This is a genomic window from Nitrosococcus wardiae (assembly GCF_004421105.1).
Classification (GTDB): Bacteria; Pseudomonadota; Gammaproteobacteria; order Nitrosococcales; family Nitrosococcaceae; genus Nitrosococcus; species Nitrosococcus wardiae.
Genome location: NZ_CP038033.1, coordinates 1945171 through 2002841, shown reverse-complemented (window position 1 = coordinate 2002841; position 57671 = coordinate 1945171). Strand labels below are relative to the sequence as shown.

Annotated in this window: 42 protein-coding genes (2 of these 42 only partly in view); 14 read left to right on the top strand and 28 right to left on the bottom strand. The window is 50.3% G+C overall.

The features are described from left to right. Positions 1-1215, top strand: the 3' portion of a protein-coding gene (locus E3U44_RS09695; RefSeq protein ID WP_134357945.1) for a monovalent cation:proton antiporter-2 (CPA2) family protein. The gene continues 510 nt to the left of window position 1, outside the view; only the last 1215 of its 1725 coding nucleotides appear in the window; the start codon falls outside the window, past its left edge; it ends in the stop codon at positions 1213-1215. A 244-nt stretch (positions 1216-1459) separates the two neighbouring features. Here E3U44_RS09695 and E3U44_RS09690 read toward each other — a convergent pair whose 3' ends face one another. The 4 genes from E3U44_RS09690 to E3U44_RS09675 form a co-directional block, all read right to left on the bottom strand. After that, a complete protein-coding gene (locus E3U44_RS09690) occupies positions 1460-2377 on the bottom strand; it encodes a hydroxymethylglutaryl-CoA lyase (protein WP_134357944.1) in 918 nt (305 codons plus the stop codon). A gap of 7 nt (positions 2378-2384) precedes the next feature. Further along, positions 2385-3170, bottom strand: coding sequence for an enoyl-CoA hydratase-related protein (locus E3U44_RS09685; protein ID WP_134357943.1), 786 nt, complete (start codon positions 3168-3170; stop codon positions 2385-2387). A gap of 6 nt (positions 3171-3176) precedes the next feature. Next, on the bottom strand, positions 3177-4784 hold the full coding sequence (locus tag E3U44_RS09680; protein ID WP_134357942.1) for a carboxyl transferase domain-containing protein: 1608 nt from the start codon (positions 4782-4784) through the stop codon (positions 3177-3179). 77 nt (positions 4785-4861) lie between these two features. Next, positions 4862-6037 (bottom strand): acetyl-CoA C-acyltransferase, encoded by a 1176-nt coding sequence (locus E3U44_RS09675; RefSeq protein WP_134357941.1) that lies wholly within the window; start codon positions 6035-6037, stop codon positions 4862-4864. A gap of 259 nt (positions 6038-6296) precedes the next feature. Between E3U44_RS09675 and E3U44_RS09670 the strand changes: the two genes are divergently transcribed. Continuing rightward, a complete protein-coding gene (locus tag E3U44_RS09670; protein WP_134357940.1) occupies positions 6297-9719 on the top strand; it encodes a methylmalonyl-CoA mutase family protein in 3423 nt (1140 codons plus the stop codon). A gap of 68 nt (positions 9720-9787) precedes the next feature. Here the strand turns inward: E3U44_RS09670 and treS are convergent, their stop codons facing one another. The 7 genes from treS to E3U44_RS09635 form a co-directional block, all read right to left on the bottom strand. Next, the gene (gene treS, locus E3U44_RS09665) at positions 9788-13120 is read right to left on the bottom strand and encodes a maltose alpha-D-glucosyltransferase (RefSeq protein WP_134357939.1); all 3333 of its coding nucleotides are present in this window, start codon (positions 13118-13120) and stop codon (positions 9788-9790) included. A 13-nt stretch (positions 13121-13133) separates the two neighbouring features. Beyond that, complete coding sequence (locus E3U44_RS09660) at positions 13134-15122, bottom strand: alpha-1,4-glucan--maltose-1-phosphate maltosyltransferase (RefSeq protein WP_134357938.1); 1989 nt, start codon at positions 15120-15122, stop codon at positions 13134-13136. Positions 15123-15221: 99 nt separating this feature from the next. Further along, positions 15222-17171 carry a 1,4-alpha-glucan branching protein GlgB gene (gene glgB / locus E3U44_RS09655; protein WP_134357937.1) on the bottom strand — a complete coding sequence of 650 codons (1950 nt, stop codon included), beginning with the start codon at positions 17169-17171 and terminating at the stop codon, positions 15222-15224. A gap of 329 nt (positions 17172-17500) precedes the next feature. Further along, entirely contained in the window at positions 17501-18673 is a 1173-nt protein-coding gene (locus E3U44_RS09650) for a fibro-slime domain-containing protein (protein WP_134357936.1), read from the bottom strand. Between the two features lie 407 nt (positions 18674-19080). Then, positions 19081-19509 (bottom strand): TFIIB-type zinc ribbon-containing protein, encoded by a 429-nt coding sequence (locus tag E3U44_RS09645; protein WP_134357935.1) that lies wholly within the window; start codon positions 19507-19509, stop codon positions 19081-19083. Between the two features lie 38 nt (positions 19510-19547). After that, complete coding sequence (locus E3U44_RS09640) at positions 19548-21719, bottom strand: pyridoxal phosphate-dependent decarboxylase family protein (protein ID WP_134357934.1); 2172 nt, start codon at positions 21717-21719, stop codon at positions 19548-19550. 87 nt (positions 21720-21806) lie between these two features. After that, the gene (locus E3U44_RS09635; protein WP_134357933.1) at positions 21807-22379 is read right to left on the bottom strand and encodes an exonuclease; all 573 of its coding nucleotides are present in this window, start codon (positions 22377-22379) and stop codon (positions 21807-21809) included. A 582-nt stretch (positions 22380-22961) separates the two neighbouring features. Here E3U44_RS09635 and ppc point away from each other — a divergent pair. Further along, a complete protein-coding gene (ppc, locus tag E3U44_RS09630) occupies positions 22962-25766 on the top strand; it encodes a phosphoenolpyruvate carboxylase (RefSeq protein WP_134357932.1) in 2805 nt (934 codons plus the stop codon). A 9-nt stretch (positions 25767-25775) separates the two neighbouring features. On the opposite strand, the gene E3U44_RS09625 is transcribed toward ppc, so the two are convergent. Next, complete coding sequence (locus tag E3U44_RS09625) at positions 25776-26618, bottom strand: glutaminyl-peptide cyclotransferase (protein WP_134357931.1); 843 nt, start codon at positions 26616-26618, stop codon at positions 25776-25778. A gap of 911 nt (positions 26619-27529) precedes the next feature. Here E3U44_RS09625 and E3U44_RS09620 point away from each other — a divergent pair. The 5 genes from E3U44_RS09620 (at position 27530) to E3U44_RS09600 (ending at position 34096) form a co-directional block, all read left to right on the top strand. Beyond that, positions 27530-28450 carry a YiiX/YebB-like N1pC/P60 family cysteine hydrolase gene (locus E3U44_RS09620; protein WP_134357930.1) on the top strand — a complete coding sequence of 307 codons (921 nt, stop codon included), beginning with the start codon at positions 27530-27532 and terminating at the stop codon, positions 28448-28450. 118 nt (positions 28451-28568) lie between these two features. Next, positions 28569-29873 carry an acetyl-CoA C-acetyltransferase gene (locus E3U44_RS09615; protein WP_134357929.1) on the top strand — a complete coding sequence of 435 codons (1305 nt, stop codon included), beginning with the start codon at positions 28569-28571 and terminating at the stop codon, positions 29871-29873. Positions 29874-29877: 4 nt separating this feature from the next. Beyond that, entirely contained in the window at positions 29878-31896 is a 2019-nt protein-coding gene (locus E3U44_RS09610) for a 3-hydroxyacyl-CoA dehydrogenase NAD-binding domain-containing protein (protein ID WP_134357928.1), read from the top strand. A gap of 3 nt (positions 31897-31899) precedes the next feature. Further along, on the top strand, positions 31900-33702 hold the full coding sequence (locus tag E3U44_RS09605) for an AMP-dependent synthetase/ligase (RefSeq protein ID WP_134357927.1): 1803 nt from the start codon (positions 31900-31902) through the stop codon (positions 33700-33702). 4 nt (positions 33703-33706) lie between these two features. After that, entirely contained in the window at positions 33707-34096 is a 390-nt protein-coding gene (locus E3U44_RS09600; protein WP_134357926.1) for an acyl-CoA thioesterase, read from the top strand. Between the two features lie 21 nt (positions 34097-34117). Here E3U44_RS09600 and E3U44_RS09595 read toward each other — a convergent pair whose 3' ends face one another. Further along, positions 34118-34846, bottom strand: a complete 729-nt coding sequence (locus tag E3U44_RS09595; RefSeq protein ID WP_134357925.1) for a YiaD family glycine zipper/OmpA-like lipoprotein — start codon at positions 34844-34846, stop codon at positions 34118-34120. A 504-nt stretch (positions 34847-35350) separates the two neighbouring features. On the opposite strand from E3U44_RS09595, the gene E3U44_RS09590 reads away from it, so the two are divergent. The 4 genes from E3U44_RS09590 (at position 35351) to moeA (ending at position 38632) form a co-directional block, all read left to right on the top strand. Continuing rightward, positions 35351-36466 (top strand): YncE family protein, encoded by a 1116-nt coding sequence (locus tag E3U44_RS09590; RefSeq protein WP_134357924.1) that lies wholly within the window; start codon positions 35351-35353, stop codon positions 36464-36466. 259 nt (positions 36467-36725) lie between these two features. Continuing rightward, positions 36726-37001 carry an NTP transferase domain-containing protein gene (locus E3U44_RS19950; RefSeq protein ID WP_240761795.1) on the top strand — a complete coding sequence of 92 codons (276 nt, stop codon included), beginning with the start codon at positions 36726-36728 and terminating at the stop codon, positions 36999-37001. Beyond that, positions 36955-37359 carry an NTP transferase domain-containing protein gene (locus tag E3U44_RS19945; protein ID WP_240761794.1) on the top strand — a complete coding sequence of 135 codons (405 nt, stop codon included), beginning with the start codon at positions 36955-36957 and terminating at the stop codon, positions 37357-37359. The genes E3U44_RS19950 and E3U44_RS19945 overlap by 47 nt, the downstream gene beginning before the upstream one ends. A gap of 4 nt (positions 37360-37363) precedes the next feature. Next, complete coding sequence (gene moeA / locus E3U44_RS09580; protein ID WP_134357923.1) at positions 37364-38632, top strand: molybdopterin molybdotransferase MoeA; 1269 nt, start codon at positions 37364-37366, stop codon at positions 38630-38632. Positions 38633-38660: 28 nt separating this feature from the next. Here moeA and der read toward each other — a convergent pair whose 3' ends face one another. The 15 genes from der to rpsB form a co-directional block, all read right to left on the bottom strand. Then, positions 38661-40055, bottom strand: coding sequence for a ribosome biogenesis GTPase Der (der, locus tag E3U44_RS09575; RefSeq protein ID WP_134357922.1), 1395 nt, complete (start codon positions 40053-40055; stop codon positions 38661-38663). A gap of 176 nt (positions 40056-40231) precedes the next feature. Next, positions 40232-41422, bottom strand: coding sequence for an outer membrane protein assembly factor BamB (gene bamB / locus E3U44_RS09570; RefSeq protein ID WP_240761793.1), 1191 nt, complete (start codon positions 41420-41422; stop codon positions 40232-40234). Positions 41423-41454: 32 nt separating this feature from the next. Next, a complete protein-coding gene (locus tag E3U44_RS09565) occupies positions 41455-42096 on the bottom strand; it encodes a YfgM family protein (protein WP_134357920.1) in 642 nt (213 codons plus the stop codon). A 30-nt stretch (positions 42097-42126) separates the two neighbouring features. Beyond that, positions 42127-42897: an acyl-ACP--UDP-N-acetylglucosamine O-acyltransferase gene (gene lpxA, locus E3U44_RS09560; protein ID WP_134357919.1), complete on the bottom strand. Its 771-nt coding sequence runs from the start codon at positions 42895-42897 to the stop codon at positions 42127-42129. Continuing rightward, positions 42894-43343, bottom strand: coding sequence for a 3-hydroxyacyl-ACP dehydratase FabZ (gene fabZ, locus E3U44_RS09555; protein WP_013033410.1), 450 nt, complete (start codon positions 43341-43343; stop codon positions 42894-42896). The genes lpxA and fabZ overlap by 4 nt, the downstream gene beginning before the upstream one ends. A 321-nt stretch (positions 43344-43664) precedes the next feature. Continuing rightward, the gene (locus tag E3U44_RS09550; RefSeq protein WP_240761792.1) at positions 43665-44183 is read right to left on the bottom strand and encodes an OmpH/Skp family outer membrane protein; all 519 of its coding nucleotides are present in this window, start codon (positions 44181-44183) and stop codon (positions 43665-43667) included. Positions 44184-44323: 140 nt separating this feature from the next. After that, a complete protein-coding gene (gene bamA, locus E3U44_RS09545; protein ID WP_134357917.1) occupies positions 44324-46630 on the bottom strand; it encodes an outer membrane protein assembly factor BamA in 2307 nt (768 codons plus the stop codon). Positions 46631-46863: 233 nt separating this feature from the next. After that, positions 46864-48222: an RIP metalloprotease RseP gene (rseP, locus tag E3U44_RS09540; protein ID WP_134357916.1), complete on the bottom strand. Its 1359-nt coding sequence runs from the start codon at positions 48220-48222 to the stop codon at positions 46864-46866. Continuing rightward, positions 48207-49403: a 1-deoxy-D-xylulose-5-phosphate reductoisomerase gene (ispC, locus tag E3U44_RS09535; protein WP_134357915.1), complete on the bottom strand. Its 1197-nt coding sequence runs from the start codon at positions 49401-49403 to the stop codon at positions 48207-48209. Before ispC ends, rseP begins: the two co-directional genes overlap by 16 nt. Then, a complete protein-coding gene (locus E3U44_RS09530) occupies positions 49400-50221 on the bottom strand; it encodes a phosphatidate cytidylyltransferase (protein WP_134357914.1) in 822 nt (273 codons plus the stop codon). Before E3U44_RS09530 ends, ispC begins: the two co-directional genes overlap by 4 nt. Beyond that, complete coding sequence (locus E3U44_RS09525) at positions 50214-50972, bottom strand: isoprenyl transferase (protein WP_134357913.1); 759 nt, start codon at positions 50970-50972, stop codon at positions 50214-50216. The genes E3U44_RS09530 and E3U44_RS09525 overlap by 8 nt, the downstream gene beginning before the upstream one ends. Positions 50973-51020: 48 nt before the next feature. Continuing rightward, on the bottom strand, positions 51021-51578 hold the full coding sequence (gene frr / locus E3U44_RS09520) for a ribosome recycling factor (protein ID WP_134357912.1): 558 nt from the start codon (positions 51576-51578) through the stop codon (positions 51021-51023). Then, entirely contained in the window at positions 51571-52317 is a 747-nt protein-coding gene (gene pyrH, locus E3U44_RS09515; protein WP_134357911.1) for a UMP kinase, read from the bottom strand. The genes frr and pyrH overlap by 8 nt, the downstream gene beginning before the upstream one ends. 4 nt (positions 52318-52321) lie before the next feature. After that, entirely contained in the window at positions 52322-53206 is an 885-nt protein-coding gene (tsf, locus tag E3U44_RS09510; RefSeq protein ID WP_134357910.1) for a translation elongation factor Ts, read from the bottom strand. A 102-nt stretch (positions 53207-53308) separates the two neighbouring features. Then, on the bottom strand, positions 53309-54115 hold the full coding sequence (gene rpsB / locus E3U44_RS09505; protein ID WP_134357909.1) for a 30S ribosomal protein S2: 807 nt from the start codon (positions 54113-54115) through the stop codon (positions 53309-53311). Between the two features lie 230 nt (positions 54116-54345). Between rpsB and map the strand changes: the two genes are divergently transcribed. Both map and glnD read left to right on the top strand, forming a co-directional pair. Continuing rightward, positions 54346-55113, top strand: a complete 768-nt coding sequence (gene map, locus E3U44_RS09500) for a type I methionyl aminopeptidase (protein ID WP_134357908.1) — start codon at positions 54346-54348, stop codon at positions 55111-55113. A 22-nt stretch (positions 55114-55135) separates the two neighbouring features. Continuing rightward, on the top strand, positions 55136-57671 hold the 5' portion of the coding sequence (gene glnD, locus E3U44_RS09495) for a [protein-PII] uridylyltransferase (protein WP_134357907.1). 152 nt of this gene lie beyond the right edge of the window; 2536 of the gene's 2688 nt are visible here — the first part of the coding sequence; it begins with the start codon at positions 55136-55138; its stop codon lies beyond the right edge, outside the window.

The window sequence follows — 57671 nt, the reverse complement described above, 5'->3', positions numbered from 1 at the left end:
GCCGGCGATGGTGGCGATATTGGGAAAGCCCTGGGACTAGCGGGAGCCAAAGCGGTGTTCGCCCTCTTGATGATTTTTCTCGTCGGCCGCTTCCTGCTCGGCCCCCTCTATCATCTGGTGGCCCACACCCATAATCGTGAACTCTTCGTCGCCACCACTTTGCTCATCGTATTGGGCACCAGCTGGGCCACGGGCCGTATGGGATTGTCAATGGAACTGGGGGCCTTCCTGGCGGGGCTACTGTTGGCCGAAACCCGATACCGACACCAGGTGGAAGGCGACATCAAACCCTTTAAAGGGTTATTCCTGGGCCTTTTCTTCATGTCGGTGGGGATGACGATTGACTTACAGCTGGTATGGACTCAAATCGGTACGGTGCTGCTGTTGCTGGCGGGCCTGTTAAGCTTGAAATGTGCAGTGCTTGCCCTGCTTTGCCGGCTGTTTGGCTTTCCCATGGCCATTGCGGTTCATATCGGGTTATTGCTAGCACAAGGCGGCGAGTTCGCCTTCGTGCTCTTTGGCTTTGCCGTGGATCTAGGGATTATCCCAGGGGAGATTGGCCAACTGCTGTTGGTGACGGTCAGCCTTAGCATGGTGCTAACTCCCTGGCTGGCAAGCCTGGGCGCCTATTTCTCCCGCCGGCTAGCTCCGCCACTGGCCAACCAAAAGGAACGCATTCAAAGCGCTAGCGAGGATTTGCGCAACCATGTCATCGTGGGAGGATTTGGACGGGTGGGGCAAACAGTGGCCCGTCTGCTGCAAGATTACAATGTGCCCTATATTGCCCTTGATGTCGATCCTCTCAAGGTCACCCAAGGACAAATACAAGGCTATAGCATCTATTATGGCAGCGCTGCCCAAATTGATGTGCTCAAAGCTGCGGGTTTGGAATGGTCCCGCTTGCTGGTGATGACTCTGGATCAAGATCCAGAAAAGATCCAATATTTAGTGAGCGACTTGCATCGTTCCCACCCTGATTTAGAAATATTGGTGCGGGGGCGGGATCAAATCCAGAGCAGACAACTCCACCAAGCCGGCGCCACCGCCGTCATCCCTGAAGCCCTGGAGGCCAGTTTGCAGCTTTCTAGCTTGGCTTTAAAATGCTGGGGCATTCCGCCGGAAGCCGTAGAACAGACCTTAGAGGAAATACGCCGCGAGGATTATGCCCCCATAGTAGCTTTGCTCGCCGAACGGCAAAAAACAGCAGAGGGATGATAAAGGGCACCTCTAAGGCCTTGGCTTGCACTTCAAACCGCGGCGGTGATTTCCGGGCTCCGAAGATCACTCGATGGACCAAACCAGCGGGTCGGCCCACTGGACCCAAGAAAAAAGCAGGGCAGAGGCAACGATATGTATCAAGGTCCCTAACCGCCACTTCGGCGAGGGCTAACACCAGTACCAACACTGCTATGACTACCGTGATAACTGATGGTTCATCGAATCACGGGGCGGGGTTGTTTCAAACCACCTGCTTCAAGCGGCCCAGCCCCGCGCGCCCCACCCGGCTTTGATTCTCACGCCCCAGCGCTTGGCAAATATGGCGGCCCACCCCGATAAGTCTTTCCAGATCGACCCCCGTTTCAATGCCCATTCCTTGCAGCATATAGATCACTTCCTCCGTGGCCACATTGCCCGTGGCTCCTTTGGCATAAGGACACCCGCCTAAGCCCGCTACGGCACTGTCGATGACGGCGATCCCCAACTCTAGGCAGGCAAAAATATTGGCCAACGCCTGGCCGTAGGTGTCATGGAAATGCACCGCTAACCGCTCTAGGGGAACCTGTTCCGCCACCGTCGCTAGCATCCGCTGAGCCTGTAAGGGAGTCCCCACCCCAATAGTATCCCCTAGACTGATCTCATCAGCTCCCAGCTCGGCCAACTGTCGAGCCAAGCGGGCTACCTGGCGGGTCGACACCGCACCCTCGTAGGGACAACCCAGAACACAGGAGAGATAAGCCCGTACCCCTAACTGTCTCTCCCGAGCCTCGGTAATCACCGGTTGATAACGTTCTAGGGATTCGGCTACGGAACAATGGATGTTCTTTTGGCAAAAAGTATCTGTTACCCCCGTAAACACGGCAATATCCGCGACTCCCGCAGCAAGCGCCCGTTCCAATCCAGCCCGATTAGGCACCAGCGCTGGATAGCGCACTCCCGGCTGGCGTTGAAGGCCAGTATAGACTGCCTCAGCGTCAGCCAGTTGGGGCACCCAACGGGGACTGACAAAGCTGGTCGCCTCGATGACGGGCAATCCCGTCCCGGATAATTGATGAATAAACTCAATTTTAGTAGCCGTCTTCACCCTGCCTGGTTCGTTTTGCAGGCCGTCGCGGGGACCCACTTCGACCATTTTGACTTGGCTGGGAAAAGCGTTCATCGAGGCGTTAATCCCGCCAGCGGGGTAGGCGTTTTTCTAAAAAAGCAGCCATACCTTCCTGCCCCTCCGGAGAACTCCGCAGGCGGGCGAGCAACTCCGCGGTATATTCCCGTAAGCTCTCTCCCCCTGGCTCGAGACGGGACAGCAATCGTTTGCATTCGACCAGAGCCAGCGGTCCTGCCTTAAGGAGTCGGCTTACCTGGGCTTCCACCGCACCATCCAATTCCTCCCTATCCTCCACCTGATGCACTAAGCCCATCTGGAAGGCAAGCATGCCGTAGATGGTTTCACCGTTCAAAAGAAAACGCCGCGCCTGACGAGGACCGATGGCCGCAACCACATAGGGAGCAATGATCGCTGGGGCCAAACCAAGCTGAATCTCCTTGAAAGCAAATTCGGCGCTAACAGTGGCGATGGCAATATCGCAACAGACGACTAACCCGATAGCTCCCCCGTAAGCAGAGCCATTAATCCGGGCAATAGTGGGTTTGGGCAGGCGGTTCAGGACATGCATCAAAGCAGCCAGCTGCCGTGCCTCTTGGCGGTTGGTTTCTTCTTCCTCCAAACCCATGGCTCGCATCCAATGAAGATCGGCCCCACTGGAGAAAGTGTCCCCTTGGCCGGTCAACACCAATACCCGGATAGTTTCATCTTTAGCTATGGCTTGGAGCCGCTGGAGTAAAAGATTGACCATTTCTCCGTCCAGGGCATTATGCCGAGCCGGAGCATTAAGGGTGAGCGTACATACACCACGCTCATCGGTTTCTACTCGAAGCAGTTCTTGTTTCATCATCCTATCCTACATGCGGAACACCCCATAATGGGTTTCTTCTATGGGCGCGTGGGAAGCTGCCTGGAGCGCTAGCCCCAACACTGTTCGCGTCTCAGCCGGATCGACAACACCATCGTCCCAAAGCCGAGCAGTAGCAAAATACGGATGGCCCTGAATCTCGTACTGTTCCCGGATGTCCGCCTTAAAGTTCTTTTGTTGAGCCTCGCTCCAAGACTCTCCCCGGGCTTGGAGACTCTCGGCCTTAATGATCCCCAGCACTTCTGCCGCCGTATCTCCGCCCATGACTGAAATCCGGGCATTGGGCCACATCCAAAGCAGGCGAGGCCCATAAGCCCGACCACACATGGCATAGTTACCGGCACCGAAGGAGCCGCCTATGATCACTGTAAATTTGGGCACCTTGGCACAGGCGACCGCATGCACCATTTTGGCTCCATCCTTAGCAATGCCCCCATGCTCGTACTGCTTGCCCACCATAAACCCGGCGATGTTTTGCAGAAAAACTAGGGGAATGTGCCGTTGGGTACACAGCTGAATAAAATGGGTCCCCTTGAGGGCGGACTGGGAGAACAAAATCCCATTATTGGCCAAGATCCCCACCTGATAACCCCGAATCCGGGCAAACCCGCAAACCAGAGACTTGCCATAGAGAGCTTTGAATTCATGGAAATCAGAACCATCCACTAGGCGAGCAACCACTTCATGAACATGGTATTGATAACGGGGGTCCCGGGGAATGAGGCCATAAATCTCTTCCGGCGGGTAACGGGGTTCTACCACTGCTCCTGGGTAAAAAGAGCGGGTTTGATCTCGATAGAGCTGGGCAATCATACTCCGCGCTTTGGCCATGGCTTCGGAATCATTGGCCACCAAATAATCGCCTACGCCTGAGGTTCGACAGTGGACATCTCCACCTCCCAGTTCTTCCGCATCCACTTGATCGCCCGTGGCGACCCGGACCAATGGCGGGCCACCGAGAAAAATGGTGCCCTGGTTTTTGACAATAATCGTCTCGTCGGCCATGGCCGGTACATAGGCGCCACCGGCAGTGCAAGAGCCCATCACCACAGCAATCTGGGGAATGCCTTGGGCGGACATCTGGGCTTGGTTATAAAAGATTCGGCCAAAATGGTCCCGGTCCGGAAAGACCTGATCCTGCATGGGAAGGTAAGCGCCGCCCGAATCCACCAAATAGAGACAGGGCAAATGGTTCTCAGCGGCGATTTCCTGGGCCCGCAGATGCTTTTTCACCGTCATGGGATAATAGGTCCCCCCTTTGACCGTGGCATCATTGGCGATCACCATCACTTCCCGACCCTGGATCTGACCAATGCCGGTAATGAGGCCGGCGCCAGGGAGCGCTGTTTCATACATCCCATAGGCGGCCAAAGCGGATAACTCAAGAAAGGGGCTGCCTGGGTCCAAAAGCGCCCCGATCCGCTCCCGCGGAAGCAACTTACCCCGCTTTAAGTGCCTTTCCCGGGCAGCACCTGACCCCCCTTCTGCTACCCGCTCTAGATGAGCCTGGAGATCCTTTACCAAAGACCGCAGATGGGTATCGTTTTTGGCAAACTCCGGTGAGGACCGATCGACCTTAGTCTCGATAATGGCCATTTAATAGGCTCCATCCATAGCACGTTCCCTTCGGGCCACTGCGCAGTTCAATTTCGTTCCTGGCAAAATAATCCTGCTCATTCAGCTTCCAGGGCCAGAGCAGTGGCTTCACCCCCGCCGATACAAAGGGCAGCAATCCCCCGCTGAAGGTCCTGCTGGCGTAGGGCATGGAGTAGGGTCACCACCAACCGTGCTCCGCTAGCACCAATGGGATGGCCTACCGCGCAGGCGCCACCATTCACATTCACCTTAGCATGGTCCAGACCCAACTCCTCCATGGCGGCCAAGGTCACCACGGCGAAGGCCTCATTGATTTCATAGAGATCCGCCTCCGACCACCCAAGTTTATCCTGGAGCTTTTTGATTGCCCCAATCGGGGCCGTAGTAAACTTCTCCGGCGCCTGAGCATGGCTTGCATGGGCTACAATCCGTGCTAGAGGGGTAATCCCCAAGACAGTGGCGGTAGCCCGTTTCATCAGCAGCACGGCAGCTGCTCCATCGGAAATGGAAGAGGCATTGGCCGCGGTAACCGTTCCTCCTTCGCGAAAAGCAGGCTTCATGGTCGGGATCTTGGAAATGTCGCTCCGGCGAGGTTGCTCATCTTCATGCACCCGTTGTGCTTCCCGCCGCCCCGGAACCATCAGCGGCACGATTTCAGCCGTCAAGCCGCCATTATCCAGGGCTGCCACGGCACGCCGGACCGACTCCGCCGCATAGGCATCCTGCTGCTCCCGAGTAAAGCCATAACGATCCGCGCAGAGTTCAGCAAAATAGCCCATGCGCTGGCCGTCTCGGGCATTTTCCAGACCATCCAGAAACATATGGTCAAGCACCTGCTGATGTCCAAAACGATACCCCTGACGTGCTTTGGGCAGCAGGTAAGGGGCATTACTCATGGACTCCATCCCACCGGCTAACACCAACTCAGCCGAACCTGCCAGGCAGAGGTCATGCCCCAGCATGATGGTCTTCATGCCCGAGCCACAGACCTTATTAATGGTGGTGCACCCCACCGCCGGGGGAACTCCAGCGCCAAGGGCCGCTTGCCGCGCCGGCGCCTGACCGATGCCCGCCGGGAGCACGCAGCCCATCAACACCTCGCTAATGCGGGCAGCTTCCACGCCACTGTCAGCCAGGACCGCTTCTAATACCGCCGTGCCTAATGCCGGCGCCGACAGGGGGGAAAGTTGGCCGAGAAAACCGCCCACCGGCGTTCGTCTAGCGGCAACAATCACAATATCATTTGGGTTCATGGCCATATCCGCTGCTGTTTACTCACTTCCACTTCGGGGCCTAAGCCCCCTAATGACCCGCCACATAACTCCTATGACAGCATCCCAAGCCGGCTGGTTCCCCCTATCTGCTATTTATTAATTGATTGATTAATAAAGTATATTTTAGAAAAAGACGCCTTCTTTTCTAGCTTAGAGCTGAACTTTAAACCTCCGTTCTTACACTAAAATTAAGAATAGCCTAAGAGTTCAGTAACGCCCCTTTCAGGAGAGGTCGGCTATGGCAACGGTTACCCATCATCCTCCCGATATCCTCCCGCTGACAACGCAGTCCCCCTTGCGTTTTATCACCGCTACCTCCCTCTTTGACGGTCATGATGCGGCCATCAATATCATCCGGCGGATGCTCCAAGATCGGGGCGCTGAAGTTGTTCATCTGGGACATAACCGAAGCGTTGAAGAAATTGTCCGGGCCGCCTTACAAGAAGATGCGGATGGTATCGCCATTAGCTCCTATCAGGGTGGACACTTGGAGTTCTTCCGCTATTTGGTGGACCGCTTGCGAACCCAAGGACGGGAGGACGTGCTCGTCTTTGGAGGAGGTGGCGGCACCATCACTTCAGAGGAAGCCAGGGAGTTGGAAACCTATGGGGTGGAAAAAATCTACCTGCCCCAGGAGGGAGCCCTCCAAGGATTGGACGGCATTATCCAAGATATCATGAACCGCACCCACCAATCCCGCCGCCCCCGCGTGTTTCCAGAAAAGATCACCCTTCACAACCCAGCGGCCATTGGCCAGGCCCTCTCCCTCATCGAAGCCGGCCAATGGCAAGGCCCCAGGGCCACAGGAAAAGCGCAAGCGCATATACCGGTCATTGGTCTTACCGGCACTGGCGGCGCCGGCAAAAGCAGCCTCCTGGATGAATTACTTCATTATTTTCTGATCAGTTTTCCAGGCCTGCACCTGGCGGTACTGGCCTTAGACCCCACCCGGCACCGCACCGGGGGCGCCTTGCTGGGGGATCGAATTCGCCTGAACAGCCTGGCCAATCCCCGGATCTACCTGCGCTCCTTGGCGACCCGCAGCCGTCAGGGGGTCACCTCCGCCTCCCTGACCGAGATGGTCCCTTTCCTCAAATCCGTAGGTTTTGACCTCATTCTGATAGAAACGGCAGGCGCCGGTCAGGCGGATTCAGCAATTGTGGATGTGGTGGACTTATCGGTTTACGTGATGACTAGCGACTACGGCGCGCCTACCCAGTTGGAGAAGATCGAAATGCTGGATTGCGCCGACCTGGTGGTGTTAAACAAATTCGACAAACAGGGCGGCCAAGATGCCCTGCGGGATATTCGCAAGCAGTGGCGCCGCAACCACCTGGCATTCTCTCTTGCTGATGAACAGGTGCCCGTCTATCCCACTGTAGCCAGTGAATTCGGCAACCCAGGCGTTGCCAACCTTTTTAGCGCCCTCTGCCAAAAACTGGCAGAACGCCATCCGGAGAAGGAACAAGCGTGGAAAATAGTCATGGATCTCGCCATGTCCCCTTCCCGCCAAGAAGACATTATCCCTCCTCGGCGGGTTCGCTATCTAGCTGAAATCAGTGAACAGGGCCGCCGCCTTCGTAATGCCATCAACAAGCAAGTGAAGGCGGCCTCCCAAGCCCAGAGTTTTTACGAAAGCCTGCGGGCCCTGACCGATCCCCACCTTCCTCCCCCCCTGACCCATTATTCCCGGGAGGTGCTGAAAGAAACCCCGGAAGATCCTCTGTCCCGGCTCCGCCAGTGCTACGAAGAAGCCCTGGAACAACTGACCGAAGAAGCCCTGGAACGTTTGCAACGCTGGCCAGAAACCCGCCACAGGCTGACTAGCGAACACTATACCTATCGCGTCCGGGGACAGGAAATCCGAGGGGAAAACTATTATGAAAGTCTCAGTCACTTGCCGATTCCCAAGGTAGCCTTGCCCCGCTACCAAGATTGGGGAGAAATTCTCCGCTTTCTTCTGGAAGAAAACGTACCGGGAGAATATCCTTTCACCGCCGGCATTTACCCCTACCGGCGGACCACCGAAGAGTTAGCTCGGATGTTTGCCGGAGAAGGCACTCCCGAGCGCACCAACCGGCGGTTCCACTATCTGGTCAGCGGCCAACCTTCCATCCGGCTTTCCACCGCCTTTGACCCCATCGTCTTGTATGGTGAAGACCCTGCACCACAGCCGGATGTCTTTGGCCGAATTGGCATGTCCGGCGTGTCCGTGGCCACTGTGGATGACTTTAAAAAGCTCTTCTCCGGCTTCGATCTATGCCAACCCAACGCCTCGGTGTCCATGACCATCAATGGTCCGGCCCCCATGATATTGGCCTGGTTCCTCCACACCGCCATCGACCAACAAGTGGAAAAGTACCTACGCCACCAGGGGCAGTGGGAATCAGCACAGCAACAGATCAAGGCCCTCTACCGGGATCAACCTCGCCCCGGCTATCACGGCGACTTGCCCCCAGGACACGATGGCTTGGGGTTGGGGCTGCTCGGTGTCTCCGGCCAACAATTACTGCCGAGGGAGACCTATGGACAGCTCCGCACCGATGTCCTTAGCCGTATCCGAGGCACCGTTCAAGCGGATATTTTGAAAGAAGATCAGGCCCAAAACGAATGTATTTTCGCGACCGATTTTGGCCTTCGTCTGATGGGGGATATTCAAGAATATTTTATCAACCACCAAATACGCAACTATTACACTGTTTCCATCAGCGGCTACCATATTGCCGAAGCCGGCGCCAATCCCATCACTCAACTGGCTTTCACCCTGGCTAATGGGTTTACTTTGGTGGAGTATTACCTCTCCCGGGGCATGGCCATCGACGACTTTGCCCCCCAAATGAGTTTTTTCTTCAGCAATGCTCTCGACCCGGAGTACGCCGTAATCGGCCGGGTGGCGCGGCGCATCTGGGCTCGCGCCATGCGGGAACGCTATGGCGCCTCCCCCCGCAGTCAACTGTTGAAATACCATATCCAAACTTCTGGACGCAGCCTTCAGGCCCAAGAGATCAACTTCAATGATATCCGCACCACCTTGGAAGCCTTGTACGCCATTTACGACAACTGCAACAGCCTGCATACCAATGCCTATGACGAAGCGGTGACCACCCCCACGGAAGAATCGGTACGCCGGGCCCTAGCTATTCAGCTCATCATCAATCGGGAACTAGGACTGAACTACAATCAAAATTTTCTCCAGGGTTCTTTTCTCATCCAGGAACTCACCCAACTGGTGGAAGAAGCCGTCTATCAGGAATTCGATCGGCTTTCCGAACGGGGCGGCGTGCTAGGGGCAATGGAAACCAATTATCAGCGCAATAAGATCCAAGAAGAAGGTCTCTACTACGAAAGCCGTAGGCACCAAGGCAGTCTACCCATTGTAGGGGTCAATACCTTCCCCTCTCCTCACCCGGAAGAGGCCCTATCAGCAGGCAAACTCACCCGCTCCACCAGAGAAGAAAAACAAGCCCAAGTGGAAGCCGTTGAACTCTTCAAACGCCACCACTCCGCTCAAGCCAAGACAGCCCTGACACAACTCCAGCAGGTGATCCGCCACGGCGGTAATAGCTTTGAGGAACTGATGCACACCGTGCAGCACTGCACTCTAGGGCAAATGACCCATGCCCTTTATGGCGTGGGGGGACAATATCGGCGACGGATGTAAAAAACCAGCCTGCCTCCTATAGTCACGGCTAAAGTATGCGGAAAGCCAATGCTAAGACTAGGGTGGGGTTATTCCTCCGAGCTCTCCTCCTCCTCCAAGAATTCCAACAGCCCATTGAGGGGCACATCCACCCATTCCGGCCGATTGTCTAGCTCGTAACGAAGTTCGTAGAGCGCCTTTTCCAAGGTAAACAACTCAATCAAATAGTGGGCGTGTTCCGGGTCTGCAGGATAAGAGGGACAACCCGCAGCCGCTTCACCATAGCCGGTCAAAAAACTCTCCCCTACCTGCTGCTCCCAGGTTTTGACCAAGGGAAGAAGTAACTCCCGATCCTCAGGGCGCTCCACGGTACAATGGCGCAGCGCCACGGCAGTGGCATAATTGAAAGAACGCAACATGCCGGCCACATCCCGCAGCGGTGAATGCTTGATCCGGCGCTCGGCTAAGGGGCGAGCCGGCTCCCCTTCAAAATCAATAATGACAAAGTCATCTTCCGCTACCAACACCTGCCCCAAATGGTAATCACCATGATAGCGGGTCTTGGCGGCACGCCACTGGGAAGGAATTAAAGCAAGGCGCTGTAGTAAGGTCTCTTTGAGGGCTAAAAGGCAATCCACCTCGGTACGCAGCGGTTCAGAAAATTCCTGCCTACGCTGTTCTAGCATCTTTAAAGTCTGCTCAATGTCCTTTTCAATATGCTTTTGCCAGGAGTCTAAATCGGCGGAGCTTATGGGTTCCGGATCAAAAGCCGGATTCCCTGTCTCCTTCGCCAATGCCTGATGCAACTCTCCTGTGCGCTGCCCCAGGATTCGCATCATTCTCAGGTAATTGTTATGAGTCTCGTCAAGCTCAATGGCCGCTTCCTCAAGAGGTTTTGCCAGACTGTTTTCCAAAAAGCGCTCCAAATAATCCACTGTATAAGCCCAGGCATCCCCCTGGTTAGGGACAAAACCTTGTAATAGGGCCAAGGTCATTGGCGCTCCCTCAGGGCCCAGAGACTCCAAAGTGCCTGCAAGAGGGACAATGTTAGGAAAGGGCGATACTTCCGTGAGAAAATGCCCCATCTCCTGTTCTGGATTGATGCCTTCCTGCAAATGACGGTAAACTTTCAAAAACAACCGATTATCCAAGATTAAGGTGCTATTGGTGCCCTCCATAGCTGGGCGCCACAGCTGCTGCACGGGGGCATCGCCCGTCAATTTTTCAAAAGCAGCAGTAGGAGAAAACTTTAGTTTTCCGGCTCCAAAGGGGAGCTCCCGATGCTGTCCCATTGCCGCCACTAATGCCCGGCTAAAGCTCACATCCGCTAAAGCATCATACAGAATGCCAATACGGGCTTGCCGCCGAATCTTGGCGATAGTGGAAGGCAACAAGCGGCGTATAGGCTCCTCATCACCCTCCCCCCAGGCAATGGCTAAGGGGATAAAATAAGACTGGGCTTCAATATCGGCAAACTCGACCCTTACCTGGGCAAGCAACCAATTGCCTGCTGCTTCTGTCCATTCTTCCATCTGCTCCAGCCGTACACGCTCTACCCCCTCTCCTTTAGCGGCAAACCAGCGTTGCGTTATCAAAAAATCCCGTAATAGGTGCTCTAATTGGCCACACAGCTTTTCGGACATCCGCTTACGGGGGGGATCGACGCGGCTAGGAAACAAACTATCCCAGCCTTCAAATAACACTAATACGGGCAGTTCCAACGGTGGCAGACGCTCCTCGTGCCAAGAGGGTTCCTCCACATCCGTGGCCAACCGGAACCAGTAAAATCCATGGCTTGGTAAGGTCAACAAATAGGGCAATTCGCCAATGGGAGGAAAAGGGGTGTGCCCCATCATCTCCAGCGGCACGCGCCCCTTAAAACGGGAGAGGTCCAACTCCACCGGCTGAGCATAACGGGACAAATTGGCAACACATAAGATGGATTCACCCCCATACTCCCGCACATACGCCAGGATCTTGCGATTTCCCGGGCGGAGAAATTTGAGCGTACCGCGCCCAAAAGCCTTAATATTCTTGCGCACCGCCAGCAGGCGCTTCATCCAGTTGAGAAGCGAGGACGGAGCCCGGCTCTGGGCTTCCACATTAACGGCCTCATAGCCGTAAATGGGGTCCATGATAGGCGGTAGATACAAGCGCTGGGGATCCGCTTTGGAAAACCCGGCATTACGGTCTGGACTCCACTGCATGGGCGTGCGTACGCCATTGCGATCACCTAAATAAATATTTTCCCCCATGCCAATCTCATCCCCATAATAAATAATGGGCGAGCCGGGCATGGAGAGGAGCAGACTATTCATTAACTGGATCTTGTCTAGATCGTTGTCCATTAACGGCGCTAGGCGCCGCCGGATACCCACATTGACCCGCATGCGAGGGTTGGTGGCATAGGTCTGATACATGTAGTCCCGTTCCTTGTCGGTGACCATTTCCAAGGTAAGTTCATCATGATTGCGCAGAAAAATCGCCCACTGGCAGCTCTCCGGAATGTCCGGAGTTTGATTCATGATCTCGGTGATGGGATGGCGATCCTCTTGGGCAATCGCCATATACATCCGCGGCATGAGAGGAAAATGGTAGGCCATATGGCATTCATCGCCGTCACCGAAATATTCCCTCACGTCCTCCGGCCATTGATTAGCCTCCGCCAAAAACATCCGGTGCCGATAGTGATTATCCACTACCGCCCGCATCTGTTTAAGCACCTCATGGGTTTCAGGAAGATTCTCGTTGCTGGTTCCCTCCCGCACACAAAGGTAGGGAATGGCATCCAAGCGCAAGCCATCGACCCCCATATCCAACCAAAAACGCATAACCCGAATCACCGCCTTCACCACCTGGGGATTGTTATGGTTAAGATCCGGCTGGTGAGAAAAAAACCGATGCCAATAATAGGCCTTAGCTACCGGATCCCAGGCCCAGTTGGAGGTTTCCGTATCGGTGAAAATAATCCGGGTCTCGGGAAATTTTTGATCGCTATCACTCCAGACATAAAAATTCCGTTTGGCCGAACCGGGAGGCGCCTTACGGGCAGCCTGAAACCACTGATGTTGCTCCGAGGTATGGTTGATGACCAGTTCAGTAATGACCTTTAAGCCGCGGCGGTGGGCCGCCCGCACAAAATTCCTAAAGTCTCTCCGGGTCCCGTAATCTAGATAGATATTGCGGTAATCGGCAATATCATAACCATCATCCCGCAGCGGAGAAGGATAAAAGGGCAATAACCAGATCGTATTCACCCCTAGATCCTGGATGTAATCCAGTTTCTGGGTAAGGCCCCGGAAATCTCCCGTACCATCATTATTACTATCCAAAAAGGCCCTTACATGGAGCTGATAGATAATCGCATCCTTATACCAAAGCGGGTCATCCTGCCAGGTCAATTCTTCCCCTTGCTGGTTCATAGGCCTCCTGTGACTACATAAAATAATCGAAGTCCCGCTCAGTCCGTACCCGACGGCGCAGTCGGAAAATATAAGCAGGGATAAACTCGGGATTGAGTTTTACATAATTGCGTGAGCCATGCCAAAGGTAGCGGGTATCACTGAGCAAGTCGTGCACCTGGTAAGGAAGGTCGGGTTCAATCCCCAGACTCTCCAAAGGCAATTGGACCCAACCCGACTGGGTATGATAGGCATCTAAATTTACGACTATCAAAATGATATCGGCAAGATCTTCGGTCCATTTGCCATAGCAAATCAGCTGTTCATTATCCACCGGATAAAAATGTAGATTCCAATCCGATTGCAAGGCAGGGTGGTGTTTGCGGATTTGGTTCACTCGAGCGATAAAATCCTTAAGGCTATCGGAGCGATCAAGGTCCCAATGCCGAAGTTGATACTTTTCAGAGTTCAGGTACTCTTCGCTGCCTGGCTCCCGAGGCGTGTTTTCCATCAATTCATAAGCAGGCCCATAAATACCGTAGTTCGCCCCTAAAGTAGCCGCCAGAACCAAGCGGGTCATAAAAGCTGGCCGCCCTCCAAACTGCAGATATTCCGTTAGAATATCCGGTGTATTGGGCCAAAGGTTGGGACGGAAATATTCCCGTAATTCAGTTTGGGTAAGCTCAGTGAAATACTCTGTCAATTCCCATTTGGTGTTTCGCCAAGGGAAATAATTATAGGATTGGGTGAAGCCCAGCTTAGCAAGACGGTACATGACTTTAGGACGGGTAAAAGCTTCAGATAAAAAGAGAGTATCCGGTTGTACTTTCTTCACTTCAGCAATGAGCCACTCCCATAGGGGGAATGGCTTGGTATGGGGGTTATCGACACGAAAGATATGCACTCCCTGCTCAACCCAGAACAGAAACGCGCTTTTTAACTCATCCCACAGGGGCTGCCACTGCTCAGTCTCAAAATGAAAAGGATAGATGTCTTCGTATTTTTTAGGCGGGTTCTCCGCGTATTGCACGGTATTATCGGGACGCCAACGAAACCACTCCGGGTGCTCCTTCACATAAGGGTGATCCGGCGCACACTGAAAAGCGATGTCCAGTGCTATTTCAATACCATATTCACGCGCTTTGGCCACAAAGTGGCGAAAGTCCTCTAAGGTACCTAATTGGGGGTGAATAGACTTGTGTCCCCCTTCTTCTGCCCCAATGGCCCAGGGACTACCCAGATCCTCCGGATTAGGAATAAGCGTATTATTTTTACCCTTGCGATTAATGCGTCCAATGGGATGAATAGGTGGTAGGTAGAGCACATCAAATCCCATGGCGGCAATATAAGGTAAACGGGCCTCGCAAGCTTTAAAGTGGCCATGCTGACCGGATTCCGGCGAACAGGAGCGGGGAAACATCTCATACCAGGCGCTAAACCGGGCCCGCTCCCTGTCCACTACCACCTCCAGTTCTCTGTGATAGCGAGTCGCGAACCGTCGATCAGGATAGTCCGCCATTAGTAAAGCCACTTCTTCGTCAAGGGCGGTATCCAGCCGTTTCCCCAGATCCCCTTCACCACTCAGGATTTCTGCCCAAGTTCTAAGCCGCTTAGCGTCTTCTTCCTTGGCACGCTCAGCCGTTTCTGCCAGCAAACGGGCTCCTACCTGAAGTTGGAGGGCAATATCCTCTGCTTGGACCCGTTTGGCCAGGTCATGGCGCCAGGATTCAAAGTGATCTACCCAGGCAATGAGCGTGTAGCGATAGCGGCCCACCTCGGTGACCCGGAATCCTCCTTGCCAGCGGTCGTTACCCACAGGCTGCATCGGGACTTCACACCAAGAAGACGCCCCTTCCGGTCGGTATTGCAAAAAGCAGCTTACCGTATCATGGCCATCGGTAAAAACGTTCGCCTCAACCCCCACCGCTTCCCCTACTGTTCGCTTGATGGCAAAACGGCCGCCATCAATCTCAGGCTTAACTCCTTCGATAACCGCTCGGTTTCTACCATCTTCCCCTCGCATTGTGAAGAGCCTCCTAATTGCCGCACCGTCTCAGAAAGGAAGTGGGCTACAATAGTCTTTAATCTTTCCCCAATTCAGGATTTACTTTACCCACCGCACCTAGACTAACTGCCCGTTCTTGAAAAACGAGACGCTTAGCGGCGGCACTGTCAACATCAGGGAATTCACTCTTCCATGGGCGGGAAAGGGGACTGCCTCAAGGCCCCCAAAATTTCCGTGTCCTGCACCTCCGTAAACCTCACTATCACTGTTGAGCGCTTCTCTCCAGTACCCTCCCCGAGGAACACCAATCCGATAATTCGTTCTGAGAACCGGAGTAAAATTACAGACTACCAGGACCATATCCCTGCCATTTTTATCTTTTCTGATAAAACTAATGATGCTTTCCTCCCAAGCATGGCAATCAATCCATTCAAAACCTGCGGTTACAAAATCTTGCTCATACAGGGCCGGCTCAGCGCGATACAAATGATTAAGATCATTGATCCAACGCTGGACTCCCTGATGAGGAGGATTTTGCAGAAGATGCCAATCCAAGCTCTGGTCATGATTCCATTCCCGTCCCTGAGCAAATTCCCCGCCCATAAATAACAATTTCTTCCCTGGATGGCCATACATATAACCAAACAGCACCCTTAAATTAGCAAACTTCTGCCACTCATCACCGGACATTTTACCGAGAAGAGACCCCTTCCCATACACCACTTCATCATGGGAAAGAGCAAGGACGAAGTTTTCGGAAAAAGCATACCAAATGCTAAAGATTAGCTGATCGTGATGGTATTTTCTAAAAATGGAGTTTTTGGAAAAATAGTCTAAAGTATCGTGCATCCAACCCATATTCCACTTCATACCAAAACCAAGCCCACCCACATAGCTCGGTCTAGAAACCATTGGCCAGGCCGTTGATTCTTCAGCAATGGTCTGTACATCGGGATAGCTCCCATACGCGGCTTCATTAAGTTCCCTTAGAAAGCGAATAGCCGCTAAATTCTCCTTCCCTCCATATTCGTTAGGAATCCATTCACCTTCTTGCCTGCCATAATCTAAATAAAGTATCGAGCTTACCGCATCTACTCGAATTCCATCGATGTGATATTGTTCTAACCAAAATAGTGCACTGCTCATGAGAAATGCCCTGACCTCATGGCGATCATAGTTAAAAATATAACTACTCCATTCCCGATGAAATCCTTTTTTAGGATCAGCATGCTCAAATAAATAAGTGCCATCAAAATAGGTTAATCCATGGGCATCATTGGGAAAGTGTGAAGGAACCCAATCAAGGATGACACCAATGCCGTTTTGATGTAGATGATCAACAAGGTACATAAAATCCTGAGGCGTTCCATATCTTGCCGTAGGGGCAAAATAGCCAGTTGTCTGATAACCCCAGGAGCCATAAAAAGGGTGTTCCGTCACCGGTAGAAACTCGACATGGGTAAATCCCATGCTCTTGACATATTCCGCTAATTTCTCCGCCATTTCCCGATAAGTCAAAGAGCGGTTATCCTCCTCAGGCACCCGTTGCCATGAACCTAGGTGAACCTCATAAATGGCCACCGGGGAATCAAGGCTATTGGCTTGATGTCTTGTGGCCATCCATTCACCATCCCCCCACTGGTAATCCAGATTCCATACCCGAGAGGCTGTTTGAGGTGGTGCCTCCCAGAAAAATGCAAATGGATCGCCCTTATCGATCTGATAATTCCGATACCTTGATACGATTCGATATTTATATCGAGTTCCAGGGGAAACTCCGGGAATGAATCCTTCCCAAATACCCGAGCTGTCGGGTCTTTGTTTGAGGACATGGGTTTCAGAATTCCATTGGTTGAAATCACCGATGACTGAAACCCGTTCTGCATTGGGGACCCAGAGAGCAAAATATGCTCCTTTAACCCCTTCTACAGAAATAAGGTGAGCGCCTAACTTACGATAAAGTTTAGTGTGAGTGCCTTCCTTAAAAAAATAGATATCCTGTTCAGTTAGCAGGCTGACATCGTGCCTGACTGTTTCTGCCCTCTCTCGCCCTCTTGGCCTTACCACTATTTGACCTCCTTAAATGGCCAATCCAAACCAATACCGAATAGCAGTCCCCTGCGATAAAGCAGAGCGCTTAATAGACCACTACTTACATCATTGTAGACTCTTATAGTTCAAGAATAGGGATCTGACTAGTCGCCAGTGGGGCTTAGAGGCCGCTTCAGCGGGGTTCCGTTAAAAAAACAGCGGGTATCACAAGTTCCCGTCGGCACTATTAACAAATAGGTGAGGTGAGAAAAAGCTGGCCTGAAAAATCCAGGCCAGCTTGTAGAGTTCCTAGTCAACCGCTTAAACGGCTCCTTCAGGCTGTCTTCCTGGTTTTTGGAGCAGCCCTACTGCGAAAGACATTTCTTTCCAATTTTGGCTATATCCTGCCCTTCGAAAGGAGTAGTCGCTCCAAGACACGAGCCATCATCCTCGAGGTCCTGATCACAAACTTCTCCTTTTACCATTACAGTGACTTCCTCATCGGCGTAGGTACGGCCTATGCCTGCTGTATAGAAATGGCAGGTTAAATCCAGAAATCCATCTTGAATAGGATTGATACCGTCGCACGGGAATAAGTTTGAATCACAGGAAGTACCCACAGACTCGCTATCAAAGGAGCCACGATCCGAGAAACTACATTGAAGACCTTTACCGACTATTTTGATTTCTGCATCACCAAGTCGCAAAGTAGAAAGCACAATACGGCTAACATCAAGCCCCTCTTGGCCCCAAATTAATACCGGGGTAGATGCTTTTTGAGAGTGGGTGCAGACGTTGAGGGGATTGGGATAGCTCTCAGGGTGGATGTTGATGCCAGTGTCAATATTGGTTGGCTCGAGTATAATAGAGGTATCAATCCTAAAGTTAGACTCGGTCGTGTGCCGCTCTGCAAAAAAGAGATCAAAATTATAAGTTTCGCCTATAATTAGCCCCAATGTATCCAGATCCACGGATCCACTCGCTGCAGAATGTACACCGCCGATGTCAACCGCCAGCTGATCGTTGATAAATACCCACAGATCATCATCACCTGTAAAGCTAAAAGTCTCACCTCCCTGATAAGTAAACCGGGCGTGGAGTTCAAAGGTAAAATGGTAATTGTGGCTTCTTCCCTGGTTCCCAAAAAGCTGGTTATCGATTGGGAAAAAAGCGTTGCTTGAAAAAGTGTAGACTGTTGGGTCAGAAGTGATCGTATTATCCAAGACGATTGTGAGGGGATTACTTAAATTGATGTCACGAATATTCCGGTACCACTGATCGAAATTTTCTTGACCATGGGTCATACCACAATTTGTACCTCCACACCCATCATAGACAGGTTTCCCATCAGTACCTAAAGTTGAGGCCACAATTCCAGTCACTACCCCGCTGATTCCATCCTCAAAATCTGGGTGGGTATCATAGAAGTCACGAACCGTACCAGTTAAAGTGATGGTCTCGGCTTCCACTGGAGCTGTAATGCCAGTAACGAATATTAGGGCAATTACAGCCGTCATATATATTTGTGAATATTTCATTTTTACTTCTATCTCCTGAACTAGATAAGAGAGAACCGAGCACCAAAACGTGAACTCGCGATTGGAAAATATCTTATTTTTCTAAAATAGTTAGATTTAGATTAGCGCCCTTAGATTTTTTGGTTGCCAGATCTAATTAATCTTCAAAGATAATTAGGAAAAAAACTACGAACGCTTTCACAAATCCAATAACGCTCTCACAAATCCAATAATGTCAAGAAATTTGATTCACTTGGGATCAACGTACTAACTTGGATTTTTATCACCAAGATAGCTCAAATAGGAAGGTGAGTAATCTCAGCCCGTTAGGAGAGACTGGTAGAGATATCGGGAAATAAGTAATAATAATCTTATTTGGTGGGTACGACGCTAACACGCCTTAACCCACCCTGTTAAAAAAATAGCGGCTACTCAAATAATGTTCGCAAGCTAGCAAAAAATTCTCCTCTTAGGGAACCTGCTTCCAATCGGGAGCGCTCAAAGAAAATCTCTAGATCTTCTATTTCCCCTTGGTCCAACCAAATACCATGACAGTGAGGGCAAACATCAATCATCACTTGCGAACAGCGGGCATATTCACGGGCTTCCATCTCCTTATTGCACTGGGGGCATTGTAGTCTCCGGCCCGTCTTCTGCTGTGCTAATTCATAGGCCTTGTAACCGAGATCAGGAATCCGCGCAAGTTCTTCTGAATAATTCCGTTCTTGAGTCTCCTGAATGGCCTCCAATTCTCCTTTACCAAGCCACATACCACCACAGCTGGGGCAAGCGTCTACTTTGATGTTGTCTTCATATCTTTTTGACTGAAGTTCAGTGTGATCTAGTGGGCATCTCATTAATTAACTCCTCATTTTTTTAACGCAAAATGAATCTCTTATGTCTCTATCGCTGCCTGTACTTTGTAAAGAAGTCCCGGTATTTCTTCCAAGAATGAATCAATATAGTCCTTCGATCCCCATGCTTTCTCTAAAGTAAAGAGATTCATAAGTGTGGTTCGAAAGACCATTATCTCATCATCACAACCCACCCAACCTTCACTGCGTCGCTGCTTCAACTCTTTTGAAGAAACAAAATAATCCCCCTTAATGCCAAGTTTCTGCTCCAGGAAGAGCTTGAGTATTTCAGGATTATAATTGGCGTAGCTAAACTCGGTGTGGGAAACAATAAAAGATCGGGTTTGGACGGGACTTTCTGGATGGATGGAGAATTCTTGATACAATTTCTGGGAAAAACGATTCATAATATCGAGACGATCGTTATTAGCCAGATTAAAGCAGTAATCCACTATATTAGTATCGGGCAACACTAGGGGTGTTACAATGAAGTCAGCCTGGATAGATTGAGCCAATAGCAGCAAATGATGATAAAACCTTCGAGCAATTTGGGCAGTATGCCCCAGCAATTTCCCATACCCTCGCTGATCAGGGGGTACGACTCGGTGGGATAGGAAAACAGCTGCTGCGGCAGCGCCTGGTTTGGAACCTTCGAGGATAAACTTACCCAAGTGAATTTCGTTAGGATGGCCTGCCCGGCCCCCCAAAGCATAAGCGGCTTCTTGGGCAATAAGCTCTTTGCTACGGCCATCACGAAAAATCACCGCCCCTGCCGGGTAAGGGACATAACCCAGTTTATGGGGATCCACAGTAATGGAATCGACCGCTCCCAGAGCAGCAAAGCTTTGGTGCACTTCAGATGTTGGCCAGCCGTCATATTCTTTTTGCATTTCCGCAAGACTTCTCAACTCGCCGGAAGGCCTGCGAAAACAGGCGGCCATATAGCCGCCATAGGCACCATCACAGTGGAGAAAAAAACTTAATCCCTGTTCCGCCATTTCTTCGCGCAAAGAAACCAATTCGTACATGGGATCCACCGCACCCTCCTCTGTGCTCCCCACCACACCGATGACCATAATGACTGGCCGTTGCGTATCAAGGGCTTCATATAAGGCTCGCCGGAGCAATCCCCTATCCATGCGGTAATACTTATCAACAGGAATAGGAATCACCTGGCCGCCCCCTATCCCCACGACACCGGCTCCTTTCTGTAGAGAGTAATGCATAGTCTGGGACGCAAAGATAACAGGCGTATTGAGACTATCCCCACCCGTCAGCCGAGAAAAAAAGGCCTGGTCTCCAAGAGTGAGGATAGTATGTGCCTTAAGTTGCTGCACTGCTTCTGCAACGGCCTCTTGGGGTTCCAGCTCAGGATGAGCTCCTCTATAAGCGGCAATGAACTGATCTTTAAGGTCTAGAGTCTCGGTGGGAGTGAGGTTCACTAAATCCCATGCTCCCATGGACTCAAGGGGAATTCGCGTCCGGCTTGCCATCAACCCGGTGACGTTAAGCTCCGCTGCGGCAAAGCGAACGGCAATGGGTAGAAACTTCAAAGCCTTGGCCACCCACAGGGCTTCCAAATTACCCACCGTACCACCAGAGGTGATATGGCCCCAGGTACGGGACAACTCCTGGGGCGTACTTCCAAACCCCAACATTTTAGCCAGCTCACGGCCCACTTCTACTTCAATCAAGGTAGTAATGGGAGAAGCTTCCCAGGAGACATTGTTCGGGTTATAGAGCATGGTGGCAAGATAGCCGACCATTGCAGGCAAGGAAATATCGGCCACCATATGTCCAATATAGCGGGGAGAATAAAAAGGAATATCTGCCTTCAATTCTCCCAAGAGCATAAATAGCTCGCGCTGGAAACGGGCCACAAGGCGTTGATACTCTGCACTAGTCTGCTCTTCCGGTTGAATGGCCGAAAAATCTTCCGGGTGGAAGTTCCTTCGCCAAAAGATGTAGTCCCGAAAGACCTGGAGCAACATTTTTTCGGCCAATTCCCCGTTTTCAGCCTTGGGTCCAAGGAATAAAGCCTTAATATCAATAGGAGTAGTTTCCGTATTTTGCTCGCTAAGCCAAGCTAAATACGGTTCCTTAAAGGAACCATATTGCGGAAGTAAACTGGCGATTTCTTCGGGGATCAAATAACGAAAAAGCCGACTTGAACCCGTTTGACTGAGCTTTTTTCGGCGAGAACTTTCTTTCATGGAAGGCTTTGATATTTTACAGTAAGCGTTGATGGGCTTCGCTGTACTCAATTCATCCTACACATCAAGGAGTTATCCAACCACCCGTTAATCAATTCCGGTAGTATTTTCTGTCAACATATTACAAAATAGCGCCCCCTGTACTAGAGCATCATCTAATGCCACGTGGGTATGGGGCAATTCGTCGAACCAACGCTTCGGAAGATAATGCTTGCCCGTCTTACAGAATTCGCTTTTGCGCATCCCCATCGCATAAGATCTAATATCCAATGCGAATTCACTGAAGGGACGTTGTCCCGTAAAGCGGGTGATATACCAATAAACCCACATAAAATCCCATGAAGCTGGCCAACCTACAAATATAGGTTTTCCGGGTAGAGATTGGACCCAGGCCACGTATTCAGGCATGACCTCCTCCGGCGATCGGGGCTCCCTACGGCAGGCATTCCAGGCTTCCGGGAACTGACTCCACCAGCGCATAGTATTGGGATCGCTTTTAGCCCCTATCAATGTCTTTAAGTTTGCCGAGTAAGTAGCAATCAATGTTTTGTCTGGCAAATAAGCCGCCGAGCCAATGCTCAGCATGGAGTGGGGTCCTGGAATCGGCCCATCTGCTTCAATATCTGTGCTGACATAAATTTCTGGTTGGCGTTTATTCATAACTCTGTCTAATTCAGCCCTACTAGGTGAACTATTCCCGTTATAACGGACAATTATTTATGCACCCCTTTAAATTCAAAAAAGATCCGATAGGCCCGGTGGACCCCCAACCATTCCCTCCCTCATCTTACTAAGTTTGATTTGCGACCCCCATGGCTTTTTTATGAGTATAGACAATGCTTACCACTTTTCTTTGCTTCCCAAAAAGCTCATCTTGCAGGATGTATCTCCTCTGCATAGTGCAAAGTAGCAGACCTTTATCACGCGGGGCAATAGCAACGAAATGCGCTGACTGCAGTTCTAGTGCAGTAGATAAGGCCTAATGCGACCTCCGGCTACTGACAGCACAGTACAACTGCACGGGAATTAGGAATCAGGAAGAGCTTTAGATGACCCGTCCAGATCGCGCTTGAGTCATGGGACCCTCCTCGAGTCAATTAATATTTACATTCTAGCAATAAGTTTCTCCTCCTGACATATTGGGTTTATTTGGTGCATCTTGCAGGAAAGTCTATTCTTTAATATATGAAGGCAGCAAATACAGTGACATACTCTAGATAATTTTCTTCTACAGGTAAAACCATGAAGCATGGGTATGAGCTGGACATCAAAGCAAAAGAAATTGGCCTGTCAGAACCACTCGCCAAACACTTAACTTTGCTAGGAACCTTCCTAGAGCAGGCAATCCGAGACCAAGCGGGTTCCAAAACGCTGAATCTTATGGGAGAACTCCATCGGCTATGCGAGCAAGTGAATGCCAAAGATAGGGCTACCTTGTGCGAAGGAGCCGATATCCAGATCCAGAAACTCAGTCATGATCAAATTGTTTGGTTATTACATGCCTATACCTCCTTCTTCCATCTTGCCAACCAAGCCGAACAACAGGAAATTATCCGTATCAATCGGGAACGGGTACGGCAAAGTAGTATTGACAAACCACGCCCAGAATCCATCGATGAGGCTATCCATCACTTGCAAAAACAAGGCTATACACGGGAGCAAGTCTTAACACTTTTGGGACAACTCGATATCCAACCAACCTTGACTGCTCACCCTACAGAGGCAAGACGCCGTAGCATCTTATTTAAGCAGCAACGTATCAGTGGCTTACTTGCAGAATTAAGTCAATATAACAGCACAACACCGCCAGAAAAAGAGCAAATACTGGATAATCTCTACAACCAAACTGCGCTTTTACTAGCGACTGATGAAGTACGTGCCGAACGTCCTACAGTCAAGCAGGAAATCCACCAAGGACTCTATTTCATGCGCATTGCTATCTGGGAAGTAGCTGTACAAATCTACCAGGATACGCAACGGGCTCTGCAGCAATATTATGATTATGGTGAGGCACCTGATTTTCCCCCTTTTTTACGTTACCGCTCCTGGATTGGTGGCGACCGCGATGGTAATCCCCATGTCACTCCCGAGATTACCCGCTGGACAATCATGACTCATCGAGAAACAGCACTGGGTCTCTACTGCGCCGAGCTACAAGAACTCTATCATGAGCTCAGCCTTTCCGAACGACAAGTGAAGGTTCCCCAAGCCTTGTATCGTTCCCTAGAGCAAGACGCGAGAGAAACCCCTTTAGGCCATAAATTTAGCGAACAGCTACAGCGTGAGCCCTATCGTCTCAAAATAAGCTACATGATGGCCCAACTAGGGAAATTACTAAAACCACCTAATCAGACTGGAACGGGAGAGAATTCTTATAATAGCAAACGTTTTATTGAAGATCTGCAACTGATCAAACAATGCCTTGAAGAGAGTGGCTTTGGAAAAATTTCCCGGCATGGGAAGCTTGGTCGCCTCTTAATACTTGCTAAAACTTTTGGTTTTCATTTAGCCGCACTAGACGTGCGACAACACAGCCATATCCATGAAAAAGCCGTTGCCAATTTATTACAAATAGCGGGAATAACTAGAGATTACTTAGCCCTCTCGGAAAAAGAACGGTTAGCAGTGTTGAGCGCCCAACTACAAAAACCCCATCCGCTCCTCGTACAAAACACCGTGCTTCCTGGGGCCACACAGCAAGTCCTGGAAACTTTCGCTGTTATCCGGGACGCTATCGCCCAGGAACCTGAAGCCATTGGCAGCTATGTCATTAGCATGACTCACACTGTCAGTGATTTGCTAGAGGCGATGCTACTCGCCAAGGAAGCGCAATTGTGGCAGCTAGAGGATGGAAAAGTCATCTGTCCCCTTGATTTTGTCCCTCTTTTTGAAACGATTGAAGATCTAGATGCTGCCGATAAGCGCATGCTTGACCTCCTAAAACACCCTCTTTACCGGCAACAAATCGTAGCGCGGGGCCATTTCCAAGAAATCATGCTCGGTTATTCCGACAGCAGCAAAGACGGGGGGTATTGGATGGCCAATTGGGCTTTGCATAAGGCCCAGAAACGACTGGGAAAGTTATGCCATCAGCAAAAAATCGACTTTCGGTTATTTCATGGCCGAGGAGGGACCGTCGGCCGTGGTGGTGGTCGAACTAGCCAAGCAGCGATCCTGGCAATGCCGCCAGCGGTTCATAATGGCCGTATTCGTTTCACCGAACAAGGAGAGGTGATCTCATTCCGTTATGCGCTACCCCCTATGGCCCGGCGCCATACCGAGCAGATCGTCAACGCGATGATTCAGGCAACCGCTGTTGCAGCCCAATCTGGCGATGAACCCAGTGATGATAGCCACCATGAGCATCTCATGGAGCGTATCGCCCAGCAGGCAATGGGAGCCTATCGCGGGCTTATTAACCAGGACGGATTTTGGTCCTGGTATACCCAGGTCACCCCTATTGAGCATATTAGCCATCTTCCCATCGCCTCCCGTCCCATCTCCCGCACTTCCGCTACAGAGGTGGATTTCAAGAGTCTGCGTGCTATCCCTTGGGTATTCGCTTGGACCCAAACCCGTTATCTTGTCCCTGGCTGGTTTGGCCTCGGCCAAGCATTACCAAAAATAATAGCAGATGAAACACGGCAAGAAACCCTCCAGCAAATGTATCAACAATGGCCTTTCTTTAATACCATAATTGATGATGCCCAGCGGGAGATGGCACGGGCACGCCTTAAAACGGCTTCTCATTACGCCCGGCTAGCTAGCCAGAACAAAACAAGATTCCACGATATGATTGTTGCAGATTTTGAAAAAGCACGAAAAATTATTTTGGAGATTAGTGGACAACAGGAATTACTTGACAGCACCCCCACTATTCAAAAAACCATTGTCTTTCGGAACCCTTATACGGACGCTCTTAATCTTCTTCAGATCGAGCTTATGAAACGCTATCGGCAAGCCCCAGAAAATGAGAAAGAGCTATTGAGGCAAGCGCTTTTTCTCAGCCTCAACGGTATTGCGGCCGCTATGCAAAGTACTGGATAGAAATTAAAATCATCTCTTGATCAATTTAATCTCAAATAACTGGGGCCAGTATTTTCCTGTCACGAAAAGACGATCCTGCTTATTATCGTAGGCAATCCCATTGAGTACACCAGCAGACGAGGTCTGCGCCTCTTTGCTCAGCAATGCTTTGAGGTTTATCCACCCCAACACCTGACCTGTTTTAGGTGAAATCCTTGCAATATAATCGGTCAACCAAATATTGGCATAAATTTCCCCTTTCACATACTCGAGCTCATTAAGGTTGGCAATGGGGATATCGTTGTCATAAACCTTAACGCTCTTTATCAGTTGGAAATTTTCTGGATTCAAGAAATAAAGAGTCGAAGTTCCATCACTCATAATAAGATGTCGATTATCATGGGTGATACCCCAACCTTCCATAGCATAAAGAAATCCATAAAGGGGATTAAAAGTCTTCTTATCATAGACAAATCCAACTCTCCCTTGCCAAGTTAATTGGATTAACTTGTCTTGCCAAAGGGTCAACCCTTCCCCAAAAAAACGACTTGGCAAAAGATATTCTTGCAATATCTTTCCCGTCTCTAACTCTACTTTTCTTAAGGTGGATTTACCCCGTTTCCCCGTACTTTCATATAGAACCCCCCTATTAAAGATTAATCCTTGCGTGAAAGCATGGGGATCATGGGGATAGCTATTAATGATTTGGTAGCTATAGACAGGAGAAGCGGAGTTTAGGGGAACTTTGGTTCTAATCCAATCTAAAGAATGAGCACTCCGAGTCACAGATACTTCAGCCTGAGTGCGTTCAAAGAGACCTATCACTGCCAGCCACAAAATCAAAAAGGTAGGCCATCTAAGAACAGAATTCATTTAAATTACATTACAAGCTGGCTTAAAATTAATCTGATAAAATCATTCTCTAACTGACTGAGGTCCTTTAATACGAATCGTTTTATCTTTTATGTTTTCTTTTTTATAGCTCTGTCTCCGATAATAGCTAGCATCGACTTCATCCCATAAGACTACCCACATTTTAGGCTTATGAGGGGCCAGTAGGCATGCCCTTTTTATCATTGAGATTAGAACCAAATCATCCATGGGTGACGATAACTTAACTAGATGAATCATGCCGCCCTATTAGCTAGCATAATAAAGATGATAGGTGCGAGCCTTTGCTATTCACTAAAACTTTAATAGAATTATATCAAAGATGGTGCCAAAACTTATGTTATTGTTATCTAATACACTTATTTCAAAATAAAGATAATAAATCAAAAATTTCATATAATTTTTGTATCATCTAGTTAACATAATTACAACCAAGGAGATGGTGAATATCAGGAAAGCATTAATAAATGGAGATAAAAACGGATAGATATAAAATGTATCGACTTTTTAACAACAAGAGCCCAGGTTTTAGAGGGACTAATCCTGCCTTGATCTGCCCAAAACCGCAATGAGTGAGGCTATAGTAAAGTTCAAGGCAAATAGTATATCCACCTAAACTGGATAGGCATTTTCTTTACTCCCTCGCTTCAGGAAGCGCATCGCAACTGGTCAGAAAAACGTACTGCCTTCAAAAAATTCTCAGCAATTTTTACCAGCGTCATGTACCCCCCCCATTCTTAATGGCTAATGTATTTAGCCTTAGCAGATAGATATTCCGGCCTGCATTCTGCGCTATTTTCCCCCTGCCTTGTAACTTTTCCGTCAAATTACCGTCAAATCTGATATTGATATAGTCTATTCTTCTATTCATATCTGATTTAAGGGTGAACCTTATGGGAAACCTGAAACAGTGGTTAATCGACAAGGTCACCGGCTGGCTGGTCAAAGAAATCAAGCCACAATCTGAACGTGCTCCGCTGGTGCACTTCGAACGGCTAGTCGAAGAATTACGACCTGGCGACGTCTTATTGGTCGAAGGTCATACTCGGATTAGTGATATTATCAAGCTTATCACCCAGAGTCCTTGGACCCATTCAGCCCTTTATGTGGGCCGCCTATGGGATATTAATGATTCCGAACTACGTGCCCATATTGCACGCCATTGTGAAGTGGAAGCCCATGAACCTCTCCTGATTGAGGCTCTGATTGGTCAAGGTACGGTTATCAATCCGCTCACCGAATACCGCCACGAGCACCTTCGAATCTGCCGCCCTAGGGGGCTTTCTCGTATGGATGCTTGGCGGGTCATTAGGCATGCCGCAAACCGCCTGGGCCATGATTATGATGTGCGTCACCTCCTAGACCTAGCTCGCTTTCTATTTCCTTACAGTATCTTGCCACGACGCTGGCGTTCAACGCTATTCGTATTGGCGCCGGGCCACGCCAAGCGCACTATTTGTTCATCCATGCTAGCCGAGGCCTTTGATGCAGTTCATTTCCCTGTCCTGCCTATTGTGCAAAGGCTTGATAATGGTAAGCTGCGTTTCTATAAGCGCAATACCCGCCTGTACACGCCACAAGATTTTGATTTTTCACCTTATTTTGATGTGATCAAACATCCCTTGTTTGGCCTTGAAGAACTTGCTGCCTATCGCAATTTGCCTTGGGTGCATGGGACCATGGTTCATACTGAATATGACGTCGGCTCTCAGCCCCAGCCAACCACGCCACAAACCCCAGCACGTACTACCCGCTCTAGTGCTTTGAATTGGTTGGCGGGAGTCTTCCGCTTAAACAGTAAAACGGACGGATAACACATTGTGTTTTTTATCCAAAAAAAATCTGGTTGTCACGGAGGAAGCACGAAACCTGAAGGGAAGTCATCGTAGAGAATAACCGTCCGATAAAATTAATAAAAATATGGAGACAAACATGGAACAAGGTGGACAACGCTCCCTGCCCCGACCAGTTTACGTCATTGATGGCAATCGGACTCCATTCCTCAAGGCTCGGGGCAAACCTGGTCCCTTCACGGCGGCGGACCTAGCGGTCGCCGCAGGTCGCCCGCTACTGGCCCGCCAATCCTTTGAACCCGAGGTGCTGAGCGAGATCCTTCTGGGCTGCGTCATGCCCGGCCCGGATGAGGCCAATATTGCCCGGGTTACTGCCTTACGCTTAGGGATTAATGAACGGGTCCCTGCCTGGACCGTACAACGCAATTGTGCCTCCGGCATGCAAGCCCTTGATTGTGCTGCTCTTGATATCGCCAATGGCCGTGCGGACCTGGTATTGGCTGGCGGTGTGGAAGCCATGAGCCATGCGCCGGTATTGCTGAGTCGGCCCCTGGTGGATTGGTTAGGAGACTGGAATCGGGCCCGGAATTTCAGTGCTCGTTTACGCCTACTGGGGCGTTTACGTCCCTACCATCTACGCCCTATTATCGGTCTATTGCGGGGACTCACCGATCCCGTGGTGGGGCTTTCCATGGGACAAACAGCGGAGGTCCTCGCCCACCGCTTCGCCATCGACCGCCCGACCATGGATGCTTACGCCCTTGAGAGTCATCAGCGCTTGGCCCATGCTCAAGAGAGTGGCTGGTTAAGCGAGGTGAGCCCCCTGTTCGCCTCCAATGGTCAGCTATTTGAACACGATGATGGGCTACGCCGCGACACTTCAATGGCCCAACTTAGCAAGCTCAAACCCGTTTTTGACCGCCCCTATGGCCTGGTCACCGCAGGCAATAGCGCCCAGGTCACGGATGGGGCTTGTTGGCTACTACTAGCTTCAGAGCAGGCCGTTCACCAATATCAACTTCCAGTCATGGGGCGCATTATAGACAGCCAGTGGGCAGCGCTAGATCCAGCCCAGATGGGACTGGGGCCTGTACACGCCACAACCCCGTTGCTGCAACGCCATCAACTCAGTCTTAATGACCTGGATGTGTGGGAGTTGAACGAAGCCTTTGCCGCCCAAGTCCTGGCCTGTTTGAGGGCCTGGCAGGATCCAGACTACTGCCGCAGTGAACTCGGCTTGGCAGAAGCCCTGGGCGAATTGGATCGAAATCGGCTCAATGTGGATGGGGGAGCCGTCGCCTTGGGTCACCCGGTCGGTGCTAGTGGTGCTCGCATTGTACTGCATTTGCTGCATCTCTTGGAGCGTCTCAATGGCCAGCGCGGTATCGCCACCATTTGCATTGGTGGAGGCCAAGGCGGTGCTATGCTATTAGAGAGGGGGTAAGTGAATGAATAACAATAAAGATTGGTATGCGGAAAAAGATACCGATGGCATCGTCTGGCTACACCTTGATCAAAGCGAAACGAAAACTAATGTACTATCCAAGTTCGTATTAGAAGCCCTAGATCAGCAATTAGCCCAATTAGCCACGGAAAATCCCAAAGGCTTAATCATCCTTTCTGACAAGCAGCAAGGCTTTATTGCCGGGGCGGATATCACCGAATTTACCGCACTTCGTGAGGTAGCCGAAGCCCGAACCTGGGTGCAGCGGACCCATGAAATCTTTAACCGCTTGGCCAATCTTCCTTTTCCTACTGTCGCCCTTATCCATGGCTATTGTCTCGGAGGGGGGTTAGAACTGGCCCTTGCCTGCCGCTACCGGGTGGCGGCAGATAACCCAGAAACTCAACTCGGATTACCTGAGGTTAAGCTTGGAATCCATCCCGGTTATGGCGGCACCGTGCGCCTCCCCCCCCTTATCGGGACCCTTCCCGCCCTGGAGATGATGTTAAGTGGGCGCAGCCTCAGTGCTCGTGCTGCAACGCGCCTAGGGCTGGTTGATCAAGCCGTCCCCTCTCGTCATCTTCAGCGAGCTGCCCGCGCCCTCATAGAAAAATCACCTCCTCCCCATCGCCCCCCTTTTTGGCAACGACTGATAGGGCAGCCGCCACTGCGACGGCTCGTTACCAAAACATTATGCTCTCGCCTGGAAAAACGGGTCAACCCCACTCACTACCCCGCCCCTTTCACCTTATTAGAACTATGGGAAAGACAGGGAGGCACCACCGAGCAGCGCCTCGCCGCTGAAGCCGAATCCCTTGCCTCCCTCCTGACCAGCGAGACGGCAAATAACCTTATCCGGGTTTTCCTCCTCCAACAGCGACTCAAATCCCTAGGAAAACAGGGTATTTTTAAGCCTCAGCGGGTTCATGTAGTGGGCGCTGGGACCATGGGGGGGGATATCGCAGCCTGGTGTGCCCTGCAAAAGCTTCACGTCAGCCTCCAGGACCAATCTCCCGAACGTATTGCTCCCGCCATTAAGCGCGCCCAGGGATTATTTGAGAAACGCCTCAAAAGTCAGCGCCCGATCCAGGCCGCCATGGATCGGCTGATGCCTGACCCGAGGGGGGAAGGACTCGCCAAAGCCGATGTGGTCATTGAAGCCATCTTTGAGAATGTAGAGGCCAAACAATCCTTGTTTCAAGCTATTGAGCCTAAGCTAAAAGCAGGGGCCTTAGTGGCTACCAATACTTCTAGTATTCCCCTGGACACCCTGGCTGAGAGCTTGCCCCAACCGGAACGCCTGGTAGGGCTCCATTTCTTTAATCCCGTCGCCAAAATGCAATTGATCGAAGTGGTGCGGGGAGAGACCACGGAGACCGAAGAGATGGAACGGGCTGCGGCCTTTGCCCGCCAGATTGGCCGCCTCCCCTTGCCCGTGAAAAGCTTACCGGGGTTTTTGGTTAACCGGGTGCTCACCCCTTATCTCCTGGAAGGCGTGCGCCTGCTTAGTGAAGGCGTGCCTGGGCTAGTTATCGATCAGGCTGCCGTCGATTTCGGCATGCCCATGGGCCCCATTGAGCTTGCGGATACAGTGGGACTCGATATCTGCCTCTCGGTGGCTGAAAGGCTGAGGCCCGCCGAGCAAATCCCCCAAGAACTAAGCCTTAAGGTTCAACAAGGACAGCTGGGCAAAAAGAGCGGGAATGGATTTTATCGCTATAAAGGGGGAAAACCGGTAAAACCCCAACCTCCACGGGAATACCAGGTTCCTGGGGAACTGACTGATCGATTAATTCTCTCCATGATTAACGAAGCCGTCTCCTGCCTCCATGATCAGGTCGTAGAAGACGCCGATCTACTCGACGCCGGCATGATCTTTGGCATTGGCTTTGCCCCTTTCCGGGGGGGACCCCTCCACTATGTGCGCGCCCAGGGGGTAGCAACAATCCAGCAACGCCTCCAGGAACTAGCCACTCAACACGGTACCCGGTTTGCTCCCAGCTCAGGATGGAAGGCGTTGTAGGCTATGGGGAACAATCTCAATCACCTGATCTCCCTAGAAACTGCAGGTACTCTAGCAGGGCTGTTTCGAGAACGGATACAGCGAACCCCCGAGGCTGTCGCCTATCGACATTTCGATCCCGCCGAGGAGGCATGGCGAGAGACTACCTGGGCTGAAATGGCCACCGAAGTGGCCCGCTGGCAGGCGGCATTATCCAAGGAGGAATTAAGCCCGGGGGACCGGGTCGCACTGATGCTCCGCAACTGCCAGGAATGGGTGTGCTTTGATCAGGCCGCCCTGGGTTTAGAACTGGTGGTGGTACCCCTCTACATCAATGATCGCCCTGACAATGTCCGCTATATTTTGAAAAATTCCGGAGTCAAACTGCTTTTGATCGAAGGTCACCATCAATGGCAGGAAATAAAGCAATGGTGGGCATTACGCAAACTAGTACGGGTCGTCTCCTTGAATCCCCTTGATGAAGCCCGCGGACAAAAACGCCTCTGCGACTTAAAAGATTGGCTGCCCGAAACGGCAGATAAATTCTACACTGAGCCCGCCAACCCTGACGCCCTAGCCACTGTGGTTTATACTTCCGGAACTACCGGGGTGCCCAAAGGCGTTATGCTGAGCCACCGTAATATCCTCTGGAATGCCTACAGTAGCTTGCAGAGATCGCCCGTATATCCCGATGACCTATTTCTCTCTTTTTTGCCCCTCTCCCATGCCCTAGAGCGTACCCTGGGTTATTATCTGCCCATGATGGCAGGGGCCTGCGTGACCTATGCCCGTTCCATCACCAAATTGGCTGAAGATCTGGTCACCATCAAGCCTACAGCCCTGGTGAGTGTTCCCCGCATCTTCGAGCGCATCCGTAACAAACTCCACCATGAGCTCCAAGAAAGAACCCCATTGGAACGAGCCCTGTTTAGGCTCACTGTCGCTGCCGGGTGGCGCCAGTTTAATTACCAACAAGGACAGGCCCATTGGCACCCCCTCTGCCTTTTGGCTCCCCTCCTACAGCCACTCGTAGGCCGTCGAGTTTTAGCCCAACTCGGGGGGCACCTCCGGATCGTCGTTTGTGGAGGAGCCCCCCTGGCCTTCGGTGTCTCCCGGGAATTACTTGCCCTGGGACTACCGCTTATCCAAGGATATGGGCTTACCGAGGCCAGTCCCGTGATCAGCGGAAATTCCTTGGGCGACAATGATCCCAAAAGCGTCGGCACCCCGCTGCAAGATGTAGAGGCCCGTATCGGGGAACATAATGAATTATTAGCGCGTAGCCCCGGGGTCATGCTAGGTTATTGGGATAACCCTAAAGCCACGGCCGCAGCCATTGACAAGGAGGGTTGGCTACATACCGGTGACCAGGCCCGTATTGAGCAGGGGCGTATCTATATTACCGGGCGCATTAAGGAGATTATCGTCCTGGCTAACGGCGAAAAAGTCCCTCCTGGAGAAATGGAAGCGGCCATTGGCGCTGATCACTTGTTCGATCAAGTCATGGTCATTGGCGAAGGGAAACCCTACCTAAGTGCCCTGATCGTATTAAATCCAGAACGCTGGGCCAAGCTTGCCCATGATTTAAATCTTAATCCCCAGCAAAAGGAATCCCTCAAACATCCTGCTGTAATCGAGGCGGTACTGAGGCGAATTGAACAACATACCCACCAATTTCCCGGCTATGCCCGCATCCGCCAGGTCGCTTTGACACTGGAACACTGGACCGTAGAAAATGGCCTTGCTACGGCGACCCTCAAAGCCCGCCGCAAGCAGGTAGTCCAGCATTATCGCAACCAAATCAGCGCCTTATATGAGGGACATTAATTAAATGACATTACCACAGGATCGTGAACCGTCGCTCCGCATTCTAGCCCGACCTACGGACACCAACGCCTCGGGGGATATCTTCGGCGGCTGGCTGATGTCCTGGACGGATATTGCAGGTAGTATCGTCGCTTTCCGCCGCGCCCGAGGCCGGATAGTGACCGTGGCAGTGAAGGATTTTAACTTTATCCAACCTGTTTACGTGGATGACCTGGTGAGCTTTTATGCAGAAGTGATTAAGGTGGGCCATACGTCTCTCACCGTAGAGGTCATTGTCTATGCCGAAAGGAATCGGGCGGAGGATACGTGCGAGCAGGTTGCCTCAGCCCACCTTGTTTATGTCGCCCTTGATGAGAACCGCCATCCAAGACCCGTGCCCACTATCGATAATTAGAAGGAAACCTATGTCCTGCAATTAGGGGCTGCGAGAGGTTGTGGGAGCCTCAAAGGCTTTATGCTCCTGACCTTCCATAATGGGCTTCAAAATAATCTCAACTCGGCGATTAAGTTGCCGTCCTGCCGCGGTGGCATTGCTTGCGCGGGGCTGACTTTCACCTTCCCCATAGATACTCAAGCGCGGCGATGGAACCCCCTTCCGCTCTAAATAGACAGCCACATTTCCGGCACGTCGTACCGACAAATCCAAATTGTATTCCTCCGATCCAGTGCTGTCCGTATGCCCGATCACATGGACCACTGTTTTATTATATTTTTGCAAGACATTGGCGATTTTATCCAAAGTAGGCAGGAAAGCCGGTTTTAAAGAGGCGCTATCATAATCAAAGGAAACTTCGCTAGGAATATCGAGCTTCAAGCTCTCGTCCTGCAGCCGCTGAATCTCTAACTGATGGCGACGCCTCTCTTCAGCTAATGCGGCTTCCATCTCCCGTTGCTGATCATCCATATAGCCCACAGCCGATCCTGTTAATCCACCAGCCACCGCACCTGCTAAAGCTCCCCAGCCGGCACCGCTGCCCCCATCAATAGCCGCGCCAATAGCAGCACCGGCAGCTGCACCACCCGCCGTTCCCACCGCAGCTCCTTTCTGCGTATTGCTATACCGACTATCGACGGCACAAGCCACCACTCCCATGCTAACGGCTAAAATAAACCATAATGGTTTATGAGTTATACCTTCATTCATCACATTTATCCCTCCTCTATTATGTATTATGGGGATGATATAACAGAACCCTGTCTGGGGCTTGGATAAGTTTCGTATATAAAACTTTACAGATCCGGTACGGACCTCACCGTTTATTTAAATTAAATCAAATTGTAAATCCCTCAGCTACTGCAGGCGATTCTCTCTGAAGCGGGAAGGAACAAGATTAAACCGTAATCTATCCCTCAAAAAAAAGAGGGAATAGCCAAAATTCCAGAATTCCTACAGCGCCGCACGGGAGCCTTAAGTTCTCCTCTGAATTGGCTCAGATCATTTTCTTACCTTCCACTATCCTTATTATTTTTGGGAGTCTCCCCAAGACACATCCTCTGCTCCTCTTCTCTAAGTAGCGGGAAATAGGACCGGTAGATGTCTTGCACTCCTGGAAAATGACTGTAACTCGGCTACTTTAGGATCAAGCTTTCCAATGACGATCTCGACTACAGCGCAGTAGCGAGGCAATAGTAAATAAGGAGGTGAACGATGAAAAAAATTTATGGTTTTCTCGCAGCTTTGTGGTTAGGTGGAGTATGGCAGGTACCCAGTACCCAAGCCGGTAACCTGGATCCAGAAAGCGGCAGTTCAAACCATGATAGTAATGCACTTAAGCTCTACGTAACGCTGGAGGCTCCAGATGCTCTAGGGGTAGTTGATCCAGAGTCGAAGCGCCGGCTGAGAGCTATTTCGGTCGGAGGAAAACCCCATGATGTCATCTGTGCGCCAGACGGCTCGACAGCGTACATCACTAATCCCAAAACCAACGACCTGAGCATCGTGGATACGTCAACAGACAAAGTGAAGAAAACCGTGAAATTTGGTGAGGAGGCCACCCCATGGCATGTGGAAATCTCACCCGATGGCTCCCAAGTATTTGCTGCACTCCAGGACCAGTCAGCGGTGATAATCCTCGATACCGCGCAGAACCGCATAGCGTCAAAAGTTTCTGTCACAAGCGGCCCCTGGGCAATTGCCGCCCCTAGAAATGATATCGTTTACGCCACGCTCAACGGCAGTGTCAGCAAAGGCACGGCGAATAGGGCACGCAGCGAAGACATTGCGGTCTTCGACCCGACGGAAGCTTCGCCGACGGCAGAGTATCTGACCCTGGCGGCGGATACCGCCAATGGGCCTCACGGGATCGTATCGGCGCCGGATGGTTCGGCAGTTTATATCGCTGCCCAGGCAAGCCACGAAGTGTGGAAAATCAACGTGGATGACAACCGCGTAGAACGAGTCGCTAAAATCCCAGACCCTAATCCCAGCGGAACACCACTTAACCCAGGCTTCCCCACTGATCTTGCCATCAGTCCCGATGGCAACACCCTCATTGCCGTCAACCATGACCTTGACTCCATCACGGTCATTAACCTGGAAACCCAGAGGATCATCGAAACGGTAAGTACCGGTGAAGGCAGCGAGCCTTGGGGAGCGCTTATTGCACCAGATGGACAGACGGCGTATATCTCCACCAACGGCGTAGATAGCCTTGCCTTTTTTCCCATGAGCGAACTCACCGATGGGACTGAAGGTGCCAGCAAGAGCACGATTGCTGATCTCCCCACCTCTGACGGGCTTACATGGTGCAAATCGGCTCAGTAACTTATATTGAGAACAGTATTTGAAGACGCCCTGTAGCGCTTATTTTGCTTGATGGCCCTCCCTACTCCCATGGAGAGATGAGGGAGAGGATCCAAAAAGCTGTTGGCTTTAGAAGCGTTATAATCAAGGGGGCCCATGGAAGGGCCTACTCCAGATGCCTTAAAAGCGGTTGTCACCGGCGAGTCCTGGCGCTTATGGGGCTTACACTCTGGCGATAAGGTCGGGGTACAAATTAAGTTTACATTAAAGTGTTTTCACCATGACCCCATCAAGAGACTTAATCACCGGCGTCATCTTAGCTGGCGGGCGGGCCCGCCGCATGGGAGAACAGGATAAAGGGTTAATCACCTTGAGGGGAAAACCCTTGATAGAATACTCGCTTACCCGTCTAAAACCCCAAGTCGCCAAGTTGGTGATCAACGCTAATCGCAATATTGAGCGGTACCAGACTTATGGCTATCCAGTGATCACGGATAAAATCAGCGGTTATGCCCGGTCCCTTAGCCGGTATGTTAAGCGCTTTAGCAGTAATTGAAACCGAATATTTGTTAACGGTCCCCTGTGACTGCCCTCTATTACCTCAAAACCTGGTCTCCCGCCTCTCTATCGCGTTGGGGAAAACCAGTGCTGAAATAAGTGTGGCTTCCAATGGCATTCGGCGGCAACCGGTTTTTCTCCTGTTCCATCGCCGTTTAAAGCAAGATCTTGCCGATTATCTTAACGAAGGCGGCAGAAAAATTGATACCTGGCTAGGACAACATCCCTTGGCGGAAGCTGATTTTTCAGAACAACCTGACGCCTTTCTTAATGTCAACACACCTAGGGACATCGACGAACTGGAGTCCCGCCTTGAAGGACATGCCCCCTTGAATCCCCCCCCCGATTGGGAATAATACCATGGAAAAGAAGCTATTTACCCCTGCCGTTAGCTGCGCTGACAGCCACGACAGCGCTGCACTGCCCATAGCCAGGGCACTCCAGCTTATCACCCAAGCTTTAAAGCCCGTTTGCGGCTGGGAGAATATCGCTATCCGCAGGGCTTTGGATCGGGTATTGGCCCAGGAAGTGATCTCCCCCAGGGAAGTTCCTGCCCATACCAATGCCGCCATGGATGGTTATGCTCTCCAAAGCCAGGATCTTCCACAAAGTGAACCGCGGATGTTAAAAATTGTTGGCACTGCCCTTGCAGGCCAGTCCTATGAAAATGAACTCCGGGCAGGTGAATGTGTTCGGGTCATGACGGGAGCCGTTATTCCTGCTGGCGCAGATACGATCGTAATGCAGGAACAGGTGGAGCGGTCTACTGATCACATCCAGGTCTTTCCAGGCCAAAAACCAGGGCAGAATGTTCGCCAGGCGGGAGAAGATATTGCCCTTGGACAGCAGGTTTTGAAACCAGGGCGGCGTTTAACACCTGCCGATATTGGCCTGCTTGCCTCCCTAGGATTCGTGGAGGTCAAAGTCTGGCGACGCCTCCGAGTAGCTTTCTTTTCAACTGGAGATGAACTCCGTTCTATAGGTGAACCACTGGCCCCAGGACAAATATACGATAGTAACCGCTATACCCTTTATGCCATGCTCCAACGCCTTAATATCGATATGATCGATATGGGCGTAGTCCCCGACCAACCTGAAGCGCTGCAAGAAACCTTGACCACAGCAGCGGATAATGCTGATGTTATTATTTCCTCGGGGGGCGTCTCAGTGGGAGAAGCAGATTATGTAAAAGAAGCCTTGGAAAGCTTAGGTCAAATCCATTTCTGGAAAATTGCCATAAAACCCGGGCGGCCCCTCGCCTTCGGCCACATCAAGGAGGCGGTCTTCTTTGGTTTACCAGGCAATCCAGTTTCGGTAATGGTCACCTTCTACCAATGCGTGCAACCGGCCTTGCTCCAACTCATGGGGGAATCCCCTTCTACGCCTCTCACGCTCAAGGTCCCCTGCCATTCAAGATTCCGCAAAAAACCGGGACGAACAGAATACCAGCGGGGAATCCTCGAACGGAATGAGCAGGGACAGCTAGGGGTCAAAACAACAGGCCGGCAGGGCTCTGGTCTCCTGACCTCCATGAGCGCCGCCAATTGCTTTATTATCCTTCCAAGCGAATCCGGTGATATTGAACCAGGCACTTGGGTTGAGGTACAGCCCTTTGCCCACCTGGTATAGGACTTAATCAACCCTGATTTGCCTAGTTCTATTTGTGCCCTTTGCGAAAACGGATGATTCGTTTACGCTTTTGCCGCTGGCGTTGAGTTAAGGCATTGATTCGTCCTTTAAAAGGATTTTTTACCGTTCTGAATTCCAGCTCTATACGGGTTCCCACCAAGGCGAAAGCGAGCCGAAAGTGATTCATAAGATAGCGCCGATAATTCACGGGTACCGCTTCTGCTTGATTGCCATGGATAATAATTTTAGGAGGATTGTGTCCCCCTTGGTGGGCATAACGAAGCTTAATCCTCCGTCCTTTCACAACCGGCGGTGGATGCTTCTCAACCGCAGCCGCTAAAACCTGGTTAAGCTCAGCCGTAGGAAGGTGACAATTGGCCGATTGGTAAGCTTCATCAATAGATGTAAAAAGGCCTCCCACCCCACTGCCATGCAGAGCGGAAATAAAGTGTACCCTTGCGAAATCAAGAAACGGCAAACGTCTATCCAAATCTGCTTTGACTCTTCGCCGCTGCTCCAAGGGTAAGCCATCCCACTTGTTCACTGCAATTACGACTGCTTTTCCGCTTTCCAGTATCAAACCTGCCAAGTGCAAGTCTTGCTCCACCACGCCATCACGGGCATCCATCACGAGGATCACGACATGAGCGGCCCCAATTGCTTCTAGGGTTTTAGCAATACTAAATTTCTCTAGCATATCCAAGATCTTGGAACGTCGCCGTATTCCAGCCGTATCCACCAGCGTGTAATCCCGACCTTGGTGGCAAAAAGGGATGGCAATACTGTCCCTCGTCGTTCCCGGGGCCTCGAAAGAGAGGACTCGCTCCTCGCCGAGGATGCGATTGACAAGAGTGGATTTTCCCACATTGGGGCGGCCGACAATGGCAAACTGGAGCCCTTTAGCCTGAATTTCAGGCTCTTCCTTTTCCCCCCCGGGTAAAAGGGTCAGCAAATTTTGCAGCAGCCCCCCGACTCCCTGATTTTGCTGGGCTGAAATAGTGGCCGGTTCCCCCAATCCCAAGCGATAAAATTCAGAAGCCACGAGTTCCTGATCTTGCCCCTCAGCTTTATTAATGACCAGCTTGAGTGGTTTCTGAGCACGGCGTAACTGCTCGGCAATGGTCTCATCCAAGGCGGATAATCCCTCACGACCATCAACAAGGAATAAAATAGCGTCTGCCTCTTCTATAGCCAATTGTGCCTGTGTCCGCATTAGCTCTCCGACACCAGACTCTTGCTCTGTAATCCCCCCTGTATCAACGACCAGAAATGAGTGCTCACCATAGCGAGCAATACCATATTTTCGGTCACGGGTTACACCGGGCTGATCGGCCACAAGAGCATCGCGGCTCCGGGTAAGACGATTAAAGAGAGTGGATTTACCGACGTTTGGGCGTCCAACCAAGGCAACAAGAGCTTTCATATTGGTAGATTAAATGAGGCGGGAGAAGTACCAATTATAGGTACGGACATTACCAAACAAACGTGCAACGCCGCACGGGGATGAAGGGCATTTTTAAAACAGCTTTTAAGCAGAACCAGGAAACTCTAAACCACCCAGCCCATCAAGGATAGCAAAAAAGAAGTCCATGGACCATCCTAGTCGGCGACCTTAATGGCTTTCAAGACTCCTCCTTGGGTCCTTACGTAAAGGATGTCATCTACCACCAAGGGCGCATTGACAATCCCTTTTTCTTCTTCTACTTTAGTGCGGGCAACAAAACGGCCGTCATCCTTGGCCAGCCAATGAATATAACCCGCCAAATCACCCACGACAATGTAGTCTTGATAGGAAACGGGCGCTGTCGGCTGCCGCCTGAGCAACTTAGATTGGCGCCAAAGAGAAGCGCCGGTACGGCTATCCAACGCCCAAATATGGCCTTCCGTGTCGGTGATATAGACAGTCTCTCCATCCACACCAATACCTGCATAGGAGGACATTTCCCGAGTCCAAAGAACTTCACCATCCGCTAGCCACACCGAGGCAACTCGACCATTATAAGTGACGATATAAAGATATCTCCCCTGTACCTTAGGTTCAGAATCGATATCCACCAGTCGGTCTAGTTCAGTTCGGCCCCGGGGGACAACAATAGTCCGCTCCCATAGCAACTGGCCACCTTCTAAAGATAACGCCACCAGCTTGCCCCCGGCTAACCCCATAATGACTTTACGGTCGGCAATTACGGGGGCTGCGGCTCCGCGGAGTGTTAAAACCGGAACGTTGCGTTGATAAACCCATAACCGGGAACCGCTACTGGCATCCAGGCCATAAATTTGACCATCCCCGGAACGGACCACCACAACGCCGCCACCCACTCCAGGCGCCGATAATATTTCACTAGAAACAGCCGCTTGCCAAATGGGGGAACCATCAACAACATCCAAAGCGACAACTAACGCATCCTCTGTGCCTACAACCACAAGGCCATCGCCTACGCCAGGTCCACCGGTAATAGGCAAATCCAGCTTTGTCTCCCAAAGCGGTTCCCCCGTGAGAGCATCAAAAGCGCTTACCTGACCTTTATAATCTGCGGCAATCACCTTGCCATCGACGAAAGAAAGGGGAAGCCGAAGATAGCGATCTTGCATACCCTTCCCTGCCTTAGCAGACCATAAGACTTCAATCCCGATTTCAGGCACAAACTCTACCAATTCCATGGGAGGTTCGCTGGTATCAGACTCCGGAAGGTATTCCTGCAGAACCGTGCATCCCGCCAAGGAAAGGAGCAATAAAGCGAAAAAAAACCGGCTAATCCAAGCAACAACTGCCCGAATATTCCCCCGCACCCAGCCTAAACACGGAAGAGTTGTGCTTGCCATTAAGGTTGAGCGATATTATCAAGCTTCATGCTCAGTATCTGTCGACGCGGTTCACCCGGTCCCAAATCCAATAACGCCTCTTGATAAGCCTGCCGCGCCTCTGGTAGTTGGCCTAACTCTACATGAGCATCCCCCCGCAATTCCGCGTAAGCGGAAGCAAAACTGCCTGGCTTCACTTCAGCCAGCGTTGTTAGCGCCTCTTCAGGATTGCCTACCGCCAACAATAAACGGGCCAAACGCAAATATATCACTCGTCGAAGCCCAGAGTTTTGCGTGTATTCCAAGGCCCTCTTAAAGCGTTCCATGGCGGCTTTAACATCACCTCGCCCTTGATCTTCCTTGGCTAACATCAGCACACTAAACAATCCATAGGGAGTATCGCTGTAATCTTGAATAAGATGCTCTGCACTATTGTAGATTTCAGTATTGGCTTCTTCCTGCGCTTTTGCCACCAGTATCTGCTGATAGAGAGACGAGGCTTCCCTAACGCGGTTCTGCTTATATTCCATCCACCCCCGTAGACCAAACAGTGCGAGAAGACCGATAATGATTCCTACTAGTAAGGCACGAGCATTTTCTCGCCACCATTGCTTGATAGCTTCACTTTTTTCCTGATCTGATGCGTAAATATCCAATGCCATTTTAAAAACCGAAAGCGTTTAAGTATTTGCTTACCGAATGATACCCCGGGTGGAATTTTCAAGAAAATTCAGAAAAATTTGGACCTCAGAACTTTTCTCTGCTAATCGTTTCAACTCCTTAACAGAATCCTCAAAGCGCAACCCCTGCCGATAAAGTAACTTATACGCATGGCGCAGGTCACGTATTACTTCTTCGCTAAAATTAGCACGTTTTAGACCTATATGGTTAATTCCCACCGGCTTCGCCATATGCCCTGCCACCAACACATAGGGAGGAACATCCTTGTGAACGACACTAGCAACAGAACAGAAACCATAGGTGCCTATACTACAGTACTGAGCAACCAGGGCATATCCCCCAAGCGTCACATAATCTTCGATAGCAACATGCCCTGCCAGAGATGCATTATTGGCAAAAGTTGTATGGTGACCTACGATGCAATCGTGGGCAATATGAACATAAGCCATTATCCAATTGTGATGCCCCACACGGGTGACACCGCCACCCTGAACAGTGCCTCGGTTAATCGTCGTATACTCTCTTATGACATTTTCATTGCCAATTTCAAGGAGCGTATCTTCTCCACCATATTTCTTATCTTGGGGAATATCGCCGATAGAGGCAAACTGATATATTTTGTTCTTTTTCCCGATACGGGTAGGCCCTCGAACAACCACATGTGGACCAATCCAAGTTTCAGCCCCGATCTGCACATTCGCCCCAATAATTGAATAAGGCCCTACAGTAACAGTTTCGTGAAGTTCAGCGCCAGGGTCAATAACCGCTCTAGGATCAATCACTTATGGATTTCCTTGTAGGAACACATCACATCAGCCGAAGCTACAAGGCTCCCATCCACTGTCACTTTCCCTGTAAATTTCCATAGACGACGCAAGCTACGTACCAGCTCAACCTCTAGACGCATTTGATCGCCGGGCTCAACCGGACGTTTGAACCGTGCCCGATCGATGCCTGCAAAATAATAGATCGCCTCCTGTGAAGGTAATGTTGCTTGTGTTTTAAAAGCCAATATTCCGGTGGCTTGAGCCAAGGATTCAAGAATTAATACCCCCGGCATAACTGGCATCTCCGGAAAATGGCCCTGAAAGTAAGGCTCGTTATAGCTTACATTCTTGATGGCCACGAGCGACTTCCCCGGTGTACATTCTATAATTCTGTCGATCAGGAGAAAGGGATAACGATGGGGAAGATGCTTAAGTATCTCGTGTATATCCAGTGTGTCCAATGAAAAAACCTTGAGTTTAGAAAAAACTTAGATAATATACTGAATTTTATGTATTCACCATAGTGTGCTCTTAAGCTAGCTTCTTACCCCTAATAATGCTCAAAGAATAATCTCTAGCTCCAATGACACATTAAAAACCAATATTCACCAGCTGAGATAGGAATACTTTCAGATTTATTAAGGCAGTTAGGCGGATATTTGATGCTGTAATTGAGCTGGGTCGGGATCATTGCTGCTGACCTTGCCGCTAGTTCTTGGCACGAAAGTACTAAAATTCCATCCCATAACCTAACTGCCTGTTTCCAACTAATTATATGATAATTAAGGTTTATATTGAGATTTTAATAACTTAAGTACATCAGCGGTAATATCAACTTTATCACTGGCGTAAATCACTCCCTCATAGACCACCAGATCATATTTCTTCCTCTCCGCTAAACTCACAATTGCCTTAGCAATTTCTTCCTGCAGCTTTCGAAATTCTTCATTCCGACGAATATTGTAGTCTTCTCGAAATATTTCTTGATCACGCTTAAGATCCCGGTTTTGATTCAGGATATCCCGTTCTAATGCTTGACGATCGGCCTCACTCATAATGGCCGCATCTCGGTTGAATCTATCCTCCAACTCACGCAGTTCTTTTTGTTTTGCAACCAGTTCTCTGTTGCGTAATTCAAACTCCTTTTTTAATCTCTCCAGCGCCGCACCTTTTTGCGGTGCCTCATCTAATAATTTAACTGCATTTACCGCACCGATTTTCAAATCGACAGCTTCTGCTGGCGCAATAACCATTACACAACCCAGCAGGAAAACACCTCCTAGCGCGATCAATTTATACAATTTACTCAACCTTACCATGAGGCTACCTCTAATATTTAATGTGACTAATGGGGTCAATCAGGGGCTGACTTACTATTCTGGTTCTGAAATAAATATCAACTGTAAACATATATCAAAGGCACTTTTTTCAGGAGATAATATTAGAATGAAGTCCCAAGGGAGAACTGGAACACTTGAGGCTCATCGTTTGGCTGGTCATTAAATCCCTTTGCCAAACTAAATTGCATAGTGCCAAAAGGCGATAGCCAAATGGCTGAAACTCCAGCCGAATAACGGAGTTCTCCGAGCGTAATGTCTTCGTCTATACCGTAGACATTACCGGCATCAATAAAAGTACTCAAGCGCACGGATTTGAGCTCCTCAGCGAAGGGAATAGGAAAGAATAACTCGATATTACCCACCACCTTGAGGTTTCCTCCCAGCGCTCTATTATCAGTATCTTTTGGACCCAGCGTATTATCCTTAAAGCCGCGCACGCTATGTATACCACCGGCAAAAAAATTCTCGAAGAAGGGGAATTCTTCGGTGCCTCCATAGGCATCTCCGTAGGCGACATCACCATTTAGCATCAAAGTCAGGGATTTAGTGAGGGGATAGAACCAACGGTGACGATAACCCACCTTAAAAAATTGCAGGCTGCCTACCGGCACAGAGATCTCACCAAAGAGGCTTTGGAAGCTACCGCGGGTGGGTAAAAGAGCATTATCTCGGCGGTCACGTGACCAACCTAGATCAATATTAAAGATATCAAAGCTACTTCCTTCACTATTCACAAAATCTTGATATTCCTGGGGGGAGCGTTCCGTCAAATTAATCTCCGAATTCTGATAGCCAAAACCGAGGCGTAGCGTATCATTTTCGGTGACCGGAATACCAAAATGCATATCACCGCCGAAGGAATCAGTGCTAAAACGGGCAATGTTGGCGTTACTCGGATCAGTCTCCCGGTAGAAAATATTAAACCCACGGCTGATACCATCAATAGTATAGTAGGGATTGGTATATCCAAAGCTATAGATAGTATTAACCTCACTATTATTGAAGCTAAGGCTTACATGTTTCCCACTCCCTAGAAAATTTCGCTGGGTAACGCTGGTGTTGAAAATAAAGCCTTGAGACTGAGAGAAACCTAAACCTGCCGATAAGGATCCAGAGGGACGTTCCACAACACTAAAATTCACATCGACTTGATCGGTCGTTCCTGGAACAGGCACCGTCTCCACATTAACATCTTCAAAATAACCTAAGCGCTGGATACGCAAGCGGGAACGGTTAATGAGTTCAGTCGCTACCCAACCTCCTTCCTGCTGGCGTATTTCTCGACGAATCACCTGATCCCGGGTTTTAGTATTCCCAGAAATATTGACTCGCCGAACATAAGCACGCTTCCCTGGATCAACAAAAAAGGTCAAATTTACCTTTTTCCCTTCCTCATCTACTTCCGGCACAGCATTTACATTGGCAAACGCATATCCCTTATTCCCTAACAGATCGGTAATATTTGTTGTACTTTCTGCTACAGCTTTGCGTGAAAAAACTTCGCTTGAGGTTATCGTTAAAGCATCAAACAGCTTCTCACGGGGTAAGACTAAATCCCCAGCTAACTTAATTTCTCCAATTTGATAACGATCCCCTTCGCTAATATTGACTGTAATAAATACCCGCTTTTTATCAGGGGTAATAGAAACCTGGGTAGAATCAATGTTAAAATTGATATAGCCACGATCTAAATAATAAGAACGCAGAGCCTCAAGATCCGCCGCCAATTTCTGTCGAGAATATTGATCATCATGCGTAAAAAACGATAACCAATTGGTGGTACTTAGTTGAAATGCGTCTTGAAGTTCTTCCTCGCTAAGAGCCTGATTACCTACAATATTAATGCCACCGATCTTGGCAACTGCGCCCTCCTTAATATTTACTTTAATAGCCACCCGATTACGTGCTAGAGGAGTCACCGTCGTATCAATTTTGACACCATATTTACCACGACTAAAATACTGACGCTGCAGTTCTAGTTCTACTTTTTCCAGCAGCGATCGGTCAAAAACACGACCCTCTGCAAACCCTACCTGTTTAAGTGCTTGTGAGAGCTGATCACCTTTAATATCTTTATTACCTACAAATTGAATGCTCGTAATCGTAGGCCGTTCTACCACAACCACAACCAGAACACTGCCTTCATGCTCCACCCGCACATCCTTGAAAAATCGGGTCTGGAATAATTCCCGAATGATATCCTTAACCCGCTGGCTATCAACTGTATCGCCTACTTTAACAGGAAGATAATTAAAGACGGTGCCAGCCGAAATCCGCTGTAGCCCCTCAACCCGTATGTCCTTAACTACAAACTCTTCAAATTGTGCTGCCAGTGCCCGGCTAATTAAAGCCACCCCCACAATAGCAATTATGATCCGCTTTTTTACAAAGTTCAAAGGCGCCCCCATTTGTTTTTTTGATTGCTAAAAAGCCTTTTACTAAGGCTCTACTTTTGGGGTTTACTTCTTGGGCTCGTAGCTTATGTGCCTGGAAAGAAAAAACAGGAAAAGCTATACGCTTATTTAAAATAGTTTTAATCTTTAAGTAAGATTTTTTTAATTCCCTTCCACTAAAAATTTGAATGAGTTCTCCCTAGAAAACAGGGGAGCTACTCCAAAAAAAAAAGCCGGTACCCGCTTTACTATCCAAACAAACGGGTCAGGTCATTGTAAAAAGCTAGGCACATCAACCCAATTAGCGCCAAAATACCGATTTGTTGTCCCAGCGCTTGGGCCTCCTCTGATAAAGGCCGGCCGCGTATCCATTCAATGAAATAATATAATAAATGCCCCCCGTCCAATACGGGAACAGGCAAAAGGTTTAGAATTGCTAGGCTAATACTGACCACAGCAAGGAAGTTTAGGAAAGGCACAAAGCCGATTTGAACACTATATCCTGCATATTGGGCAATTGTAATAGGACCACTAATAGATTTAGTTGATACCTCCCCTGACAGCATTTTTCCTAACATTATCACGGTCAGCGATCCAATTTCCCAGGTCTTCTCAACCGCCTGGGATATCGCCGCTAAGGGGGAATATTTTAAAGTAGCTTGGAGTTCCTCCGGTAATTCACCTGGTGGTTGTGGTGCCGCACCAATACGACCAACGGAACCTTCCTCCCCCTCTACTGCTACCGGCTGCAAGGTTAGAACGAGACGTTCCTTTCCCCGCTCAATCTCAACATTAAAGGATTCGCCTGGGCGATCTCGCACAAACTCCACCCATTCGTCCCAGCTATCAATGGGCTGGCCTGCAGCCGAAAGAATTCGATCCCCCGGTTGAAAACCTGCCTGTGCTGCAGGTTCATCAGGCAGCACCTTTCCAATGACTGGCGCCAATAACGGTCGTACTGGCTGCACACCTAGCTGTTGCAATATATCCCTAATTTTTTCCGGATCAGTCCCTACCTGGCTCAGGTCCAGGCTCAAAACCTCTTCTCCCTCAGGACCAGAAACAGTCACGGAAACGCGAGACCCATTTTGGGAAGCCACAAATAGGGCATGGCGTACCGCGGCCCAAGTAGGCGTAGCTTGCTCCCCGACAGCAATAATTTCTTCGCCAGCTCGGAAACCGGCCTTTTCTGCCGGCGTGTTGGCAGTAACTTCACCCACCAGGGGTTTGATTCCGGCAATGCCGAGAACAAACGCCAACCAGTAGACAACGATAGCAAACAGAATATTTGCCATAGGCCCAGCCACGACCACAGCACTCCTCACACCGAGGGACTGGCGATTAAAGGCGCGCGGAAGATCCTCCTCGGCAACTTTTCCTTCCCGCTCATCAAGCATCTTCACATAGCCACCCAAAGGAAGCGAGCCGAGCACATACTCAGTGTGGTCCTTTCCTTGCCAACGCCATAAGGGCCGGCCAAAACCAATGGAAAATCGAAGGACTTTAACTCCCGACCGCCGCGCTATCCAAAAGTGCCCGTATTCGTGCACAGTGACTAGCACTCCAATCGCGACAAGAAAAGCGAGTATCATTAATGCAATGGACATGGGCACCACCGCTGGACTTGTTCTTCAGCGACTTGCCGTGCCTCTGTATCACTTTCTAGCACGGCAGCAAGGGAATGGGCTGCAGCGGGCGTCACCCTACCTAACGTCCACTCAATAAGCTCTGGGATCTGGGTAAATCGGATACGCTGCTCCAGGAAGGCTTGGACGGCCACTTCATTGGCTGCATTCAAAATAGTGCTACACGTCCCCCCCTGTTCCAATGCAGCATAGGCAAGCCCCAGACAGGGGAAACGTTGCAAATCAGGTCGGCTAAAGGTTAGCTGGCCTATTGCAAATAGATCTAGAGGGGTAACCCCCGGTTCTATCCGCTCCGGCCAAGCCAGTCCATAAGCAATAGGTGTTCGCATATCAGGATTGCCTAGCTGCGCTAAGACAGAGCCATCCACATAATCGACCATAGAGTGAATAACGCTCTGGGGATGCAACACCACTTCAATCTGGTGGGCTGAAGCATCAAATAACCAGCGGGCCTCAATAACCTCGAGTCCCTTGTTCATCATAGAAGCTGAATCAACCGATATCTTACGTCCCATATCCCAGTTAGGGTGAGCACAGGCTTCATCTGGAGTGACGCTGTCCAGCTCGGAAAGTTCCCGATCTCTAAAAGGCCCCCCTGAGGCAGTCAACAAAATGCGTCGTATTCCTTTGCGGTGCAGGGGAAGCTCGCGCCTCCCCGCTGGCATGCATTGCCAAATCGCATTATGCTCGCTGTCAATGGGAAGCAGCTCAGCTTCGTTCTCATTAACCGCATTCATAAATAGCTCACCGCTCATCACCAGCGATTCTTTATTGGCGAGTAAAACCCGCTTCCCTGCTCGAGCTGCGGCTAAGGTAGGAAGTAAGCCCGCAGCACCGACAATGGCTGCCATAACATAATCCGTATCCGGGGAAATGGCGATGGCTTCTAAGGCTTCGCTACCACTACTGACTTCAATCTCTGGTGCCACTGGACGCAACCGCTGGCGGAGCTGTTCGGCGGCATCAGGATCAGCCATAACTGCCTGAGAAGGTCGGAATTTAAAGCACTGCTGGTAAAGTTGTTCTACAGAACTATTCGCAGACAGGGCTTGGACCCGGTAGCGATCTGGATAACGCGCCAAAACATCAAGGGTGCTCATGCCAATGGATCCAGTGGACCCCAGTATGGTGACTCCTATCATTGCAGCTGTCCCAATATCCAGATACCTAGTGCAAACACTGGCGCTGCCGCTGTTAAGCTATCAACCCGATCTAAAGCGCCACCATGACCTGGCAGTAAGCGCCCACTATCCTTAACCGCACCCATGCGCTTAAATAAGCTTTCTAGTAAATCCCCCACCACAGAAGCAAGAAGGGTTAACAGGCCAAGACCCACAAACCCCCACCAAGCTGGCCCAGAAAATGAAAACACTTCCCCCCCTATTAATGAAAGCAGCAAACCCGCGGCAAGGGCACCATAAACACCCTCCCTTGTTTTTCCAGGACTCAGCGCTGGCGCCAGGCGGGTATGCCCAAAACGCCGTCCGACCGCATAAGCTGCACTATCTGCTAGCCAAACCAAGAGGAAGAGAAACAATACCATTTTCGGACCAACGGTGGGTAATGCATGAAGGCCTATAGTGGCCCGCCAAGCAGGTACCAGGACCAAAATTCCCGCGATTAACCCTAGCGCAGGCATGCCCAGTAAGGAGGGACTAGCAGGTCTGTGTTGTGCCCACCGCATTAGTAAAATCGTACAAATACCCCACCAAACCGCGCCGACTATTGCTATCCCAGCTAAAGGTAGGAAACGGCTTCCCCAAAGCAACAATAACACCACAAAGGCATAAAGTAACCGCGCTCCCCTCGCCTGCAACCGAACCAGGCCTGCCCACTCCCAAGCCCCAATGGCAATGATCAATGCCAATGGCCAAGCAATGATTCCGGTGGGAAGAAAAAGTACAGCCCATACAGTGAGGGGTACTAAGATAGCAGCCGTAATTAGCCGCTGCCTAAACACGGCGTAAGGACTCCACTTGCTCCGAGGTCCGACCGAAACGGCGTTCCCGCTGAAAAAAGGTTTCGATGGCTACAGCAAAAGCTGTTTTGTCAAAATCAGGCCACAGGGTATCCGTAAAGTAAAACTCAGTATAAGCTAATTGCCACAATAAAAAATTACTAACCCGCTGCTCCCCCCCCGTACGAATAAACAAGTCAGGTTCAGGCAAATCAGCGATAGAGAGGTGCGCTGCAAAAACTTCAGGGGTAATAGAGTCGCTTGTCATTTGTCCATTTTCCACCTTGACGGCAACTTGTTTTGCAGCTTGAGTAATATCCCAGCGCCCACCATAATTGGCAGCCACCACTAGAGTAATGCCCCTATTTGTTGCCGTCAGGGCCTCGGCTTTGGCTATTTCCGACCGGAGTTCTTCCGAGAGGCCATTTCGATCACCGATGATACGAAGACGCACATTCCATTCTTGGAGCCGATCTAATCGACTCGAGAGAGCAGACTTGAATAAGTCCATTAAGAGCTGAACTTCCTGGGACGGACGGTGCCAGTTTTCACTACTAAAAGCAAAGAGAGTTAATACCTGCACACCGGCATTGGTACATGCATGCAGGATCTCTTCTACTGCCTCAACACCTGCTCTATGCCCATAAAAACGCGGTCGATTTCTCTGCTTAGCCCAGCGTCCGTTACCATCCATGATAATCGCAACATGGCGGGGTATTTTTGATGACTGGACCTCAATCTGCCCGCTATCCATAAATACTGCCTAGCGTTCTGCCCACAAGAGGGGGCTGATTAAAGAGTATCAAACTTCCATGAGATCTCGCTCTTTGGCTGCTAAGATTTCATCAACTTTGGCAACATTGCTGTCAGTGATTTTTTGAATAGCTTCCTCAGCACGGTGTTGATCATCCTCGCTAATTTCTTTCTCCTTAACCAATCCCTTGAGGGTATGATTGCTGTCACGCCGGATATTGCGTACAGCCACCCGCGCGGCTTCCGCCTCTTGCCTGACAATCCGGACCATTTCCCGCCGTCGCTCTTCGGTCAGAGAGGGTAGTGGTATCCGAATAACCATCCCCGCCGTGACCGGATTAAGGCCTAACTCAGAATTCATGATGGCTTTTTCAATGGCTGGAACCATTTGCTTTTCCCAAGGCGTCACCGTCAAAGTTCGAGCATCCTCCACAGCGACATTGGCAACCTGATTTAAGGGAACATTCGTCCCGTAATAGGAGACGGTAATGTGATCAAGAAGGCTCGTATGAGCCCGATTTGCCCGTAATTTAGCGAAAGCTTGTTTCAAAGCCTCAAGACTTTTCTGCATGCGTTGGGCAGCATCTTCACAGATCTCATCAATCATTGCTGTTACACTCTCTGGAAACCAGTGTCCCCACGTCTTCGCCCTTGATGATATGCGTTAGGGCTCCCACCTTATGCATGTCGAAGACACGCAATGGCAAAGAATGATCTCGGCACATTATAATAGCGGTCGCATCCATGACTGCAAGGTTGCGTGCTATGACCTGGTCATAGCTTAAGCGGGGGAAAAACTGTGCGTTAGGGTCCACCATGGGATCAGCGGAATATACGCCATCCACTTTGGTTGCTTTAATGAGCAGATCAGCTCCAATCTCGATAGCACGAAGGCTAGCAGCGGTATCAGTAGTAAAAAAGGGATTGCCCGTCCCCGCAGCGAAAATGACTAAACGTCCTTTTTCGAGATGGCGGATAGCACGGCGACGTAGATAATCCTCACAGACCTCATTGATCCGAATAGCGGACATCACCCGACAGAAGACGCCTAGCCTTTCCAAGGCATCCTGTAAGGCGAGGGCATTCATCACCGTCGCCAACATCCCCATATGATCCGCAGTGACCCGATCCATACCCGCAGCAGCCAATCCAGCACCTCGGAAAATATTACCGCCGCCAATAACCAAACCGATTTCGATGCCGATGCGGTTTAATTCCTGCAGTTCTTGAGCAATTTGCTGAACCAGCTTGGGATCGATACCGTAGTTGGCCTCACCGATTAGCGCTTCTCCGCTAAACTTTAGTAAGATGCGCCGATACTTGGGCTCCATACCCTCCAATGGCACCTGCTCAATCCCCCCGGGCCTGTGATCTTACCTCTTCAGCAAAATTCTCTACCTTTTTCTCAATCCCCTCACCTACTTCAAAGCGAGCGAAACGGCGAACACTAGCCCCAGCGTTTTTAAGCAGCTTCTCTACCTTAATATCCGGATCCTTGACAAAGGGCTGACCCAGTAAGGTAATCTCGCTTAAAAACTTTTGCAAACGCCCTTCAACCATTTTCTCTATGATCTCAGGCGGCTTGCCGCTATCCCTAGCTTGGGCGATCAGAATGTCACGCTCTTTATTCAACGCCTCTGCTGAAATGTCTTTCGGCGTAATGGCCTGAGGCTTACTTGCTGCAACATGCATGGCAAGATCTTTGGCCAACGCCTCATCTCCTCCCTCCACAGCGACCAATACGCCAATCCGAGCACCATGGACATAACGACCAATGCGCCCGTTTTCTGCTTCCATAAAAGTGAAGCGGCGCACATTGATATTTTCACCAATCTTGGCTATTAGGGCTTGGCGCCTCTCATTGATGCTCTCACCACTCTCATCCATGGCCATGGCAAGGAGATCGTCCAAGGTTGCAGGATTAGAAATTAATACTTTTTGTGCCACATCCGCAGCAAATTGGCAAAAATCCTCGTTCTTAGCCACAAAATCCGTTTCCGAATTAACTTCTACCATCGCTGCCTTGCAGGCGTCATCGTCTACGGCAGTGGCAATAATACCTTCGGCGGCTACTCGCCCTGCCTTCTTATCAGCTTTAGCCAGTCCCTGCTTACGCATCCATTCTATGGCCGCTTCAATATCGCCACCCGTTTCCACCAGGGCCTTTTTGCATTCCATCATTCCGGAACCAGTACGCTCACGCAGTTCCTTGACCTGTGCCGCTGTGATTGCCATTATTCCATTCCTCTGCGGTAATCGGGGCTGAATCGGGCGCAAGGGTAATCATAAAGCCAAGACCTTGCCCCCCTTAACCAACTTAACGTTAGTTATTTGTGATTAGGTACCACTAGTATCTGCTGTGGCAGCTTTCCCCTCTAATGATTCGGGAACTGTTTCTCCCTCGCTGGCCTCTTCCATCTCCACGAACTCATCTTTGCCTGCTTTTGCACTAGCCGCAGCAGCGGTGGCTCGCCCATCAACAATCGCATCGGCAACCCCCCGGGCATAAAGGCGGAGAGCACGGATTGAATCATCATTGCCAGGAATGATGTAGTCCACCTTTCTTGGATTACTATTGGTATCCACTACCGCCACTACCGGGATGCCGAGTTTGGCTGCCTCATCCACCGCGATTCGCTCATGCTCTACATCAATAATAAATAGTGCATCAGGAAGATGAGTCATATTTTTAATGCCGCCAAGGCTATTCTCAAGCTTGTCCCGCTCTCGCCGCACCGTCAATGCTTCCCGCTTTTTAAGGCGATCCAAGCTACCATCCTGGATCATGGCCTCTAAATCATGGAGGCGTTTGATGGATTGCCGCACAGTCTGAAAATTGGTCAGCATACCTCCCAACCAGCGGCGGTTAACATAGGGCATGCCACAACGCTCTGCTTCCTCATGAACGGCTTCCTGAGCCGCCCGCTTGGTACCCACAAATAAAACTGTGCCTTTATTTGCAGCTAATCGACCAAGGAAGTTGGTCGCTTCATTATATAATGGAAGGGTCTCTTCTAAGTTGATAATGTGGATGTTATTGCGCTTGCCGAAGATATAGGGTGCCATCTTCGGATTCCAGTAGCGGGCCTGGTGACCAAAATGGACCCCGGCCTCTAGCATCTGGCGCATAGTCACATTCGCCATGACTTTTACCTCGATTGTGTTGGGGTTATTCCTCCGCATATCCCATATACCGACCTAACCAGAGGCACCCCGGTATATGTGCCGATATGCGTGTGATTTCGTTTGCTTTAAAAGCGCCGGCTTTATACCATAAAGTACCCGACTGGGACAATGGCCGAACCCTATCCTTTAGCCTCTGTCTAAGATTTAGGGAGCTAAATTTTCTTAAAAATTACATCATATTAAACCCTATGTCAGTTACTATCAAAACTCCAGAAGAAATTGAAAAAATGCGGATCGCCGGCCGCCTTGCCGCCGAGGTCCTCCACATGATCCGCCCTCACGTGAAGCCTGGAGTCACCACCGAGGAGTTGGATGCCCTCTGTCATGACTATATTGTTAACGAACAAAAAGCTATTCCTGCTCCTCTTAACTATCATGGCTTCCCAAAATCCATTTGCACTTCAGTCAATCATGTCGTCTGTCACGGCATTCCCAACAAAAAGCGGCTAAAAAAAGGGGATATCATTAATATCGACATTACTGTCATCAAGGATGGCTATCATGGCGACACTAGCAAAATGTTCTTTGTGGGGGAACCTAGCGTCATTGGCAAGCGAGTATCCCAAGTCAGTTATGAGTGTATGTGCATTGGCATTGAGATGATAAAGCCGGGCATCCATTTAGGAGATATTGGCCATGCTATCCAAGCCCATGCCGAGGCTAATAATTTTTCTATTGTGCGGGAATTTTGCGGACATGGTATCGGCCGTGCTTTCCATGAAGATCCCCAAGTACTCCACTATGGCACCCCTGGCACCAAGCTTAGATTGGAACCTGGCATGACCTTTACCATCGAACCGATGGTCAATGCGGGCAAGCGCCATGTAAAACTCCTCCCAGATAAGTGGACGGTCGTCACTAAAGATCACAGTCCCTCGGCCCAATGGGAACACACCATACTGGTTACTGATGATGGCTTTGAGGTACTTACCGTCCGACCCGGAGACAACCTCTAGACCAGCCCCTTCACTTCTCAGCGTGCCAAATCTCACGGGAAATCGCAGCCAATCTCACGTCTTATTCGATCCTGCAGCTTTTGCTGATTGGGTTGGTACCAGCGAAAATCCCTTACCCCTACTTCGTTCTTTCTTTAAGGACGGCATTGAAACGCTTAAACAGCGCTTTCTTGTGGGGATCCCCGCTACTGAGCTGCTTCCCCTGCACGCCTGGCTGGTGGATCAGATCCTTGTCCAAGCTTGCCGACTTCATACCAAAGAATGCGCCGAACAGGTCGCATTGGTTGCTGTCGGGGGCTATGGAAGAGGTACGCTGCATCCCTATTCTGATATTGATATCCTCCTCCTACTGGCGGATGAAACCGACTCTGCTTTACAAGAAACCATCGGCCACTTTATTTCTTTCTTATGGGATATCGGCTTAGAGGTGGGACATAGCGTGCGCACGGTAGAAGAATGCCAGGAAGCTGCTCGCAAGGATCTTGTATTTATTACTAGCTTGATGGAAGCCCGCTTACTCTTTGGACCCGAGCACTTATTTAAGACCTTGCAGGCGGCCATTGCTCCAGAGCAAATGTGGGGTAGTCGCCAATTTTTCCTTGCCAAACGGACCGAGCAGGCCACCCGCCATCATAGATACCATGATACCGCCTATAACCTTGAGCCCAATATCAAGGAAGGTCCTGGTGGATTGCGCGATATTCAGATGATCCAGTGGGTATCAAAACGCTATTTCAATACTTGGTCCTTCGATAGTCTCCTCCAACATGGCTTTTTGACTCCATCAGAACGAAAAGACCTGTTAGAAAGCCAAGATTTTTTTTGGCAACTTCGCTACGGTCTGCACACTTTGACGGGTCGCAAGGAAGATCGCCTCTTGTTCGACCATCAAATTGCGCTTGCTAAACAACTTGGTTACCGCGCTCAAGGACCACACTTGGCTGTCGAGCAGCTCATGAAAGATTACTACCGAACCGTTGGGAACATAGGGCGTCTCAACGAAATGCTGTTGCAACTGTTCGAAGAAGAGATTCTGCTGGTGGATGAAAAAGTGGATATTCGCCCTATTAACAAGCGCTTTCAGACTCGCAATAAATTCCTAGAGATCACTGACTCGAGAGTATTCAAACACACCCCTTCTGCTCTGTTGGAAGTTTTCCTCTTGCTTCAACGACACCCGGAACTTAAAGGGGTTCGGGCTTCCACCATTCGTCTTATCCGAGAGCATTGCTATCTGATTGACGAAAACTTTCGGGCAGAGCAGTCTAACCGCGACCTGTTTATGGAGATCATTCGCCAACCCCGGGGCATCACTCATGAATTCCGGCGCATGAACAAATATGGCGTACTCGGAGCCTATCTCCCCGCCTTCGGCAAAATTGTTGGGCAAATGCAATATGATATGTTTCATGCATATACGGTTGATGAGCACACTTTATTTCTCATCCGCAATTTGCGGCGCTTTGCCCTTCCCCAATATGCCCATGAGTTTCCCCTGTGTTCAGAGGTATTTCAACGGATTCCTAAACCTGAGTTGCTCTATTTAGCTGGTCTCTTCCATGACATTGCCAAGGGGCGGGGTGGCGATCACAGCGAGCTTGGAGCCCAGGATGCCTTGGAATTTTGCCTCCACCACGGCCTCAGCCACTACGATTCCCGCTTCGTCGCCTGGCTAGTGAGCCATCACCTGCTGATGTCCATGACAGCCCAACGGCAGGATATTAACGATCCGGAAGTGGTACGCGAATTCGCTATTAAAGTCAGCGATGAGATGCACTTGAACCACCTTTATTTGCTGACGGTGGCGGATATCCGGGCGACCAACCCCAATCTTTGGAACAGCTGGAAAGACGCCCTTCTGAGCAAACTTTACACGGCCACTCACCAAGCATTGCGGCGGGGGTTGGAACATCCCATCGACAAAGCCGAGCGGATCCGCGATGTTCAAGACGAGGCACGGCAAGCATTATTAAAAAATGGTTGGACTGAACAAAAGCTTGATGCCCTCTGGAGACAGATTGATGCAGACTATTTTCTGCGACACACGCCCAATGAAATCTGCTGGCACATTGAGGCTCTGGACCAGGAAGAACCCTCCAACGGGGCACCGCGCGTTTTAGTGCGCCCCCATAATCGCAAGGCTGATACGGCTGATACCATGGAAGTGTTTATCTACGCCAGAGCCCATGCGCTTACCTTTACTGTCACTACGGGAACTATGGCCCAACTGGACCTGGATGTTTTGGATGCCCGGATCATTACCACCTGTCATGGTTTCGTCTTGGAAAGCTTTATTGTCCGCGAAGCAACCGCCGCTAATACCAAAATCGATCTGGAATTTCGTTTACGGGAAATCCAAGAGACTCTCACCCAGCGGCTAACTCAGCCTGATCAGGTGCCTTCCCATCGCTCTAGATTTATACCGCGAAGATTAAAGGTATTTAAATTTCCCACCCGGATAACTTTTACCGAGGATTGCCGTAATTGCTGCACTGTAATGGAGTTGACCACCAATAATTGGCCCGGGCTACTTTCCCGGATTAGCCAAGCCCTAGCTA

Excerpts from the sequence above, each read along its gene's own strand:
- E3U44_RS09650 (WP_134357936.1), bottom strand. The coding sequence starts at position 18,673 with ATGAAATATTCACAAATATATATGACGGCTGTAATTGCCCTAATATTC.
- E3U44_RS09640 (WP_134357934.1), bottom strand. The coding sequence starts at position 21,719 with ATGAAAGAAAGTTCTCGCCGAAAAAAGCTCAGTCAAACGGGTTCAAGT.
- treS (WP_134357939.1), bottom strand. The coding sequence starts at position 13,120 with ATGAACCAGCAAGGGGAAGAATTGACCTGGCAGGATGACCCGCTTTGG.
- E3U44_RS09680 (WP_134357942.1), bottom strand. The coding sequence starts at position 4,784 with ATGGCCATTATCGAGACTAAGGTCGATCGGTCCTCACCGGAGTTTGCC.
- tsf (WP_134357910.1), bottom strand. The coding sequence starts at position 53,206 with ATGGCAATCACAGCGGCACAGGTCAAGGAACTGCGTGAGCGTACTGGT.
- moeA (WP_134357923.1), top strand. The coding sequence starts at position 37,364 with ATGGAAAAGAAGCTATTTACCCCTGCCGTTAGCTGCGCTGACAGCCAC.
- E3U44_RS09590 (WP_134357924.1), top strand. The coding sequence starts at position 35,351 with ATGAAAAAAATTTATGGTTTTCTCGCAGCTTTGTGGTTAGGTGGAGTA.
- E3U44_RS09660 (WP_134357938.1), bottom strand. The coding sequence starts at position 15,122 with ATGCGAGGGGAAGATGGTAGAAACCGAGCGGTTATCGAAGGAGTTAAG.
- frr (WP_134357912.1), bottom strand. The coding sequence starts at position 51,578 with ATGATTGATGAGATCTGTGAAGATGCTGCCCAACGCATGCAGAAAAGT.
- rseP (WP_134357916.1), bottom strand. The coding sequence starts at position 48,222 with ATGTCCATTGCATTAATGATACTCGCTTTTCTTGTCGCGATTGGAGTG.
- E3U44_RS09595 (WP_134357925.1), bottom strand. The coding sequence starts at position 34,846 with ATGAATGAAGGTATAACTCATAAACCATTATGGTTTATTTTAGCCGTT.
- E3U44_RS09620 (WP_134357930.1), top strand. The coding sequence starts at position 27,530 with ATGGGAAACCTGAAACAGTGGTTAATCGACAAGGTCACCGGCTGGCTG.
- E3U44_RS09565 (WP_134357920.1), bottom strand. The coding sequence starts at position 42,096 with ATGGCATTGGATATTTACGCATCAGATCAGGAAAAAAGTGAAGCTATC.
- E3U44_RS09605 (WP_134357927.1), top strand. The coding sequence starts at position 31,900 with ATGGGGAACAATCTCAATCACCTGATCTCCCTAGAAACTGCAGGTACT.
- E3U44_RS19945 (WP_240761794.1), top strand. The coding sequence starts at position 36,955 with ATGCCCGGTCCCTTAGCCGGTATGTTAAGCGCTTTAGCAGTAATTGAA.
- E3U44_RS09690 (WP_134357944.1), bottom strand. The coding sequence starts at position 2,377 with ATGAACGCTTTTCCCAGCCAAGTCAAAATGGTCGAAGTGGGTCCCCGC.
- E3U44_RS09615 (WP_134357929.1), top strand. The coding sequence starts at position 28,569 with ATGGAACAAGGTGGACAACGCTCCCTGCCCCGACCAGTTTACGTCATT.
- E3U44_RS09645 (WP_134357935.1), bottom strand. The coding sequence starts at position 19,509 with ATGAGATGCCCACTAGATCACACTGAACTTCAGTCAAAAAGATATGAA.
- rpsB (WP_134357909.1), bottom strand. The coding sequence starts at position 54,115 with ATGGCGAATGTGACTATGCGCCAGATGCTAGAGGCCGGGGTCCATTTT.
- E3U44_RS09525 (WP_134357913.1), bottom strand. The coding sequence starts at position 50,972 with ATGGATAGCGGGCAGATTGAGGTCCAGTCATCAAAAATACCCCGCCAT.
- E3U44_RS09675 (WP_134357941.1), bottom strand. The coding sequence starts at position 6,037 with ATGAACCCAAATGATATTGTGATTGTTGCCGCTAGACGAACGCCGGTG.
- E3U44_RS19950 (WP_240761795.1), top strand. The coding sequence starts at position 36,726 with ATGACCCCATCAAGAGACTTAATCACCGGCGTCATCTTAGCTGGCGGG.
- bamA (WP_134357917.1), bottom strand. The coding sequence starts at position 46,630 with ATGGGGGCGCCTTTGAACTTTGTAAAAAAGCGGATCATAATTGCTATT.
- map (WP_134357908.1), top strand. The coding sequence starts at position 54,346 with ATGTCAGTTACTATCAAAACTCCAGAAGAAATTGAAAAAATGCGGATC.
- E3U44_RS09670 (WP_134357940.1), top strand. The coding sequence starts at position 6,297 with ATGGCAACGGTTACCCATCATCCTCCCGATATCCTCCCGCTGACAACG.
- E3U44_RS09625 (WP_134357931.1), bottom strand. The coding sequence starts at position 26,618 with ATGAATTCTGTTCTTAGATGGCCTACCTTTTTGATTTTGTGGCTGGCA.
- E3U44_RS09685 (WP_134357943.1), bottom strand. The coding sequence starts at position 3,170 with ATGATGAAACAAGAACTGCTTCGAGTAGAAACCGATGAGCGTGGTGTA.
- E3U44_RS09635 (WP_134357933.1), bottom strand. The coding sequence starts at position 22,379 with ATGAATAAACGCCAACCAGAAATTTATGTCAGCACAGATATTGAAGCA.
- der (WP_134357922.1), bottom strand. The coding sequence starts at position 40,055 with ATGAAAGCTCTTGTTGCCTTGGTTGGACGCCCAAACGTCGGTAAATCC.
- E3U44_RS09600 (WP_134357926.1), top strand. The coding sequence starts at position 33,707 with ATGACATTACCACAGGATCGTGAACCGTCGCTCCGCATTCTAGCCCGA.
- ispC (WP_134357915.1), bottom strand. The coding sequence starts at position 49,403 with ATGATAGGAGTCACCATACTGGGGTCCACTGGATCCATTGGCATGAGC.
- E3U44_RS09610 (WP_134357928.1), top strand. The coding sequence starts at position 29,878 with ATGAATAACAATAAAGATTGGTATGCGGAAAAAGATACCGATGGCATC.
- ppc (WP_134357932.1), top strand. The coding sequence starts at position 22,962 with ATGAAGCATGGGTATGAGCTGGACATCAAAGCAAAAGAAATTGGCCTG.